Origin of the sequence: Microcoleus sp. ARI1-B5 (genome assembly GCF_036705795.1) — a bacterium.
GTDB lineage: Bacteria > Cyanobacteriota > Cyanobacteriia > Cyanobacteriales > Microcoleaceae > Microcoleus.
The window spans coordinates 1-41,331 of sequence record NZ_JAUBVK010000050.1 but is presented as its reverse complement, the minus strand read 5'-3'; the positions used below and the strand labels follow the sequence as shown (position 1 = coordinate 41,331).

Here is a 41,331-nt window from a genome sequence, read left to right as displayed (position 1 = left end):
AAAAATGCAAACAATTCTTGCCCGTGCCCAGCAAGCGAGTCTACACCTTACTGTCGTTGATGCCTTCAGAGTATCAGTGCGATGTCCCGCTAACATTGCACGCTTATGCAAACTTGCCTGCACAAGTCTGTATTTTTATTAGTTGGGTTATGTCATTAAGTTGGCACAGAAGGTGAATGCGTTCTTTCTATTTGACCTCCTATCCTATAAATCACGCGGATGAAATTATTAGGAACAACCAACTATGCCTTCTGAAATAACTTTTAAAAAAACAATTTTTTCTACAAGTCCCTACATTGAAAATGAGTTGGAAGTCCAACCCATCGCGACCATCCCAACTGATATTGCATTCCAGGCAGACCTTAATAGCAAAGGTTTTGCAGATGCTCGTGGAGGCACACTATCCCAGATTTCAGAAATTGCTAAGTTGCCTGTTGGCAATAAGGATTTCACAGGCAATGTCTACATTGATGGCATTCTCTGGGGTGGGAATTATTGGAAATCAGGTTCATCGTCAACAACAACGATTGATTACTCTTTCTGGAATTCCCAAACTGCCAGTTTTGATGACGCCTACTACGACGACATCGCCCAAAACCCCTATGACTGGTTTTCAGGGGAAAAAGCTTCTATGGTAAACGCTTTAAACAGTTGGTCAGCGGTTGCCAATATTCAATTTGTGAATGCTGGGGACAATAATGAATCAGCTACCCTTGGCTTCTATAATGTGGGTAATGCCGATGCGAATGATAACTTAGGAATGTTCTGTCCTCCTGGAACAGATGGACAGGGAATTGGCTATTTCAACAGGGAAGGAGGGGGCTGGAATACTAATGGAATAGTGCAAGGTAACTTTAACTTCACCACTTTAATTCATGAACTTGGACATGGATTAGGGCTGGATCACCCCCATGGCAATCAAGGCGGTTCATCAATTTATCCAGGAGTTACCGCCGCCTTTGGTGATACAGGGGACTATGGCTTGAACCAGGGCGTTTACACCACCATGTCCTACAATAAAGGGCTAGTTAACAGTGGTGGCGATCCAGGTACACGGGACTACGGCTATCAAGGCACACCTATGGCGTTTGATATTGCTGCTATTCAGTATCTTTATGGGGCAAACAACAGCTACAAAACTGGTAACGACACATACTTCCTGCCCACTGCCAACCAATCAGGTACCTATTATTCTTGTATTTGGGATGCTGGCGGAATTGATACTATTAGTGGTGTGGGGGCACTATCGGGTGTCACGATCGATCTCAATGATGCCTCGCTCAACCCTGCTGTAGATGGGGCAGGTGCTGGTGGTTATATCTCTTCTGCCAAGGGCATTTTTGGCGGATTTACTATTGCTAATGGTGCAATAATTGAGAATGCCGATGGTTCTGCTTTTGCCGATCTGATTACTGGCAATGAGTTCAATAACATTCTCAACGGTGGGGCTGGCAATGACTCTTTAATCGGCGAGTCTGGTAATGACACCCTTAATGGTGGGGCTGGCAATGACTCTTTAATCGGTGGCAAGGGCAATGACTCTCTCGTGGGTGGCAATGACAAAGATATCTTAACTGGTGGGAGTGGGAGCGATCGATTTACCTACACGGCTCTCAGTCAATCCTTGTTAACCAACTATGATGTGATTACTGACTACTCTATTGGTGACCAAATTGATGCTCCTAGTTATATAGTTGCAGCAACACTCACTACCCCTGTTGGTAATGCAGCTAGTTTGAGTGAAGCAGCTATCTCTGCTGTACTAAGTAGTGGTGTGTTTACAGCTAACAGTGCTGCAGCATTTAGAGTTTCTGGTCTAGCCGGAACCTTCATCGCTTTTAATGACGCAGTGGCTGGATTCAATTCTGAAAATGACTCCCTCATTTTCCTCAAGAATTATACGCTTGGCTCTGTTTCAATTGTTTAGAGGTGGTTAATCATAGGTAGACATTAGAAGAAGGAGCTAAAGTTGGGTGGGCAATGCCCGCCCTGTCAAGGTGCTATCGACGTACTTACGTCATCCTAGCTGTCGGATTTCGCTCGTAAACCAAATTGATGGTCGATTACGCTTAAAAAGCACTCGCTCGAACGATCCTCTTCGAGGGCTGCGCTAACGTCAGCAACCAAATTTCAAGCGCTTGAGGGTCTTCTTCACCACCTTGACAGGGCTGACAGGGCTGATCTGCCACGGCCAACACCGATCGAACCAGCTTTTAGCAATCATAGATTGGTCTCCTTCAAATATCTAATTAAGGACATTCTCGACTCAACACGAGTTGCCCGTTCGGTAGTCGATACACCCCTTGCGGTTCAACTATGAGGTCGCCTTTTTGCCAAGGACGATTGGGGTCGATCGTCGAGGGGGTGCCGTCACTGGGTAGGGTTTCCACGTCTACTGTGGGGAAGCTTGACATTTGGGCATCTCCAGGACCCTGGGGTAAACCGCCGGTACCTGTGACAATGAAGCTTCCCCTGGTGGGTCGATTGCGGCGGGTAATGCAGCTAGTGGCGAGGAGGCTGTCGATGTCAATCCGAGCGTCTGGTAACTCGGTGAGGCTGTTTTCGATCGAGGAGGTATCGGGTGTGATAATGACTCCTTCTACAGCACCAGCAGCATTGAGATCGACTCGATTATTGCGATCGAGGGTGCGAGGGTCTGTGTTGCGGGGTGCTCTGCGGTAGCTTTCGCCGAAGAAAGCCGGAGTATCGAGGGTAATGTCACCCCCTTTACCATCACGGGCAAAAGCGAGAATATCGCTGTCGTCGAAAGCGAGGATGGAGTCGGCTTTTAGGTAAATGTCGCCACCGCCCCCTGTTTTATCAAATACACTGGTCGTAATGTTACTGTTACCAAACAGGCGGATATCTCCAGCCTTAACGGTGATCGCACCTCCAGTAGACTCAGTGGCGGAAGTTCCGAGCGTGCCATTGTTAGCTTCTAGGGTGCCGCGGACTGTAATGACGATATTACCAGCTCTTCCCATTCCCGTACTGCGGCTGGTGATCAATGCCCGATCGCTGACAGTCAATTGCCCGGTATCAACTTTTATGTCACCTGCATCTCCAGCACTTTGAGTATCAGCAAATAAGCCACTCTGCTGACCGTTGGTGGAGGTGCCACTCAGCTCGATCGACTCAAAAGCGTTTACCACTACCGTCCCTCCCTGTCCCCGACCGCTAGTGCTCGCTGTCACTTGTGCCCCATCACGGACAATCAATTGCCCGGTATTAACTGTTATGTTGCCTGCTTTTGCTGCCCCTTGGGTAACAGCCTTAATCCGCGACCCCTCGGTAAGGGTAACGCGCCTACCCTGAACCTGTATATCGCCGCCAGCCTCGATCGAGGCTTGATTGCTCAGAGATATATCTGCTCGCACTGCCCCATCTGGGAAAATCAAGCTGAGATTGTTACTCTCCTCATTGATTCCTACTCGTCCTGACTCTGCCAAGCCTGCCAACTCGACTCGACCGCTTGGCGCTCGCAAAACCCCACCATCCAAGTTCAGATTTCCGCCTAACAATATTAAATTCTGACCCTGCGGAACTTGCAGAACAGCAGATCGATTGGTAATGGCTCCAGGGGGAATCTGATTGAACAGAAAAGCCGAAGGATTGACATTTAGCAACTGGGGAGACTCAGGTGCAGAAGCACTGAAAATACCTCTATCGCCAAACTCGACAGCATTGGCAGTTGTGGCGACAAAGGAACCCTGCAGGTCTAAACTGGCAGATGGCCCGAACACAATGCCGTTTGGATTGATCAAAAACAAGTTAGCATTGCCATTAACTCCCAACCTGCCATTAATTTCAGAACGGTTCACCCCGGTGACGCGAGTGAGAATGTTTAATATGCCTGTTGGATTGGTGAAATAAGCGCCTCGTCCTTGTAAAACACTCAATTGTTCAAAACTGTGGAACAGATTAGCGCCGCGAATTGCGCCACCATCAATGCGATCGCCTTGAATACCCTTGATAACATCGGGTGTAACGACAGAACTTTCAGCGCCCAGAGTATTGTCAGGCACGATTTGAGCGTTAACCCGATCGCCCCCCATCGCACAGAGTGTCCCAAATATGGCAACACAACCCCCAATCTGCCACTGCCAACACCGATCGAACCAGCTTTTAGCCATCATAGGTTAATTTCCAAAACACGTTGAGAAATCGATCGCTGGAGTTTACTTGCGAGCATTATAATCACGCGAGGAAGAAATGGTAGCTTGATTAACAATAATCAATGTTGATATGAAGTCAGGCGTTCACTTCACCCGCCAGGGACTTAAGTCCCTGGCTAACAGCGAAAGTCCTCTGAAAGAGGACTAAATACTGAGTGTAGGTGGATTTCAGTCCACTTAAGTGGACTTAAGCTATTAGCCCGGAGTTTAAACTCCGGGCGGGTTAGGTAGCAAAATCGAGAATGCTGCAAGAGGTGAGTAAAGATTAGTCTAAAATCTTCATGGGAACCTACCATATCTTACTACCATGCCAAGCCGACACCGCCGATTCTGTGTCCGCCACGTTCTGGTAATTTTATTCTTAACCAGCCTCACCATTTGCCTGGGGCTGAATCATGTTTCTTTTAGTCCTTTACAACTAAGATGGCCAGAAGTAGCAACCGCACAGTCTGCCAATCCCAGCCAGCTCGTACAACAAGGAATTGAACGATATAAAACAGGAGACGTGCAAGGCGCGATCGCACTTTGGCAAACCGCCTTAACCGCCTATCAAAGCACTAAAAACTACGCTAACGAGGCAATTGTTCGAGAAAAACTAGCCATAGCTTATCAACAAATCGGTCAATTCGGGTCAGCGATCGATTATTGGAAAAGTGCGATCGCCAACTATCGCTCATCAAAAGATTTCGTGAAGGTGGGAAGGTTACTCACAGAACTTGCTCAAACCTACAGCCGTTTAGGGCAAAATAGAGAAGCGAGATCGCTTTTATGCGGTGCTTCTGAGACTGATGAAATTTGCCCCAAAAGTGAAGGAAGTGCTTTGCAAATTGCCCAAGAATTAAGCGATCGCCAAGGAGAAGCGGCGGCTTTGGGAAGTTTGGGAGAAGCGTATCGCCGAGGAGGAAAGTACGATCGAGCCATTGAAACTCTAGAGGCTAGCTTAAAGATTGTCGGGGAGATTAACCTCCCAGTTTATCACGCCTCAGTGCTTAATAGTCTGGGTAATACTTACTTTAGTAAAGCTCAACTCAACGAGCAGCGTGCTGATTCTGCTAAGTTCAGAAATGCCGAAAATAAGGCTGATGAATTCATTAAATCAGCTACTGCCGATTACACAAAAGCTTTAGATTATTTCGAGCGCAGTCTCGAACTAACCCGGACTCAAAATGACCCATCGAGTCAAATGCGATCGCTTCTCAATTTGATTCAACTTTATTACCGCCCCAAATATTTTAAGTTACCTGACAACACTAATAAAGCAGAGCAAGCATTGCAAAAAGTTCTAAACCTACTTAATAGCATCCCCGATTCTCCCAACAAAGTCTATGCAGCCATCGCTCTCGCCGAGCTAGAACAACCTGTTTCTGCTCTTAATAATACTTCATTTCAATCTCAATGTCCGCCCCGAAAACTCAAGGATTCACAAGTTGAGGAACTCCTGAAAAAAGCTGTTGCTATTGCTCGAAATATTAAAGATTTTCGCTCCGAATCATTTGCTTTAGGTAAACTCGGTCATCTCTACGAATGCCGCAAAGACTACAATAAAGTCTTAGATTTTACCAAACAGGCAAGATTGGCAGCAGACCAAAACTTAGGTGCTAGAGATAGTCTTTATTTGTGGGAGTGGCAGGCGGGACGAATATTTAAGGCGCAGGGGAAAGAATCTGAGGCAATTGCTGCTTACGAACGCGCGATCGCAACTTTAGAAGGTGAGGGAGGTATTCGAGACAATCTGTTAATTACCCAGCGAGATTTGCAATTTAGCTTTCGGGATACGATTACTCCTCTCTACCGTGAGTTTGCTCAGTTAAAGCTAGAGCGTGCTGAAGCGCTACCCATTGCAAGTCAAGAGTACCAAAAGGAACTGGATTCTGCACTCAACGCGATTGATTCTTTGAAACTAGCAGAATTGCAAAATTACTTCGGCAATGAGTGTGTCTTTACCGTTTTTGAGCCTGAACGAGTTGATGATTTAGAGAGAGAAGACACTGCTGTATTTAGTTCTATCATCCTAGAAGACCGAACGGCGATCGTAGTGAGTTTACCCAACTCTGACCAGAAGGCAAAGCCAAATACTGAAAGAAGATTTAAACGGCTAGTCTGGATAAAAGATAGTAAAAAACTTACAGAGAAAATCAAAAGTTTCCGTATAGAAATTCAGAAATTTTACGATCCTACTGACGCTTTTTTAACACCCGCACAAAATCTATATAACTCGCTGATTCGCCCTTTCGCCTCCGATCTAAAACCAACAAAAATCAAAACTCTCGTTTTCATCCAAGACGGGCTATTACGCAGCGTACCGATGGCTGCACTCCACGATGGTGAAGATTTTCTAGTTCAGAAATACGCCATTGCTACGACTCCTGGGTTGCGTTTGACCTCTCCTAAATCCCTAAACTTTCAAAGTCTGCGGACTTTAGCTTTGGGGTTAACAGAAGCCGCTACCGTTGATGGTGAAGAATTTAAGGCTTTGGCAAATGTCACTAATGAAGTCGATCGAGTTGTTAAGCTATTTCCAGGTAGCAAGAAACTCTTGGACGAACAATTTACTCCTGAGAGTTTAGAGCAAGAACTTAAACAAACAGTTTACCCGATTATTCACATTGCCACTCACGGTCAATTTGGCACTATTCCAGAAGATAGCTTTTTAGTGACGGGTAATAATGAGAAGATGACAATTACTCAGCTAGAGAGTGATATTCGCCGCTTTAGTAAAGGTACAGAACCAGTGGAATTGCTCGCTCTCACGGCTTGTCAAACGGGTATAGGAGATGACCGTGCTACCCTGGGTATGGCTGGCATTACGGTGCAAGCAGGCGTCAGAAGTGCTTTGGCTTCTCTTTGGTACGTTGATGATGCTTTTACACAAGAATTAGTTGCTAAGTTTTACGAAAACTTGCGATCGCAAATGAGCAAAGCAGAAGCCCTAAAGGAAGCACAGAAGGCGCTGATCGATCGAAACAAGAATATACACCCTGCTAAATGGGCTTCCTTTATCCTCATCGGTAACTGGCTTTGACACTCCCGCCGTCAAGCTACGCGCTCGACGGGGGATTCTTAAACTCACATTTAAGATTTCCTGCTTCACAGATTCTTAACGCTTGCGTTACCGCCCCCGTCAGACAATAAAATCTCGTTTCCATCCTACCCATTTAAGGATGGTAACAAATTGTCCAAAAGCAGCATCTAGGCAGTGCTTAGATAGCATTCCTCTACCCCATGACCTAAAATCAATATCTTCAATAAATAATGGCTCAATTTAATGCGGGCAACAAGTGAAGTTCCAGGCTTCAGCAATGGTTTCTAGCTGTTTTTTGAAACAAATTAGCCCAGTAAGTACGGAAGACCCAAAGATTAAGTTGCATCTTAACTCAAATAACTTGAGTGGTCTAAATTGAATTAAAGTTTAAGAATAGGGTAGAAGCAAAGCAAACACGCTTGACTTCATTTTTATAGTACAAAGTTCACATCACAGTATCGAATGGCGGGAAGGGAGTAACACCATAACCGCCTGGGCGGTTGCTATACAGTATTCTTGACATCGAGCGATGCTCGCGCCGTGGTTGAGTTGAGGATTTTATAGCTCGCGCTCCGCACCGAATGGATTGAATAGCCTCGACGCCATTTAAGCGGGGATACTTAGCCAGACCTAGGGCCGGGTATTGTGGGAAATATCGCGTATAGATTTCTCTCGCGAGCATCTCGGCAACTGCATAAGCTTAAAAGCCTGACATCTATACATGGATAAAGCTAGCTGAAAAGGTGAATGTAAGCTGACCCAAGCGAACATCCCGATGTGTGCAAACAACGTTTTTTCTAAGATTGACAGCCGGAGAGCTCGCTTGGGTCTGTATGTAAGTGAGAGCTATCGGGCCCGCACTACAGACTCGCAAAAATGAGATGCTCCCAACACAAAGGAGAATATAAATGGTTAATCGTGTAGCGTTAGATATTTTCGCTCCTGCCACACCGTCAAAATTACCTGTTTTGGAAAGTGCAATGCTGTGGAAATTTTGGAAACTTTGCAGAATTAGTCTAGCTAGGGAAACAGTTGGATATGAATATCGTGTAATTCCTGAAGCGCAAGATTTTTTTGAGAATCAAATTCTCAATAATTATACACAAAACAATGTTTCTAATTTTGCCACTCATCTAAACCAGAACGCCAAATCAACTTTATTTTCTTATTTTTTAACTCAAAATTATGCGATAAGTGGAGCCAAGCGGGCTGCTGCTGGACTTTGTTTGAGATGCAATATTTCTTATCCGATACTCAAAGCCTGCCAAAAAATTGACAGTTTATTCGGCGGTGAAAAAAGATTCACTTACAATGATTTGCTGCCGTTTGTTCTCAATGATGATGGTAAAACTTTAATCGTTCTAGATAGCCAAGCAAAAACTCAACTTGTATTGGACGGTAACGGCAGAACTAAACCAACTCATTATAAATTTTTTACTGTTGAGGTATTGCGAACGTTTAAGCCTGATTCGCAGTCGAGCATGAGCTTAGACAATTGGGCTTATTTGCAAACAAAACAAAATCAAGAAGTTAAAAACTTTTTATCAGAATTTGGGTTTAAACATCTGAGTGACTGGGCAATTTTAAATCGAGCTAGACCCAAACAGATTGAAAGCTTGTCAGAGCGCGATCGCCAATTAATAAACGTATTTCATGCAGTATACCGCCGAGACAGGCGCGAACACCGATCGGCGGGAGTACAAAAATGTCCAGACCCCTCTAATTCTCAACTTCAAGAAATGCTAACTGCCTTGCAGAAACAAAATGTCACTGTTAAGAGCAATGTTGAGTTGATAGCAGAACTAAAACAGGTAGCTGTACAGTTGAAGCAGTATGACGTTTGGAGTTCCAGAGAACCTTTGGAACTCCGTGACCCCGATACTGGAAACGACGTACTCAGACCGGATTTACCTCATGCTTCCACAGATGAATTAAATGTGGAACAACAAGAAATTTTGGAATTCTTGCACCAGCAGCTAAAGTCAGCTTTAATTCAATCAATAGAGCAAGAGATTAGTGCTTGTCTTGCCAAATTAGAAAAAAGCAAAAGTTATGCGATTTTTGCTCAAAAATTTATTCCAGGTTTACAATTATATTACTGTCAGGGAATGTCTCTCAAAGAAATAGTTCCTTTATTGGAAATGAGCAGTTGGGATCAAGCGAGGCGAGTATTAGATCCGGGAAAACTTATCAACAATGTACGCGCTCGTACTGTAGAGAAAGTTCTTGATAGTACGATGGCCTTGGCTCAAGAAAAAGGTTTGACTCAAATTCCCCCTGAACCAGAGTATCTCAAAACCTTGATTGAACAAATTGAAGCTTTTGCTGATGTAGAATTTTTCAAAGAAGCGGCCGAAGAAATTAAAGCGGGGAAAAACCGCGAAATGAACAGCTTGTATGCTAGGCAACTTCGGGTTTACTTTAGTAACATACTACCACCGAAAAAAGGAGTAAAATAATGATTAGTTCGTCGGTTAATTTGACAGATTCGAGGTTGTTGTTGCCGGAAATTATTTGGCTCGAACCCGAATATTTTGAAAGGGCAAAACAAATGAGCGATCGAGTTAAAAGTGAATCTCGCCAATGGCAAACTTATCTCAGTGCACTAGCGGTACAAAGTTTTGAGCAGTGGTTGAGCGATCGCCTTCCACATCAAAGAGTCGAGCGAGCTGAAATTGGCACTGTCAGCTATCTGAAAATAGGTGAATTTAAACTTTGTATAATTGCCGTTGAACACTGTCTAGACGAAGTAGTGAGCGTACCTCAAGATGCGTTCGCCTCTGGAACACAGACCTCTGATTTTTATACAGTGTTAGAAGTATTAGAGGAAGAAAAACAAGTAATTATCAGGGGTTTTCTGCATTGCGACCAAATAAATTATTATTGGAGTTTGCTCAATTGGCCAGCTTTAGAAGACGGTTGTTACCAGCTACCGCTATCTTTATTTGATGCAGAACCGCATCACTTGCTGCTGTACTGTCGCTACTTAGCACCAGTTGCTGTGAATCTACCTGTAGTTTTAGCTGCGACAAAGGTAGAAGCAGATGTATCAGGATATCTGAAGGAGAGCAGAACTAAATTAACTCAATGGTTGCAGGGTATTTTTGATGAGACTTGGTTTTCTATTGACGCACTGCTCGACCATGAAGTTAATTTATCTTTAAATACTAGAAGTGTCGATTTAGGGATAAAAAAAGGCAAATTAATTGACTTACAAATGCAGATGGGCCGTCAAAGTCTGGCGTTGCTGGTGAGTATCGCTAAAGAAGAACAGGCTCAGTTAGGTGTTTCTATCCAGTTACATCCTACCAGGGTAAACAAGTATTTGCCACCCAATATAAGACTAATTTTGCTATCTAGAGCTGGAAAAATACTTCAGGAAGTTAGTTCTCGAAGTCACGATAATTACATTCAACTTAAATCATTTAAAGGTGAAGCTGGAAAATATTTTAGTATTGAGGTCAGTCTGAACGATGTTAGTATTAGAGAAGATTTTGAACTGTGAAACTAATAAGTTTGTTTGGTGCGATCGCACAGTTTAAACTCGAAATAAATCAATTAAGTTAATGAGGACTTATATTACTTCAAAAAAAGCATTAAGTAGCTCCACTTAAAAAAACGTAAGATAGAGAGAAGCTAGTAGATAGAGATTAATAGATGCCAGCTCCCTTACGAGTTAAGCTAAGCGCAGAAGAAGATCGCACTCTGCGTGAACGAAGGTAGCGCCAATGGTGTACCAGTACGAGTGAAACAGCGTGCGATCGCACTGCGACTCAACGCTCACGGTTGGAATGTACGCAAGATTGCTGACTATTTAGAGTGGGCCCAACAGACCGTGCGAGAGACTATTGGGCGTTGGCAACGAGGCGGTTTGGGTGGATTGTGGGAAGGCTCAGGGCGGGGTAAAAAACCCCGGTGGCAAGAAAGTGATTGGCAAGCCCGAAAGCAGTGGCTAGAAGAACCTCGACGTTATAGTGCCCGTCAGTTGAGTCAGCGACTAGCCGCCGAACGAGGTATAGATTTAGGTGCAGAGCAAGTGCGCCGCATCCTCAAAAAAAAAACTACTGCTCGAAGCGATCGCGCCGGGCACCACCGACCCCAAAACCACAATTAATGAGGGCAAAACAAGCTGATTGGGAGCTGTTGAAACTATGGGCCCTGCTGGGTTTAGTTCACCTGAAGTATTTGGATGAGTCCGGCTGTTACTGCCACAGCCCAGCAGGTTATGCCTATGCACCACTCTTGGCAACAAAAACGGTTGGAGCAAATGCGACGGCGCGGGCGGCGGGTGAATATCTGGGGAGTGTGGGAACCACAAGTCAGCTTTGAGTATGCCTTGATGTTAGGTTCCCTAACCACAGAGACTTACTTAAAACTGATGGAGTGGCAAGCACAAATAGCACAACGGCGACTCGAAGACACTGGTAAGTTAACGGTGATCGTTCAAGACAACGCTTCGGTACATCGCTCAAAACTAACGCAACAGCAGTGGGAACGATGGCAACAGCAAGGCCTGCCGATCTTCTTTTTGCCACCTTATAGCCCGCAAATGAATCGTATTGAGGATGAATGGTTACATCTAAAGCGAGATGAGCTAGCTTGTCAAGTTTTTGCTGATGAGTACGATTTAGCGCTCGCGATCGCAACAGGTTTGGAAAGCAGGGCTGCGCGAGCGGAGTATGCTGCCCGTGCGTTTTCGGTTTAATTAGGTGGAGCTACTTACCAGTCAAGACAGTTATAAATTACAACACTTTTATCTTCAAGGAGAACTTTAATATGTATGTTTTTTGGTGGATTTTGGTTTCTAGCGTCAACATTTTACTTTTAGATATTTTTTACGAAACAATATATTTGAATGACATTTCAACAGCAATTTTTAGTGTCGGCAATATACTAATAGCTATTTTAGTTCGTAATGAACTGATTTTGCATTTATTGTATCGTTTGGCAGTATGGACTTCGGTAAAGATTGTTTATGGCAAATACTATCTTAATAGTAGCGTTCATTACATAGGTGGTGTTCACGCCTCATGTGCTAGTTGGGGTTTTCTGTGGCTAATTGTTGATGTATTGCAGCAGTGGGGAAACCCAAGCGATCTTCTATCAATGGCTACATCCAGCGACACGATATCAATCGCTATATCCAGTATACTGTTAACACTTTTATTTATTATTATCCTCACCGCTATTCCCCTATTCCGCCATAAGTTCCATGACACGTTTGAAATAAGCCATCGCTATCTGGGATGGTCTTGTTTGGGTATTCTCGTCTTGCATCAAACTAGATTTCAATTTATCATCGCTCTCAACCAAGCTTATCCTTTAGAAACTTTATTAATTAATCCAGTTTTACTCATGCTCGCGCTGATGATTTTAAGTATATTTTTGCCTTGGATAAGCGTGCAGTGTTTTGATAAGTTTAGGATGCATTGTCCATCTGATGGGGTTTTAATTGTAACTTTTCCAGGAAGGGCTGATGTGGGGACATTTGCTCGAATTAGTTTAGACGGTGTTGAATGGCATTCCTTTTCTGTTGCAGAGACGAGTTTCAACGAACAAACGGGCGAATCAGAAATTAATTTAATAATCGGTGCCGTAGGTGACTGGACTAAAAATTTGATTCGGCAAGTTGAAAAAGGAAATTTACCTAAGCGAATATGGGTTCGTCGAGTCAAGCCTCCTGGTTTTATGTTCTCAATTAAGGCTTATTCACGAGTAGTTGTAATTGCAACTGGTGCCGGAATTGCACCTGTCTTGCCCCATGTTATAAAAAATGGTCACAAACTTTGTATTTTGTGGATTGGTAATAATCACCAAGAGACTTATGGCGAAAAGATTTTTTCAATACTTTGCGCTCATCCTCGGTGCACAATTTTCGACACAGGAGTGCATGGTAGACCAAATGTAGGCGAACTGGCTATTCAAACTGTCCGAGAATTTAGGGCGCAAGCTGTGTTTTGTGTATCCAACAAAGCGGTTACGTCGGATGTTATCAAAGCTTGTTTGGCAAAGGGTATCCCAGCCTATGGAGCTAGCTGGGATTCTTGAGGCAGCCAATATATATCACGTTTGTTGCTGTCATATATGAAATTACATCCTGTTAAATAAATGAAATTACTTAAAATGCCTTCCGGAAAAATTCTCCTTTCAATTCTAGTCATTAGCAGTCTTTTTATTATTGGAGTTAGGCTAAGACGCAACTTTTCTCAAATTCGTAGTGTACAAGCTTTTGTTAATGGTGAAATCATTTTTTTGCGGGCATCCATCCCAGGCCAGCTAGAGTTGAAAAGCGAGAAAATTAAGTTGAGCAATCACCTTGAAAAAGGTACACAAATCGGCATAATTAAATCTACTGTCGAAAATCCACGAGTATCAGTCCTCAAAATTGAAAAGCCGCAATTGGAAACTCGACTACAGAATTTTCAACAACAAATCTCTGGAGTAAAACAGCAAATTCAAAATCGAACTAAATTGATGAACTTGTTTAAACAACAAACAGTTACCCAGAGAATGCTTCAAATCAAATACGCCGATCGACAGATAAAACAACTTGAAGCGGAAATCCTGCGAGAACAAGCCAAAGAAAAAGTAATGCAGAGGGACGCTCAACGCTTCGCTAGTTTAGCTGCATCAGGGGCAGAAACTGTTTCCAGAGCTGAAAACAAAATTGCAGAAGCGCAACAAGCCGAAGCTGTAGTCAAGGAAGCTCAATCAAAACTCGAGCTAGCTAAACTCAACTTACAAGCAACAAAAGCCGGACTTCAACTAGAAGGAACTCGCACCTTAAGTTATCCTGAAACTCGTGTTCTCGAACTTGATGTAGAGTTAACAGACCTAACCCAACAAGAAAGAAACCTCTCTCAAGAAATCCAGAGTATTCAGTCACAGCTAGCCATTACCAGTAAAGAATTGCAGGCTCAACAAAACGTCTCGGTTCTAGCACCAGCGACAGGCGCGATCTGGTCAATTGATTCCCAACCCCAGGAAATAGTCGAAGCTAATAAATCGATTATTCAGTTACTCAACTGTCAGAATCTTTGGATAGAGGCATTCATAAATGAGACTGATGCCAATAAACTTGTCGTTGGACAAGAAGCCCAAATCAGCCTTAATAATTCAAGTAATGTTCAATGGAAAGGACGAATAGAAACAATTAGAGCAGGTACAGGTCGTTTTGAAGTTGGAAAATATGTTGTAGAACCACCTCCAGAAATTACCCGGCGTCAAATACCAGTAAGGGTAGCGGCAGTGCGAATCAAAGTTGATTGGCAGAAACCCCCTAGATTTGACGAATTTTGTCTGGCAGGGAGGAGTGTAAACGTTCGCTTTATCGAGTCAAAGTCCTCAATACTAGGGGCAATCTCCCAGGGGTTGCCCCTCCTGGGTTTCGAGGCAGACACGTGGGTACGAGCCCCTACGAGAAATTAATGAATGGCAAAAGGCCGGCCACTCAAGAAAGGGTTTTCAACTCAATTTTCTGATAACTGGAAGACAAGAGACTCTGGCATAAATGCCCTTACCTAAAGTGCGCTAGTACCTAAAATCCCTTAGAGACAGTCTCTCAGACAGGCTTTGCCTGCAATGTCTGTCTGATGCCTGAATCCCACGAATTCAATTCGTGGGAGTGGCTCAAGAACAAGAACACACAGCACAATCGAACATCGTAAATTCAAAGGAGAAACATCATGTCTGAACCAGTAAAAACGCCACAGATATCACAAATTGAGGTGCTAGCATCCGATCTGGATGGTCCTCGCAAGTTGAGCTTCGGTCCAGATGGGGCACTTTATGTGACTGAAGCAGGACGAGGGGGAACAGGAGCCAGTATTCCATCTCCAAGTATACCGGGCGCGTTTTTGTCCTATGGCGCAACGAGTGCAATTACCCGAATTCAAAATGGGAATGTGGAACGAGTGGTTACCGGACTCCCCTCGGTGGCATTACCCGATGGATCGGATGCGTCAGGTGTGCATGATATTGAGTTTGATGCCTATGGAAACGCCTATGCGATCGTGGGTCTTGCTAGCAATCCAGCCAATCGAGATAATCTTCTAGGAGTTCCTGATTTTAGCCACTTAATCGCGATCGATAACTTTGATGGTGGTGCGTCATGGACAAGACTCAGGGATTTTGGAGTGTACGAGCAAAACAACAACCCCGACGGGCAAGATGTCATTACCAACCTCTTTGACTTGCTGATTGAGGACAATACAGCCTATGTCGTGGATGCAGGTGCCAACGATTTGCTCAGTCAGCGAGCCTTTGGCGGCGAATTGACTCTAGAAGCAGTCTTTTCAAGTTCTACCGCGATCGATCCGCTCACTGGTGAATCAGTGGTGATTCAGCCTGTCCCCACCTCGGTCGCCGTCAGATCCGACGGTGCGCTTTATGTCGGCGAATTGACTGGGTTTCCTTTTCAACCAGAAACAGCAAAAGTTTATCGCATCAATGCTGAAGGTAAACCGGAAGTTTATGCAGACGGGTTTACGCAGATCGTCGATCTAGCCTTTGATAAGTCCGGCGGTTTGTATGTTTTGGAATACGATGCGAATGGGCTTTTGAACGAAGGTGACGCAGGTGCGTTGATCTATGTTTCTCCAGATGGTAAAACTCGCACGACGATCGCGGATGATGAACTAACGAATCCGACGGGTTTAGAAATCGGTGCTAACGGTGACATTTATATCTCGAATAAAGGCTTTGTTGCAGGACAAGGAGAGGTGCTGCGGTTGAGTTTAGAGAAGGATACAAGCTTCGATCCTGACCCGATTTATGACTGCGTGAAGCACTACACAACTACAATTGCGGCAGATGGCGATCCAGCCGATGTGTATTATCCAGTGTTGCCAAATTCAACGCCCGATCAACTGCCGATCGCACTGATGCTGCAAGGTGCTTTAGTGGATAAAGCAGACTATTCTAACTATGCCAAAACAGTTGCCAGCTATGGATTTGTGGTCGTGGTTCCCAACAATGAGCGGACGGTAACTGCACCCAATGGTGAAACGGTGACGGGTCTGCTTGCTGAGCAAGGGCAAGTGAATGAGGTGCTGGCTCAGATGAAAGTGGAAGATGCCGATCCGACTTCACCGATTTTTGAAATTGCCGATACCGAAACGTTAGGACTCCTGGGGCATTCGTTTGGCGGAGCCGTCGGGTTAGGCGCAACACAGGACGAGATTTGCATCCCTGGAATTTGCTCGGATGACTACATATTGCCGCCCCAGTTGCAGGCAGGTATTTTCTATGGCACTAGCTTTCGGAATCAGCAAACTGGAGAATTTTTGCCGATCGACAACGAAGGAATCGCAGTCGGATTGATTCAGGGCAGTTTGGATGGCGTGGCTCCACCGAGCTCTAGTCAAACCACTTACGATCGAATTCTCAACCCGCCCAAAGTCTCAGTGACCGTAGAAGGTGCGAACCACTATGGTGTCACCAACGAAGACAACCCCCTGCAGGAGCCAAACAGACCCACCTTAGACCAAAGCACTGCAACTGAGACGATCGGACGCTGGAGCGGATTATTTTTACGATCGCATCTCCTCGGCGATCGAGGCGCGTTTAATTACGTCTACAACACAGGTGACGACCTCGACTCAAATGTGAATGTCATCAGTCAAACTTCAGTGTATTGATTCACGGAAATACGATGTTCAACCTCAATCGCCGTCAGTTTTTATTGCGAAGTGCTGTTGCGATCGCCGCAACTGTAACCTACGATCGAGTACAAGCCCAACAACCAACTTCCCCCGGCGCTTTACCGAAAGGATTGCCGCGTCGAAAAGTAGTCATTATCGGTGCCAGGGTAAACGCATCTAAATTAATTTGACAAAACCATGAATTTGTGCATTACTAAATAACTAAAAAAACCTTCTAAAACTTCTTAAGTTTAACCCCACTTAAGCAGATTAAATCAGAACTTAAAGATTTTCTAAACTTCTTAAAGCCGGATAATTTTTTTTCTTAGATAGGTGTTATATTTCGAGTATTAACTGGCAGAGTTTAAAATTTTAACTAAATAATTATTATCCATTCCCGCTCGATAGCGTTTCATTTTTAAACTTTGTTTTGAAGTTTTTTCTTGTTTCAGTAAATTTATGGCTAGCCGACGTAGAAGTGCCAAATTTTCGGGAGAGTTCTGTTTCCGAATCCGGCTTTTATCTTCACAAAATGTAACATCAAGCGTCCAATGTAAGCTATTTTCAATGCCCCAATGACTGCGGATAGCCCCAGCAATTGTCTTAGCATTACTGGTTAAACTACTTAAGTAAAAACGAGCTTCAGTGGTGGTTTTATTCCACAATCGTCGTTCACTAACTATCATGACAACTGTTTTTAGTCCCGTCCATAATTCTTGATTATGCACTTGTGGTAACTCGGATACATCCACAGTCCAGACTTGTCTTTTTTCCACTCGATGATATCCAGCTTCTGCTTGTTCATAATAATCATACTTTTTGCCTAAATAATCGGCTTTTTGAGCTACTTCAAACCACTCTTTCACGGCTTTGTATAAGAGTTTTTGATTCCCTTTTAAGGCTAAAACATAATCTCCTTTTTTCTTGATAATCAAAGATGTTATGTCTTTTTGACAACCCATAGCATCGATGGTTATTACACTTCCGGCAATTTCTAACATTTCTATTAATGGCGGAATTGCTGTCAACTCGTTAGATTTTTTATCAAGTTTTTTTTCCTAAAACTAATTGATGAGATGAAGACCAGGCTGTAACTATATGTAGCGCTTTTTGCTGGTCATTTCGGTCATAAGATTGTTTCATGGTTTTGCCATCAATGGCAATCACGTTTAGTTCTAATTCCCCGACTATGGCATTTACCCAACTCAAAAAACATTCTTGAAACTGTTGTGGTTCAATTCGGGCAAATACCCGACTAAATGTGTCATGAGATGGTATGCCATTCGGTAATTCTAGAAAGCTTTTTAACCATTCATATTTGGCGTTACCATAAGCTTCTATTGCTACCCATCCGTCGGCACCGCTGATGATAGCTAGAATCGCAATCGATCTAATATCTTTGAGCAAATGTTCTTTACTTCTTTCTATTCTGGGGTCTTTCAAGTTGGCAAAGTGTTCTAAAAAACTGGTATTTAAAATATTCATTGAAGGCAATAAATCTGTTGGTTTTTGTTGAGAAGTTACAGCTTTACTAAAACCTCTTGCCATTGATAGCACCAATAAACTACAATAAACTACATGAAAATTTAGTCGGATATAACTGTAGCATATTGGGTTTCTGCTGAAAGCTAACAAGCAATCTGAGTCTGAGCAAAGAAACAGGAGGATAAGCAAATGCAACTGAAATATCGCGGCGTTAGTTACGAAAAGAGCAATTCCATTCCCGAAGCAAGCACTCAAGAAATCAGCGGTGTTTATCGCGGCGTTCCCTGGCGCAAGCAGCCCCAAAATCAACGGATTGTACCCGGGGCGATCGTGCAATTGCAGTATCGGGGTGCAGAATATTCTCACCTTAAAAGCGAGGCGGTTGACGGTGAATTAGTTAAGTAAAAAGTGCCAGTTTACCGTCTTGAATGTTAAGACTTCAGTTCGATCGTCAAAACCTCCAAACCCGGTTTCCGAGAGTCATTTCTTTGTAGGTTGAGTCCTTTTCAAGCGAACCCTACGCAACGCTTCGCCCAACACCAAAGTTGGGTAAGGTACTACAAGCTCAACCTGCGAATCAAAGCTCGCACAGTTAATCAGAAGGAAAAACCGTTGAGCGCCCACAAGGAAATTTATCATGCTTCGGAGATTATGGTCATTTCGCGATCGCTATCGCATTCTTCACTTAAACTGGTTTGCCTTCTTTCTCTCATTTGTCGTGTGGTTTAACATTGCTCCTCTTGCCACAACGATTCAACAGGATTTAAGCTTAACCGCTGAACAACTCAAAGTTTTAGCAATTTGCAATCTAGCCTTGACAATTCCAGCGCGAATTGTAGTTGGCATGATTCTCGATCGCTTTGGGCCTCGCCTTGTTTTCTCAGGGTTGCTCGTGTTTGCGATCGTACCCTGCTCGATCGCGGCAACCGCAACCACCTTCAACCAATTAGTCTGGAGTAGTTTAGCTACCGAAATTTTGGGGGCTGGATTTGTAGTGGGAGTTCGCATGGTGGCAGAGTGGTTCCCCTCCGAAGAGATTGGCATTGCTCAAGGGATTTATGGAGGCTGGGGCAACTTTGGAGCCGCTGCTGCCCAATTTACATTACCCGCGATCGCCGTTGCCACAGCTTTTTTATCACAAGGTGCCGTTAACTGGAGATTGGCAATTCTGTTGACCGGAATCGTTGCCGCGCTCTATGGTGTAGTCTACTTCAAGAGCGTTGAAGATACTCCACCCGGTAAAGTCTATCAGCGACCTCAGCGACATGGCGCGATGCCCGTCACATCTGCGAAAAGCTTTTGGGCAATGATAGCGCTGGACTTGGGAATGTTACTATCGTTGGGCTTGCTCACCTTTCCCCTTGCACAGCCGCAGATTCATTTTCTGCAAGGCTGGCAAGAACTAATTTGCTGGGGATTATTGGCAGGATTATTTATCTTAACGTACAAATCCTGGCAGGTGAATCGAGAAGTTGCTGGTTCATTGAACCCGCTCAACTCTAATTTTCTCAAAAGCAGTCAAATTTATCCGTCCGCACAACGCTATCAGTTTCGTCAAGTGGCTTTACTGAGCTTCACTTATCTAACCAATTTTGGCGCTCAGTTAGCCGTCTTATCGATTCTGCCAATGTTCTTTGAACAAACTTTTGCTCTAAATCGGGTCACAGCAGGCACGATCGCTGCTATTAGCTATCCCTTTTTGAATCTGGTATCGCGACCGAGTGGGGGACTGATCTCCGATAAGTGCGGTAGTCGCAAATGGACGATGACGCTGTTGACGGCTGGTATTGGAGTCGGCTTTTTACTAATGAGCGGAATCAACAGTCATTGGTCGTTACCAATTGCAATTGGGGTGACGCTATTGTGCGCTTACTTTGTCCAAGCGGGTGCAGGTGCCACCTTCAGCCTAGTACCGTTAATTAAGCGGGAAATCACAGGTCAGATTGCGGGTACTGTTGGGGCTTACGGTAATGTCGGCGGCGTAGTTTATCTAACAGTTTATAACTTCACAAACACTGCGACACTATTCTCCACAATGGGCGTAGCGGCGCTGATCTGCGCTAGCCTCTGCGGATTCTTCCTTGAAGAACCCAGTGTCTCCTTTGCACAAAACAAGGCCATTCCAAAAGCAGAGCAGAGCACTTGACTCGACAGCCAAACATGAGACTTGTTTTGAAAATAACGGTTTTTAAAGGAGGCATCAGTCACCATGTACCAACTCAGTCAGTCAGAATCCCTGCCAACTGTGCTGCTAGAGGCAACCGACTACCTCGAACTGTTTTATCGAGAACAGCATCATCTGGAGCCACGGATCGAAGCACGACTAGCAGAAGTCGATCGGGAATATAAGCGATCGCGAACCTACTGGCAGACTCCAGAAGAACTTGCATACGGAGCCAAAGTTGCATGGCGCAACAGCGCAAATTGCATTGGGAGAATCTTCTGGGAATCCTTAAATGTCCGTGACTTGCGCCATCTGACGACAGCCACAGAGATTTTTGCCGCCCTCGTCGAACACATTGAGTTAGCAACCAACAATGGCAATATCCGCCCTCACATTAGTATTTTTGCACCTCAACAACCGGGCAAACAGGGCATCCGTATTTGGAACCCACAACTTATTCGCTACGCTGGATACCGTCAAGATGATGGCTCAGTTGTGGGCGATCCGGCGCACTGCGAACTCACCGAGACTTGTCAGCATTTGGGCTGGACAGGCAAAGGAACTCAATTTGATGTGTTACCTCTGATTATCCAAATGCCCGATCGGCCCCCTGAGTGGTTTGAGATTCCATCGCAGGCAATTTTGGAAGTGCCACTGGGCCATCCTGACTACCCTTGGTTTGCCGATCTAGATTTGAAGTGGCACGCCTTACCAGCCGTGTCAGACTGGCGTTTAGAAATTGGTGGCGTTTCCTATCCGACGGCTCCCTTTAGTGGCTGGTATATGTGCACAGAAATTGGTGCCCGCAACTTGGGAGATGTGCAGCGTTACAACCTATTGCCCATCGTTGCCGAAAAAATGGGGTTGAATACTCGCTCTAAACTTTCTCTATGGAAAGATCGAGCGTTAGTGACACTAAATGCGGCGGTGCTTCATTCCTTCGCACAGCAGGGCGTGTCGATTGTCGATCACCATACGGCTTCATCTCAGTTCATTCAACACATGGAACGAGAAGCGCAGGCGGGTCGCATGGTTCCTGCTGATTGGGGCCGAATTGTTCCGCCTATCTCTGCTTCTGCTACCGAAGTGTTTCACCGAGATATGGATAATGTTTGCTTGAAGCCTAACTTTTTCATGAATTACGCACGACAAGGCTAGAAATTAGATTCTGTAATTCACCAATTGAGCGATCGGTCAAGCCGAAAATAGGAGGAAACCACTGATGATAATTACCAACTCTCGTTGCATGATTCTCGTTGCCAAGTCTCCCCAAGAATACCAAGCTTATCGGATTAGTCCCGATTCCAGTAATAAGTTAGCGAACGCCTTCGATCCGCTCAAAGATAAAGTCTCATTTACCTGCTGTGTCGAAATTTTCGATGTCGGCGGCAAGACACCTCCCAACCGACATATGTACGCAACGGAAATGTTTTTCGTTCTCAACGGAGAAGGACGGGCAACTTGTGATGGCAAAACTATCCCCATTCAGCAAGGTGATAGTCTTTTGATCCCTCCAACTAGCATTCATAGTATTGAAAACACGGGTGAAAGTCGCTTGTATACCCTGACGATTATGGTGCCAAATGAAGAGTTTGCCGAACTGATTCGCAGTGGGACACCAGCAGAACTGGATGAGGAAGATTTAGCTGTGCTGCGAGGAGAAGCTTCACCAGTTTTATCTTAGTGCTGCCCTAAAGGATGAAAGGAAATGTGGTTGTAGAACTTCGCGAATCCACGAACAAAGGGCTAACAGCCAATCCCAATACGCTTGGGTTAAAACTATTTATTCCTCGGAGATCCCCCTCGCATACCCCCTACTCGACCCCTACTCCCCTTAAGAAGGGGAGTAGGGGTTGACTTTGAGTAAGTTCTTGTCCCCCCCTTGGGAAGGGGGGTGCCAGGGTGATCGAGCTTAACTGAACCGTATTGCAGCCAATCCCACAAGAGAATCAAAGATAAGCACTGTCGGCATACAACAAAGTTAAATTTTGCAGCAATTTTAGGGACTGATTTGACGACAATTCCAACTTACATCCAACTTACAGACGGCAAACTATGTGTGGTAATTTTGGTTTTTTAGGTAAACGAATTCCCTCAGATGACAAAGGGCTTCTGCCAGCAAGAGTTGTGGAAGTGTTTCAACAAATGGGGCGTGAAACTGAGATCCGGGGCGAACAAGCTGGAGGTGGATTCGTTTTGACTCGCGACAAAGACGATCGAGTTGTAATTGTTGGTAAAAAAATCCTGAATCAAAAGCGAGACAATCTGACACAATCCCTGGAAGCCGCCTTTGCTGCGGTAAGACGCCAAGCTGTCTTGGAAGGCATAAAGCCGGCATCAGTTGTAATGGGAGTATGGCATTATCGCTACGGTACCAGTAGCCCGCCCGCTATTGTGGAAACCCATTGGCATGAGTGGATGCCAGCAAGAGAGGCGGCTGTTTGGCAATTTGAAAACGGAAAATGGTTTTGTAGCACAAGAAATGTCAATCACCGCATCACTCACAACGGCGATTTTGATGCTTGGAGGATCTTTGGCAAACAGATTGACAACGCTCAATTAGGCTTGTGGTTAGAAAGAGTATTGCACACCCCCAATGACACGATCGGCGATTCCCCTAAAATCTCAGGAATGATGGATTTATTGATCGCGCAAGGGATGTGGGATGCTTCAGTAAGATTGGCTTACCAGCTTGAGGTGGCTGAGTCGATCGAGGAGGCTTTTGACGGGCAAGAACCTGCGAAAAATGCGCCCAATACCGCTCCTTCCCAGCAAGTCCTGAGTGAATGGGCCCAGATATTCGAGAAGGTTTGGCAACAACACATTGACGCAAAGCTTTTATCCAGCAAAGAAGACTTGGCGTTGCTGAATGCAAGTATGATTTTTGTCTGTAGGGGTAGTGCCCCCGTGCCTACCCGTCAGCATTTGGGGCAACCACGGGGGGATTGCCCCTACGATTTCATACCCCCATTCAGCAACGCCGAAGACTTAAGCGATTTTGAACATCAGGTGTGCCAGGAAATCAGTCAGAACACCTCGATCGCTCAATGGTCCGATCGTCCAAGGACTGCTTTTGTCAAAGCGGCAGTGGATGCTTTTTTGCACAATGATTTGTATCGGGCAACGCAACTGTTTATGTCGGGGGCGCAGGGTAGTTTCGGCTTGGTGACGGTCTCAACATTGTCCCAGGAAAATCTGGTGTTGAGTTCCCAAGGTCAGCCGATGACGATCGGTTTCAATTTGCCAGAAGAATACATGGTCTATGCGTCGGAAGCCGCCGCTGTTAATGCTGTTTTGGTGGACGCGCCAAAATCTTACCGTGTAGATTTAGACCAAACAGCGGGAGAAATTGCCTTAGTCGGCACGAATAAGATCGCTGTTTATTCGATGAAAGCCGATCGCGAACTGCTTGAATCAGAGCTAGAAAAGCGATGGATGCCGGTGCAGGGTAACTCACACATTCAGCGCCCTCAAGCCGAAACCAAAGACCCTGTGAAGAGTGACATTCAGGAAATTCCGCAAGTGCTGGGGGCGATCGCGGCATCCTGGAAAGATCCGGCATCTTTTAACTACCAAAGTGCAGAATATCTGGCAGATATCTTAATCGAAAAGGTTAAGGCTTTTGAAAAAAAGCGCCAAAAAAAGTTCAAAGCAGGACTGGTTGGTGAATTGGGGGAATTGCAGACGGTCGATTTTTTGATTGTGGGCATTGAAAATAGCCTGTGGCTGGGCGAAAGATTCGCTCAGGATTTAAAGATCGTCTTTCCCCTGTTGAATATCAAGGCGCTGTCTGCAAACCAGGTTTTGAGTCAATTGCAGCATGACGCTCAAAGTCTGCATTTAGGAAAAGACTCGATCGTGCTAGCAATCAGTCAGTCCGGTCAAACCTTTCCGACTTTGCAGGCGACCAATGCCTTTGACAAGTTATACCAGAGTGGGGCGATCGGCGGGCTATTTATCCTGACTGGGGAACTCAACAGCTTGATGGGAGCGACGATCGCTCAATCTTACGCTCCTGGAGCAGCTTTTAGCCGCAGAATTTTTACCAATGGCAGCGGTCGCAGGTCTACCGAACCTTCCACCGTGACAGTCGCCGCCGCTCAACAAACCCTGACAGAGCTTTTGTTTCACGTTGCTTTCCGCATCAGACAAGCGTTTCCTGACTCAACTCCTTTGGGGATGATGCTGATGCCAGAAAGCCTTTCAATTCTAATAAGAATCAAGGCAGATTTTCTAGATCGAAGAGTTGCTTCGATCGCTGGAATTACTGCTAGTGGAACCGCCATCAAATCTTCAGAAAATCAACAACTGGTGAGCATCGGTCGCAAGTGGGCGCTCCATGTCACCGAAGCTCCTCTCGCCTGGGGAATTCATGCTCTATATGTCCTGATAGTTCTTGGCTGGACAATTCCATTTGGATACACAATTCCAGTCACTCAAACGGTAGTCCGCTTAATTCTCTTGGCAGTTGGTAACCCGAGCAACTTGTTGTTATTGAACCTGCTTAACCCGGCTTTCATCCTGGCGGATATTGGTATCGCTATCTTCGGTCCCTGGCTGTGGACGCTTGGGCTCCGTTGTTTTCAGGGCAGGGAGCCTTTAGCGCGTACAGGCAAAAGAACTTTAGTCATTGGAGATGTACCTTGGGTTCATCAACTATTGGAATCGTATGTCAGCAAACTCTTTTCTCTAAGTTACGGGATTGCTTCTTTGGAAGTGCATGGAGGGAATCCCCAAGACCATCTGTTGCATAGATTTGGACATCGAGTTGTCAGAGGCACTTTGGTTTTTCTGGGTGTGCCCGACGGCGATCGCAGTCGGAAGCTAAAACAGGATCGAGACGCTGCAATCATGACGGGCAAACAAGCCGATGGTGTCAGAAACCTCGGTGTGGGAGCTGAAATTGTTGCTGTCGGACACAATCGGGAGATCGAAGATAAAGGGTTTAATGATGCGATCGTTTTGGAAACTAAAACCAATTCACGTAAAACAGCAAAGCTGCCGGCGGATCAACAAGCTGCGATCGAGGAATTGAGGGAATCCCGTTTTAATTCATTTGAACGCTTGTTAGCAAGCTACGTAATTTTTTGGGCGTTAGCCAAAAAGGTAGCCTCATTTCCTTTTCTGGGATATCAGCATTGGAAGTCTCAAAGTAGAACCAGAATCGGGACCACCGCTGCACCCGTGTCAGGGATTAACTTGGATTTGACTGACGCGAAAGCAACTCCTCCGACTCAGGCAGTATCCGCTGCAACTTATCGCCAGCCGCTTCTGCTTTCTGTTGCTCCAAATACTCAACAGATAGCAGATGCACCGACACACATCGATGTTCCCTTGATCGGCAGATTGAATGAACTAGCTTTTGCGCGATCGCAAAGCAATCCAAAAGAGTTTCTTTACCGCATTCCAGCGTTGGGTGCAGGTGTTATTAACAGATTGAATGAACCAGCTTTTGCGCGATCGCAAAGCAATCCAAAAGAGTTTCTTTACACTGGAACAGTGTTAGGTGCAGGTGTTGCCGATAAGAACGTTGGAGTTGGCGTTCTTTGGGGTATTAAACCTCAACAGAAAATTCAAGGCTCTGCTGGATGGCTACCCCACAATAATTTGGAACTTGGAACTCTTGTTCCCAAATTCAACCTGCGAACGAGAAAACAAGAAAACTAGAGGCTCTGCCTCGGCTGCTGCTGCTAAATGCTCTGCGATCGCCCAGCATTTAGCGGCTTCCATACCTATGTTGCGATCGCTCGAATCGATTGAGCCCTAGTGCGATCGGTTGTTGTTCATTTGTAACCCTTGCCACCCTACTTATAGAACCCATTTGACATCTGTTCGCGATCACCCTTCATGTGAGGTCGGCTCAGCCACGGGCGATCGGCTTCACAGTAGTCGCCCCCAAAAGCTCTTTTTTGAAGTCATTCAGTTTAAACCATCGCCTGGACAGATTTTCTAGTTGGTTGTCCCCCATCATGTTTTGAGCTAAAATTACCATCAAAACACCCTCAAGCCGTCATGCCATATTCTAGTAACCTAACGGACTCCGAATGGTTCATCCTGGAACCTCTACTACATCAAATATTACCCATTAAAAAGCTGTCCTCGTCCACCCAACTGGACAAAAATAGAAATCCTGGATGGCATATTCTATCAACTCAAAAATGGTTGTAATTGGCAAGATTTACCAAAAGACTTACCCCCCTACTCAACTGTATACTGGTATTACAAACAGTGGCGGTCAGAAGGAGTGATTGAAGAACTGATGACAGTCCTACATTCAAGGGTTCGCGAGCCGGTAAAAAAAAACCGAAGTGGACTACGTTAATCATGATTGACTCACAAGCCGTGAAAAATACCTGTAATGCCAGTATTGAATCGAAAGGGTATTGTTTTTATAAATCTACCACTGGTATTAAAAGGCATCTGGCTGTTGACACGCTTGGTTTTCCCTTTTTAACTCACTGCACAAAAGCTAATTTATCCGATGATGCAGGTTTGATTGAAATGTTAAGTAAAAATATAGATTATTTCAGATATAAACCAGTTAATATCCCCAAAATCACCATATTTGATTGAGTAAGGGTGACAAAGTTTCCCATTCGGCATCTGTGAGATTAGTAGAGTATGGCATCATCCGATCGGAGTATTTTGATGGTAATTTTACCCCAATTACTCCTGTTACTCATTACTCATTACTCATTATTTGGTCAAGATTGCGCTGCTTCAACTCGATCAAGTTCATTTTTCCAACCGCGATCGCGTTGAAGCAGCGCTGAAAATTTTTGGCGATCGTGCAATGAAACCGCTAACCCCACAAGACATCCTCAAGCGTTACTCAAAACACCGGACAGCTATTGACAGCCCGGGTTCCTTTTACTCTCCTTTAGAAACGGAAGTAATGATGAGAGCTAATCCGCCCCTTAATCCTGAAATATTAACAACTATTCCAACTATTTTGACCGATAAAAATCAAAAATCTCAGTTGCAAGCTACACTTAAAACTCCTTACCAACCGATCGATACTGCTTTCAATCTTGAAACAGCCCTGCAACCATTCCAACAAGCAAAAATCATCGGTATAGACTGCGAAACGACAGGGCTTGACCCCTACAAAGCCAAAATTAGATTGTTACAACTTGCCATTCCCGGCCATCCAGCGATCGTTGTAGATTTATGGGCCATTGAACCGAGTTCCCTCGAACCATTACGCTTGCTCTTAGCCAGTCCTACACTCAAAGTAGGTCACAACCTCAAATTTGAATGGCAAATGCTCGCTTTTGCCGGACTGGAACCATCCAAACCCTTTTTCGATACCTATCTGGCTTACCGAGTGCTGACGGCGGGACTAAAATGCCATTTGTCTCTAGAGGCTGTCACTGAGAATTTGTTGAAAGTAAAGCTAGACAAAACGCAGCAAGTTAGCGATTGGTCGGGAAATTTAACACTCGCTCAACTGCAATATGCTGCTACCGATGCTGCAATTTTACTCCCGCTGGCTGCTGCTTTGCAACAAAAATTGAAAGCTTCTAAGCTTTGGAAAACTGCTTTACTAGAGTTTGCTTGTCTGCCTGCGGTGGCTTCTATGGAACTCAACGGAATGCTTTTAGATAGAGAACAGTGGATAGTTTTGGGAGTGAAGCTCTGTCATCAACGCGACTCTCTTTTAAAACAAATTAATTTGCAACTCCATCGACCTAACCCTCATCAACAAATCTCTCTGCTGCCAGAATTTACGGATACAATTAATCCTCGCTCTCCCAAGCAAGTCTTAGCGGCTTTGCAAGAAAAAGGCATTCCTGTTACTTCCACTAACTCTCAACATTTAATTCCTTTGCAAAGCGAGTATCCCGTTATTCAAGCACTGTTAGAATATCGCAGCTTATCTACTCGTATCGACACTTTTACTCTGGGTTTACCAGAACACATTCACCCGATTACAGGACGCATTCATCCCAATTGGTTTCAGATTGGTGCTAGATCAGGACGGTTTAGTTGTCGAGAGCCAAATTTAACGAATATCCCCAGAAATAAGCAAACCCGACAGTGTTTTAAAGCTGCACCCGGTTACGTCCTGCTCAAAGCCGATTATAGCCAGATTGAACTGCGGATCATGGCGAAGGTTTCCGGCGATCGCACGATGGTCAAAGCTTACTCCAAAGGGGAAGATTTGCACTCTCTCACAGCTTCCTTGGTGCTAGCAAAACCCTTATCGGAAATTACTCTCGAAGACAGACAGCTCGGCAAAATCATTAACTTTGGTTTAATTTATGGCATGGGAACACAGAAATTTAAGAATATGGCTCAAGCAGAGCATGAAGTCACTTTAACGCTGCAACAAGCTTCACACTTTCGTAAGAAGTTCTTTGAATCCTATACAGGTATCAAACAATTTCACAGCCTAGTTCGGAGCGCCTGGAGCCGAGGTATTCGAGAGAGTCGGACAGTCTTAGGCAGAAGGAGATTATGGTCAAAAGATACTAAACCGCTACTTAACGAAATGCTAAATAACCCAATTCAAGGGATGAGCGCTGACATTACTAAACTCGCTCTTGCTCTCATTTTTTCACCTCTAAGCTGCACGGATGCTAAACTGATTTGTGTGGTTCACGATGAAATTTTAATTGAGTGTCCTATCGAAGAAGTAAAGCCCGTTAAAGCAATGCTTAAAAAATGTATGGTGAGAGCCGGGAATAAATTTCTCTCTCCGATTCCTTGCGAGGTAGAAATTAAAGTGATGGAAAGTTGGGGAGGATAAACCCGTCCGACCCCACGAAAAATCCCCTGATTGACATTGCTGCAAGATATCAGAGAGATCGAACTTGATATAAGTGATTCAAACCTAGCAGTTGGATCTCGCCTGAGTCGGCTCAGGCTGCTGAATGATGAAACCGCAGCGACATAAAGATGAACCGAATCACGAAGATGCCCGCCACGATCCAAGTTCCGCCAGATACTTCCTTGGCTCTACCTTGGCAGGTTTTCACAATCGGATAGGCAATAAATCCGATCGACAACCCTTCCGCGATCGAATACGTTAATGGAGTCAGGAAAATCGTTAGAAACGCTGGAATCACTTCCGACATATCATCCCAAGGAATTTCTTTCACCTCAGCTAACATCATCGCGCCAACAATCACCAGCGTCGGCGTCGTTGCAAAAGCCGGAATCGCTTTAAACACCGGAATGAAAAACACCGACAGCGCAAATAATCCTGCCACAACTAAAGCGGTAAATCCAGTTCGACCGCCTTCGGCAACGCCTGCGACCGATTCAACATAAGCCGTCACGCTCGATGTACCGAATATCGGACCGATTGTGTTGCCAATAGCATCTGCCATCAGTGCTTTATTGGCACGCGGCAGCTCACCATCGGGTCCGATATAACCAGCCCGCATTCCGACACCGGTTAACGTCCCGATGGTGTCAAAAATATCAACAAACAGAAACACAAATAGCACTGCAATCCAGTCAATAAAATTCTCGGAGTTCAGATTAGCAATTCCCAGAAATGCTTGACCAAAAATGTCTTTTGGCAGTGACGGCAGCGCAAACAATCCTTGAGGTGGGGGTGAAACCTTGAACAGCCAAGCCCAAATTGCAGTTCCAAAAATTCCAAATAGTAACGCACCTCTGACGCGCCGCACCACCAATCCGGCTGTAATCGCTAAACCCGCCACAGCCAGTAGCGTGTTCGGTTCTGCTAAGCTGCCAAACGCCGTTTTTGTGGCTGGATTTGCCACAATCAATCCGGCCCCCCCATTAACAACATCCCCTGACATCCCGATGTAGGCAATAAACAAGCCAATCCCACCTGCGGTTGCGTGCTTGAGCGACTTTGGAATTGCCGCGATCAATAACTTACGTACATCTGTCAACGTCAGAAGCATAAAAATTAATCCCTGAACAAACACGCATGACAGTGCCAACCGCCAATCGATTTTCAGTCCGATTACAACTGAAAAAGCAAAAAAGGCATTCGTTCCCATTCCAGGCGCGAGCCCGAACGGGTAGTTTGCTAAAATTGCCATGCAGAAGGTTCCAACTGCCGACGCCACAGCGGTTGCTACAGCCAATTGCGAAAACAAATCTCCAGGCTGTTGTAGAAAAATCGCGTTTGACAGAATAATCGGATTGACAACTAAGATGTATCCCATCGTCATGAATGTGGTGATACCCGCGAGCGTCTCTGTTCTGAAATTGGTTCTGTAGAAATCAAACTGAAAGAACTCTGCCAGTGCTGCTTGCCAACCTGTGTAGGATTGCTTTGGTGGAATTGGTTTTTGAAATTCTAAATCAGCGCTCATGGTTTGGACCTGCGAAATTTAATTGAGATAGGAGTTAGGCGGTAAACGATCGTCCTAGACCCAATGCTGCCAATCTTTTGCGATAGACGATCGAGCTTTTATCCCCGGCAATGTGGACTTCATCTTGCAGCGCGATCGGTAAATCTTCGGGATACTGTTCTTCAACAATGTCCTTATCTTCGCCAAACACTTGATGGTTAAAGTCCAGCGTGTCTTGCAGCGGTGCATCTTTGTCAAAATTGCGGCCTCTCGGCACTACCCAAGCGCGTTTTGCCGGCTGAAACCGGACAGGTAGCATTCAGGATGTGTAACTGCCCGTTCCCAAAGGTAACGCTTAACTTCGCTGTGAGCTGCAGCCACACTTCAAACAATCGACGCCACTTAAACCCAGGCGGACTCAGATGCTTTAGGTTGTGCCGATAGTTGCTCGCAGTGCTGACATCCTGTAGCGTGAAACCCGTGCGGTAGTCGCTCAAGGGGATAATCTGGCACTTCTGGATTTTCGCACTCGCCAAAGGATTCGGTGTGAACAAACGCAAAATGACTCACATCTAGAAAGCCTTCGACTTGATGACCTGCGGCAGCTTCGTGAGCTACGCTGGCTGGCAGAACCTGAATATAGTCTGGATCGTTCCATTCCTGAAAGTATGGAAAATGCACCAAACCGTTATCCACGAGCCTTACCCACACTAAACCATAGCGTGCGGTGACAGCGTAGGTCGTCAATTTCAGCCGAGCGGGAATTGCGGCATCCGGTTGAGCGGGAATACGCGTGCATTGACCGCTTTTGTCGTAGCCGACGCCGCGATCTTTGCATTGGAGTTCATCGTTTTCAACCCATCCCAAACTCAGAGGAACACTGCGATGCAAACACAAATCCCGTGCTGCAACGATCGAGCTATCGGAATGTCGAAACAGCACCAGACGTTCATCGACCAGCTTTGCGGCAAACGGTCGATCCGTGACTTCATGCGAGAACGCGATCGGATACCAAAACGGCGCAAGGGCTTTCCAATCAGTTTCACTAAAGGTGCAGTTTCGAGGCAATACAAACGCAGAATTGCACGATCGTTCTTGTGTAGTGTGCATAATCCTGTATGCGAAATACCGTTGAAGCTTAAGATATTAGAAAGCTTACTTCTGTACGATTTACTACATACCCCTCTTCTGTCACTAAGTGGCAGAGTATAATAGAGCCAAATCTCTCAAACCACGGCTGGGTCCATGGTTAAGCCTCGCGAAGCTAATTCGACATTGAAATTCATTGATGAGTATTGTCGCTCTTACAGAAATCTGTTTTCAGAAGTCAGAAGCTTTGAAGCTTTTACACATCTTCATGCTGGTATAATTTCTGATCTTAAACGTAAGACACTACCAGCCATTGCAGAGATAATGGGGCTAGAAAATGCTCAAGGGTTGCATCACTTTCTTATTCCATCACGCCAGGGAGGCTTCTGCGTAGAGAAGGCAAAGGCTTGAATTAATCTTAAAAGTTGTTATTAAGTTTAAAACTTGTTAAAGAGCGAAAAATCTTTCTCATCATTGATGAAACAGGAGATCCAAAGAAGGGAAAAGCTACAGATTATGTAGCTAGCCAATATTTAGGGCGACTTGGAAAAATTGACAATGGCATAGTGGCTGTGGTGAGCTATGGTCTAATTAGTCAAGGATTTTCAGGATTTACACATACAGCTTATTCGACCAAGAAAGAGAACAATCACGGTCGCTCAGAAATCCGAAATCATTTAATGTTAAGTGAAATCAAAGAGCTGATTGACCCCGACAATCAATGGGAGAAACTTCAAAGTATAGGTCTGATATAATCCGTGAGAATAGTGAAGGGAAAAAGAAGTATTGAAACTCGTTATTACATTAGTAGTTTACCAAATGATGCTCAAAAACTTGGTGAATCACTCCGCAGCCATTGGGAAATTAAAAATTCTTTACATTTGGTATTAGATGTGGGTTTTCGTGAAGATGATTGTCGGATTAGAAAAGATAATGCTCCGCAAAACTTTGCTATGATTAGACACATCTCGCTCAATCTTTTGAATCAAGAAAAGACCTCAAAAACTAGAGCCAAAAATAAGCGACTTAGAGCTGGGTGGGATGATGACTATTTGACAAAGATTCTCGCTGTTTCAGTTAACTAAATTCTCACAAATAACTCATTGCTAACTATTATACAACTTGTAAATAGTGGTTGTAAGCTTTTTATTATCTAAAAATAGGCAGCAAGTAACAACCACCATTAATCAGTTACTGTTTTCTCTAAAAAGTCATTACAAAGTGTGTCTGTAGCTTCTTTGAATGGTGAATTTATCTCAAAATATACTCACCACTGGTGAACAGTGTTCAATAAGATGCGTTCCCCCTGGGTGATTGACTTTTTAGCTTAACAGACCGCGAAATCTGTATGTTGTCTAATTTCCGGGGGATGAAATGCCAGTACAATGTCACTTTTTGGAACACCAGCAGCCAACAAATCAGTTGCTATTCCGTCTTCTGTTCCATCTCTTTGAATCCAGATTTTACCATTAATAATTTCAAGGTGAACAATGCAGCCATGATTTCGCACATCTTTTTCCCATCCTATTGTTAGCAGTAAATAATCATTGGAGTCTTTGCTAATAATGAGTTTGGATTCCAGGTTATTGTATGAATATGGAATTTCTGCATATTCGCTTAAGATTTTTTCAATGATTTGTCGGTAATTATCTAATTTATCCATTGTACGATTTCCTCTTTTGTAGGGTCAAAAACAAGTTAGCGCAGAGAGTTTTTGCGTATCACTAGAGCCCCGATGGCTTCTGAAAATATTTCTTGATAGGTGGCTTGACGAATAGCTCAATATAGCAATCGGTCATTTTCGACTTCTTCTAAAATATTCAAGTAAACGATATACTGCCCTAATGCAGTTTCTAAATCGCTCACTTGGGAAAGACTCACGAAACTTTTAATTTCAACGGCTATTTTTTGTTCACATCTTTCGGCAGCTAAAAGTTTCGTGCCTCCTAAGTCTACAAATAGTTCTCGGAACCCCCATTTTAGTTTGAAAGGATCGTTTGTAATTGTCCATCCGTCTTTTTCCAGAGCTTTTTTGACACGAGCGTGATAAATATCTTGGGCTGGCATATTCGTTTGAGGTTATAAGTCTGAGCCGTGTAAAGGGCTGTGTTGATTAAACTTGTTTTCATGGCTTGAATTTCCGAAGTCGCCTCAATTTTATTATCTTTAATTCTAGCTGTTACGTCAAGTCGCTTGACTGATGAGGTGACAATACCCTCCAAACATAGACAAAATAAAGCATATAACCCAATACGGTTCAGTTAGTGCTCTTAAACCAATTTGAACACAGTTTTTTTGAAAATACAGGTATCTTTTAGAAGTCAGATTCTTAACAGAACCGTATTGGGACATAACCCTCATACCCCCATATGCTTTAGTTAACGTTTTTTGTCATTGTTCGCTGTGAGCGTAGCGATCTATACATGAAAGCAATCACAGTATCTGTTTTTCAGAGGCTTTTGCCTCCTAGACTGTCTTATCCCAAGCGTATTGACTCATACCATTTTCTCCCGAATGCCAACTTATTACGTTTTATTTTCTTTTTAGCTGTTAAGAAAGCAGTGAATTCTGCATCTAGATTAAACAGCGTCATCTTCGCTCAAATCGTAAGTAGGGGGCTTATACTCAAACAGTTCTTGTTCGCACGCAGCAAACCTGGAAGTGTCGGAACTGGCTGTGGGACGAGCATAACTAGCTTGGTTCCGAATCCCCTGGATATCTTCAGAAGAACGCTCAGACGACAGCACAAACTGAGTTCTCTGATAACGCAAATGGCCCAATTCAATTTTACCCGGTCGCCCTTCACAATAGGCTCGTTGGGCACAGCGTTTAACTGCGATCGCAATTTCAGCACTCGTTGCTCCCGCATAATCAGATAGTAGCGAATACCACTGCCTGTCGCTCCAAAGGTTCTCTTTTCCTTCCCCAAATTGCTCTGGGAAATACTTAGCCAAATGCAAATTGAAAATCTCATAGCGAGCGCCGCTGTGTGGCAAATCCACAAACCAGATTCCGCCGTCGTCAAATCTGCGAATAAGTTCAGCCGGCAGCATTTCTAAACGGTTAACAGTAGCTAACATTAATACGGGGCTTTCATGCTCCTGCATCCATGTGAGCAATTTCTGTGACAGCCGCCTAGCTGCACCGCCGTCAGCATTTGATTCCCAGCCAGAAAAACCCTTATCAAAATCGTCAAAGAACAGCACGCAGCCGCCCAAATTATCGGCTGTATCCAGCATTTTGTTGAGAGCGCGATCGGGATTAGAGGAGCCTAGAATATTGCCCCAACTTGCTGCTAAAAGCGCATAACCTAGCTTCTTCGCAGCTAGCTTCGCACTCAAACTTTTGCCCGTCCCCGGCGGTCCCCACAGCAGCATTCCTTTGGGAGGTCTGAGGTGATATTTCTTGGCATCAGCTTCTGACAGCTTTACGACTTCGTTCAAATAAGCGTCTAATAAATCTAAACCGCCAGCATGAGGCACGTCTGGAGAAGCAATGAACTCCAACCCCTGGTCTCGAAGTTGCGATATTTTATGCTCTAATACCAACTGTGCGATATGGACAACTGAAGCGGTCATAGAGAGCGATCGTTCTAACACCAATTCAATTTCAGCAGTTGGCAGCCCTAGACTAGAAACAGCCAGCCGTTTTTTAGCAGCTACCGCATCCGAATCCCAATCAAGGGAACAATTGCGATCGCAAAAATTATCTACAAGAACTTCGACTTCAAAACGATCGGGTAACGGACATTTGAGTAGAGGAATTAATGGACTTAGCTTTGATGGCAATTGGATGTACTCGCCCAGCAGTACCCAATATTGGTCGGCCCAACGCCCTTTCAGCTCAAAGAATGCGTTAGCCAATTGAGAATAACGGCGGACAAGAGGCTGTTCGGTACTGTCTGATTCCAAAATATCCTCTAACAAAAAGATACCGGGGCAGTCATTTTCCAGCAGAAATTGCAGGACATCACTCTCGACAGATAGCTCAGTTTTGCATAGGACACATTCACTATTATACATCTGGGAAATATCTGAAACGCTTGTCATGTCTGAATGACCACCTAATTTCGGGAGATGTTTATCCAAACACCGCACCTGTTGAAGAGTTGCATAGCCTGGATTCCAATAATAAACAGGTAAACAACACTCACTGGCGTACTGATGAAATGATGACAAGATTTTTTGGCGATCTGCACTGTAATATTCAATGGCAACTATGGGAGTTTGAATGACTCTTAACTTAGACCAAGTATTGCAAACTTTCATGAGTTGATACAACTAAATAGACGAGGTTTAATATAATAATTTAACTAAGGTAATTAAAATTTAACTTCCTGCTAATGAGCGAAATACGCCCCTCAACTGGAGGGGGTAATTGTGCCTAACGGCACTCATAAATTGATGTTAAGCAAGTTAAATTGTCAATCATGGTCACAGCTAAAAAACAAACCGCAGCCACTCCTATTCGCTCTCAGTCACCAGTGCCTGCTAAATCTAAACCGTCTGAAAAGCAGAACAGTCAAACAGTCGGCAGTAACAATGGAGCCAAATCAAAACCTCAATCTAACCTCAGCCCGGAGCAACTTGCTGGCGAGCTAGTCAAACAGATTCGGAATACAATTCATAAGAAGTACGGTGTGACAATTCAGCGTCGCGATAGCCGTATTTCGACAAAGGTTGGCCACGCAATTCGCGAAAAACTGGGATTGGATATTCAAGCTCAGTTGAATAAGCGCAACGGTAATGGCAATGGTAAAAAGTTCGACTGGCAAGAGTGGAACAATACTGTGTTTCCCAAGCTAGTTGGCCGACCCGATGAACTCAAGTATGATGTCGAAGTTGTTGCCTTAGCGATGAGCCAACTTTACGATACAATTGCTGACAACCCACAAGCTGCCATTGCCGATTTAATGGAGTTCAATGCTCAAAGCTTAAAGCGTCGCAACGAGTTAGCTAAATCCTCTGAAGAAGATACTGAAGAACTCGATGACGACGACGAACTCGATGATGAAGATGATGAAATTGATGACATACTCGATGAAATTGATGAGGATGACGAAGACTCTGAAGGCGATGAGGATGAGGATGATGACGATGAGGAGGATGATTTTAGTTTAGACGAAGACGAAGAATTTGAGGAAGACGAATAATTGCTCAAGTTTGATTAGAAAGCTCTGCTGAAAAAGCAGAGCATTTTTTTGCCTCTATCGAGGCCTTTTCCACGAATCGCGATCCTGGGTTGATTGTCGCCACCGTCCGAATCAGGACGCTCTGGGAAGCATACCCAACAAATTCACAATCAAGGAAATTTTGACCTTGGTTGTGAATTTGATTTTACCGACCCACCCACCACTAATTTTTTTGAATTAATTGTAATTAGCAGACTGCCGTCGCTTTAGTTGTGAAAAAAAACACGATTGAGGGTTAATCATGGCTAATCGCAAATCCGCTCCAACTCCGATGCAAAAGCAATTTGCAGAAACTCTTGAAGAACAGCGCTTCGAGATGTTTTTGCACGTTGCCCGCGAGTTAACGGGACGTGCCAAACAACGACAGTTGCAGAAAGGTAAAGCTCTTGACTGGGAAGCATTCAATACTTGGTTTAACAAACAATATGAAGGCTACTCGGCTGACGAGATGCTTGAAGAAATCTTGAGCAACGTTTACTGGCTTTCATCTGAGCAAGCAGTGATTGACTTGCACTTCCGTTATATCGAGTCAGCCGTCAAAGCTTCTCATAAGAAAAAGGCAACTGACGATAATGAAGAGATTGATGATTTTGTCAAGTAATCAATGACGACCCCCGATAAAGGGGATAAAATCCTGCTCCAAGCAGGATTTGTTTTGCCCGCCCACCCACCGCGCCAGTTCCCTTTGCGATATTTGCGATCGCATTCTCAGAAGGCTTTAGTAATGTTTTGATATTAAACGCGAGCGCGTTTGAGAAATGTTCCACTTGCAAATTAGAATTATGTACGAACATATTCAGCATTTTCTCACCCTCACAATTGAAACTGTGGTAATTTTTGGTTATGGTGGCTTAATTGTTCACTATATCGCTACGCTGTTAGCATCGAAGCGGATGAATCCTTCTGAAAAACTATCAGCAAAACTTGCCCCAGATTTTGTGCCTCTTCTCAATGAAATTGCTTCCTTTCCTGCTGTTGCCGAATCGGCAGCAACTCAAGAACCCACAGAAAAACAGCGCCTCACCTCTTCGCTACAAGTTAAAGCCGAATTTGCTTCTAATATTGAACTTGATACCGAAACATTAAATCTACCCTTCATTCAAGTCGATAGCCTGACTCTTCGACAATGCCACACCGTTATTCGAGCGCTCAATTCCACTCTCCCACGAAGTGAGCATATTCGCCTGAAACTCAACAAAAAAGATGTGCCAGCAGATTCGTTAAAATTTCAAATCAAGAAGCACTTTGAGCATCGACCGCAGCAAGTTGTCTCCCTAATTGAGCAAATTTTAAGAGCTAGTTAAAATGCTCCGAGAATCAACGACTAAATTAGTGTTCTTTTTCAAAAAAACTTTTGGTAACGAGTTGATAGAAAGTTTTTGTGAATGAACCTTCCTTTTCCTGACCAAGCTATTAGTTACTTTCTTCAGCGCCAAGGGGAATCAGACCCTTGCCCATCTGTTCGCTCAACTCGTTGAGACTCAATCCCCGTTCAATTGCGATCGCACCGCACGAATTTCCTCCATCCTACCGACGTTACCTAGATCTAAGCTACATAGCAGCATATCTGCCAGCAGCGAAGATTTTTTGTGCGGTTAATTGCAAGTCGGGAAAGATTGATGAAATAAGCCGATCGTCATTTTGAAACAACTGTTTTTGATACTCGTCTTCTCGCAGCGTACAAATTGTAACTGTTGGCTGTTTGGGTTTGCCAATATATTCTCTGCCGCCAATGCCCAGATAGTCAACAATCCAATACTCAGGCACTCCTAGTATGGCGTAATCTTCAACTTTGCGAGCGTAATGGTTTTGCCAGTTGGTGCTAACGACTTCAGCAATCAGTTTAATTGAGGAAGCTGATGTAATTACAGGTTCTTGTTGCCACAAAGGTTCATTAATTAGTCGAGTTTGGTCTAATACAAGCACATCGGGGCGAAAGGCTGTTGCTGTTCCTAATAGTTTGATGAGACAGCGAGGGGGGATAAGGTAGGGTAGATCCAGGCGGTCAATTTCTACATTCAGTTTTCGTCCCAAAAACCCGGATACTTGTTCGTGCGGCCCTGTTGGTTCCATTTCGGTTAATTCACCATCAATCAGTTCGTAGCAATCGCTGTCGCCGTAGTTTGTAATAAATTCATCGACAGTTATAAGTTTTGGAGGTGATTGAACCATTATATTTTTTCCTGATACATTTCTGGGGGGGTGACAAAGAGGTCTACGAAATAGACTGTATAAGGGTTGCAGCCCGCATACCTTGTTGATAAAAGCGGCGTTTAGAAGGAGTTAACTTCATTAACTGTTCCACCTCCAAAGAATATTGTTCTAGATAATTAACCCACTTTTCTCCATCTAATCCAACACCAAATGTACTCCGTCTGCGATATTTTTTCTTTGGTTCTTTGCGACGAGATACATATTTTTGTACCTGCTTTTTCTTCAGTTCAGTGCCTTGAAATATTGCTGAACTGTACGCCAATGTCATGAGCAGAATCATGTTAATAAGTCGGTTCCCTTTGAGGCTTGTTCCTTCAATATCATAGCCTCCTTTTTTACAGTCTCGAAACATTTTTTCAATGCCCATCCGCTGCTTATAAGCATTGATGGCTGCTGGCAGTGAGCGTAAATCTGTGAGAATAAACCAAGCTTCTTTAACTTGATATTTCCCCGAGTTCCTTCTCCACTTACAAGCCAGAGCAAATCCGGTTAGAGGCCCGTTTTTTCCTCACTCTTTTTCCTTGAAAATACAAAGAAGTTCCTGGTACTATCCCTAATTCATCCAGCCGTTGCCAAACTAAATGTTCTGTTTCGATACAAAGATTCTTTTTCAGTCTTAAGCAAAAAGACACACCCTTTTCCTTAAGCCAGTTTGCCAAATCAACAGAACAAAATTCACGGTCTCCTAAAAGGATGACTTTATATTCTGAAAATAATGGTAAAACTTGCTCTAGATTGGTAGTCTGTGACTCGAAGGTACTATTTCCTAATTTTGGCAACAGTGACCAGTATAATGGAATTGCTCTTCGCGGACTGATCGGGCTAACCATAAAGAGATTAATGCACCCCCATTGACTGCGGTCGATTGCAATTGATAAACGAGTACCAATGGGGCAATAAGTGGTCAACCAATAAGTAATTAAGGGCAACCAAATTAATGAGATAGTTAAATTTGGTAAATCCAGAAATCTTTGTAGTTTTCTGCGCCTACTTTCCGTTGTTATTGGATAAGGAAATACCCGTGCCAGTCGTTCTAACCTCACTTGTTTTTCTGATTGCATCACAGATAGTAAAGTTGTCATTACAAGAAACTGAGCTTTCGTCAGTTGTTTTTTTAAATGAGTCTGGTAAAATGTTGGTATCATTATTTTTTGGATAGGCAAGCGTGTAACAATTATGCTGCCTATTTTTTTGAGCACACATTGGCTCAATCCTCACCACCTCTAGGTTTCAGGCTGGTTGTCACCCCCCCAGGATACATTTACACGACACAATACCGTAAATTATAAGGACTTTGCAGAGAAAAAAACACCGTCATTACTATCAATAAAACTTCTAGTAACGAGTTGATAGAAAGTTTTTTTTATCTAACCTCCCTTTCCATATCTGGCGATTAGTTACTTTTTTCACCATTGCCAAGGGGAATCAGACCCCGGCCAATCTGTTCTATCAACTCGTTGAGACTCAATCCGCGTTCAATGGCGATCGCGCGAATTCCCTCCCATCCCACCGACGTAACCTGGATATTTCTTTGCTTCTTGGGTTCTTCATAGCGAGGTTGTCCCCCAGAGCGGTTGAGGTTGGCTAACGAGTTGGGATGAGGCTGGATTCCTTTACTAGGTGGCATAGCGTCGATAGCATTTCCTTTTTTTAACTATTTTCGCATTTTCTGGAGGCTTCTCGACGATAACTATGTTAGTGTTGAATAGTTCAAGGAAATTTCTGCCCGCGCGTAGCCGCTTGCGGAGCACAGGAGTCAGCGCGGGCGAGCCTTGCATTCAACAAACTCGCCAGGAATACGTCAAATGCAATCAGGAGCAGACGATCGGGAGCCGCAAGCGTTAATTGTTTTGCCGGGGGGTATTGAGCGGTGTACTACCTCCTGTGCTGCGAAACAACTGCGAATCGATCCTGAATTCCAATCTCTCATTCCTCCCCTGAGTAAAGACGAAAAAGCTGCCCTGCAAGCAAGCATTCTGGAGGAAGGATGCCGGTGCGATTCGTTGAAGCGTGAATCACGGTGAAAGCCCGTACATAGCCCTTCCAGCCACAAGGCTGAACTCTCGGTCT

At 44.4% G+C, this 41,331-nt stretch carries 33 protein-coding genes and 2 pseudogenes; 23 read left to right on the top strand and 12 right to left on the bottom strand.

Annotated elements, in window-relative coordinates:
* Positions 1-244 precede the first annotated feature (244 nt).
* A complete protein-coding gene (locus tag QUB63_RS33840) occupies positions 245-1,927 on the top strand; it encodes a M10 family metallopeptidase (protein ID WP_332949765.1) in 1,683 nt (560 codons plus the stop codon).
* A gap of 322 nt (positions 1,928-2,249) precedes the next feature.
* On the opposite strand, the gene QUB63_RS33835 is transcribed toward QUB63_RS33840, so the two are convergent.
* Positions 2,250-4,136 (bottom strand): two-partner secretion domain-containing protein, encoded by a 1,887-nt coding sequence (locus QUB63_RS33835; protein ID WP_332949764.1) that lies wholly within the window; start codon positions 4,134-4,136, stop codon positions 2,250-2,252.
* Positions 4,137-4,482: 346 nt separating this feature from the next.
* Between QUB63_RS33835 and QUB63_RS33830 the strand changes: the two genes are divergently transcribed.
* The 9 genes from QUB63_RS33830 to QUB63_RS33790 all read left to right on the top strand — a co-directional run bounded on the left by QUB63_RS33830 (position 4,483) and on the right by QUB63_RS33790 (position 17,029).
* On the top strand, positions 4,483-7,197 hold the full coding sequence (locus QUB63_RS33830) for a CHAT domain-containing protein (RefSeq protein WP_332949763.1): 2,715 nt from the start codon (positions 4,483-4,485) through the stop codon (positions 7,195-7,197).
* A gap of 908 nt (positions 7,198-8,105) precedes the next feature.
* A complete protein-coding gene (locus QUB63_RS33825) occupies positions 8,106-9,656 on the top strand; it encodes a hypothetical protein (RefSeq protein ID WP_332949762.1) in 1,551 nt (516 codons plus the stop codon).
* Positions 9,656-10,702, top strand: coding sequence for a DUF1822 family protein (locus QUB63_RS33820; protein WP_332949761.1), 1,047 nt, complete (start codon positions 9,656-9,658; stop codon positions 10,700-10,702). Before QUB63_RS33825 ends, QUB63_RS33820 begins: the two co-directional genes overlap by 1 nt.
* A 204-nt stretch (positions 10,703-10,906) precedes the next feature.
* Positions 10,907-11,311 carry a helix-turn-helix domain-containing protein gene (locus QUB63_RS33815; RefSeq protein WP_332949760.1) on the top strand — a complete coding sequence of 135 codons (405 nt, stop codon included), beginning with the start codon at positions 10,907-10,909 and terminating at the stop codon, positions 11,309-11,311.
* A gap of 75 nt (positions 11,312-11,386) precedes the next feature.
* The gene (locus QUB63_RS33810) at positions 11,387-11,902 is read left to right on the top strand and encodes a transposase (protein WP_332949759.1); all 516 of its coding nucleotides are present in this window, start codon (positions 11,387-11,389) and stop codon (positions 11,900-11,902) included.
* A gap of 71 nt (positions 11,903-11,973) precedes the next feature.
* Positions 11,974-13,245 carry a hypothetical protein gene (locus QUB63_RS33805; protein ID WP_332949758.1) on the top strand — a complete coding sequence of 424 codons (1,272 nt, stop codon included), beginning with the start codon at positions 11,974-11,976 and terminating at the stop codon, positions 13,243-13,245.
* A gap of 255 nt (positions 13,246-13,500) precedes the next feature.
* The gene (locus tag QUB63_RS33800) at positions 13,501-14,625 is read left to right on the top strand and encodes an HlyD family secretion protein (RefSeq protein WP_332949757.1); all 1,125 of its coding nucleotides are present in this window, start codon (positions 13,501-13,503) and stop codon (positions 14,623-14,625) included.
* 257 nt (positions 14,626-14,882) lie between these two features.
* The gene (locus QUB63_RS33795) at positions 14,883-16,835 is read left to right on the top strand and encodes a ScyD/ScyE family protein (protein WP_332949756.1); all 1,953 of its coding nucleotides are present in this window, start codon (positions 14,883-14,885) and stop codon (positions 16,833-16,835) included.
* A gap of 14 nt (positions 16,836-16,849) precedes the next feature.
* Complete coding sequence (locus tag QUB63_RS33790) at positions 16,850-17,029, top strand: hypothetical protein (RefSeq protein ID WP_332949755.1); 180 nt, start codon at positions 16,850-16,852, stop codon at positions 17,027-17,029.
* Between the two features lie 159 nt (positions 17,030-17,188).
* Here the strand turns inward: QUB63_RS33790 and QUB63_RS33785 are convergent.
* Positions 17,189-18,323, bottom strand: a pseudogene (locus QUB63_RS33785) (ISAs1 family transposase).
* A 189-nt stretch (positions 18,324-18,512) separates the two neighbouring features.
* Between QUB63_RS33785 and QUB63_RS33780 the strand changes: the two are divergent.
* From QUB63_RS33780 to QUB63_RS33750, 8 genes are all read left to right on the top strand, one after another.
* The gene (locus QUB63_RS33780; protein ID WP_332949754.1) at positions 18,513-18,728 is read left to right on the top strand and encodes a DUF4278 domain-containing protein; all 216 of its coding nucleotides are present in this window, start codon (positions 18,513-18,515) and stop codon (positions 18,726-18,728) included.
* Between the two features lie 232 nt (positions 18,729-18,960).
* Positions 18,961-20,469: a NarK family nitrate/nitrite MFS transporter gene (locus QUB63_RS33775; RefSeq protein WP_332949753.1), complete on the top strand. Its 1,509-nt coding sequence runs from the start codon at positions 18,961-18,963 to the stop codon at positions 20,467-20,469.
* A gap of 63 nt (positions 20,470-20,532) precedes the next feature.
* The gene (locus tag QUB63_RS33770; RefSeq protein WP_332949752.1) at positions 20,533-21,645 is read left to right on the top strand and encodes a nitric oxide synthase oxygenase; all 1,113 of its coding nucleotides are present in this window, start codon (positions 20,533-20,535) and stop codon (positions 21,643-21,645) included.
* A gap of 88 nt (positions 21,646-21,733) precedes the next feature.
* Positions 21,734-22,171 (top strand): cupin domain-containing protein, encoded by a 438-nt coding sequence (locus QUB63_RS33765; protein WP_332949766.1) that lies wholly within the window; start codon positions 21,734-21,736, stop codon positions 22,169-22,171.
* Between the two features lie 461 nt (positions 22,172-22,632).
* The gene (locus QUB63_RS33760; RefSeq protein ID WP_332949751.1) at positions 22,633-26,154 is read left to right on the top strand and encodes a hypothetical protein; all 3,522 of its coding nucleotides are present in this window, start codon (positions 22,633-22,635) and stop codon (positions 26,152-26,154) included.
* 403 nt (positions 26,155-26,557) lie between these two features.
* Positions 26,558-26,809, top strand: coding sequence for a transposase (locus QUB63_RS35270; protein WP_442921787.1), 252 nt, complete (start codon positions 26,558-26,560; stop codon positions 26,807-26,809).
* 2 nt (positions 26,810-26,811) lie between these two features.
* A complete protein-coding gene (locus tag QUB63_RS33755; protein ID WP_332949750.1) occupies positions 26,812-27,060 on the top strand; it encodes a hypothetical protein in 249 nt (82 codons plus the stop codon).
* 127 nt (positions 27,061-27,187) lie between these two features.
* On the top strand, positions 27,188-29,239 hold the full coding sequence (locus QUB63_RS33750; protein WP_332949749.1) for a bifunctional 3'-5' exonuclease/DNA polymerase: 2,052 nt from the start codon (positions 27,188-27,190) through the stop codon (positions 29,237-29,239).
* Positions 29,240-29,351: 112 nt separating this feature from the next.
* Here QUB63_RS33750 and QUB63_RS33745 read toward each other — a convergent pair whose 3' ends face one another.
* The 3 genes from QUB63_RS33745 to QUB63_RS33735 form a co-directional block, all read right to left on the bottom strand.
* Positions 29,352-30,788 carry an NCS2 family permease gene (locus QUB63_RS33745; protein ID WP_332949748.1) on the bottom strand — a complete coding sequence of 479 codons (1,437 nt, stop codon included), beginning with the start codon at positions 30,786-30,788 and terminating at the stop codon, positions 29,352-29,354.
* Positions 30,789-30,822: 34 nt separating this feature from the next.
* Positions 30,823-31,086, bottom strand: a complete 264-nt coding sequence (locus QUB63_RS33740) for a hypothetical protein (protein WP_332949747.1) — start codon at positions 31,084-31,086, stop codon at positions 30,823-30,825.
* Between the two features lie 83 nt (positions 31,087-31,169).
* Positions 31,170-31,877 carry an aromatic ring-hydroxylating oxygenase subunit alpha gene (locus QUB63_RS33735; RefSeq protein WP_332949746.1) on the bottom strand — a complete coding sequence of 236 codons (708 nt, stop codon included), beginning with the start codon at positions 31,875-31,877 and terminating at the stop codon, positions 31,170-31,172.
* Between the two features lie 135 nt (positions 31,878-32,012).
* Here QUB63_RS33735 and QUB63_RS35265 point away from each other — a divergent pair.
* Positions 32,013-32,941 (top strand): annotated as a pseudogene (locus QUB63_RS35265) (ISAs1 family transposase).
* Between the two features lie 242 nt (positions 32,942-33,183).
* Here QUB63_RS35265 and QUB63_RS33720 read toward each other — a convergent pair.
* From QUB63_RS33720 to QUB63_RS33710, 3 genes are all read right to left on the bottom strand, one after another.
* The gene (locus QUB63_RS33720; protein WP_332949745.1) at positions 33,184-33,519 is read right to left on the bottom strand and encodes a XisI protein; all 336 of its coding nucleotides are present in this window, start codon (positions 33,517-33,519) and stop codon (positions 33,184-33,186) included.
* Between the two features lie 116 nt (positions 33,520-33,635).
* Positions 33,636-33,923: an element excision factor XisH family protein gene (locus tag QUB63_RS33715; RefSeq protein ID WP_332949744.1), complete on the bottom strand. Its 288-nt coding sequence runs from the start codon at positions 33,921-33,923 to the stop codon at positions 33,636-33,638.
* A gap of 512 nt (positions 33,924-34,435) precedes the next feature.
* A complete protein-coding gene (locus tag QUB63_RS33710) occupies positions 34,436-36,124 on the bottom strand; it encodes an ATP-binding protein (RefSeq protein ID WP_332949742.1) in 1,689 nt (562 codons plus the stop codon).
* Positions 36,125-36,285: 161 nt separating this feature from the next.
* Here QUB63_RS33710 and QUB63_RS33705 point away from each other — a divergent pair, with 161 nt between their 5' ends.
* From QUB63_RS33705 to QUB63_RS33695, 3 genes are all read left to right on the top strand, one after another.
* Positions 36,286-37,008 (top strand): hypothetical protein, encoded by a 723-nt coding sequence (locus QUB63_RS33705; RefSeq protein WP_332949741.1) that lies wholly within the window; start codon positions 36,286-36,288, stop codon positions 37,006-37,008.
* A gap of 280 nt (positions 37,009-37,288) precedes the next feature.
* Positions 37,289-37,648: a hypothetical protein gene (locus tag QUB63_RS33700; protein ID WP_015179737.1), complete on the top strand. Its 360-nt coding sequence runs from the start codon at positions 37,289-37,291 to the stop codon at positions 37,646-37,648.
* Positions 37,649-37,829: 181 nt separating this feature from the next.
* A complete protein-coding gene (locus QUB63_RS33695; protein ID WP_332949740.1) occupies positions 37,830-38,351 on the top strand; it encodes a hypothetical protein in 522 nt (173 codons plus the stop codon).
* Between the two features lie 247 nt (positions 38,352-38,598).
* On the opposite strand, the gene QUB63_RS33690 is transcribed toward QUB63_RS33695, so the two are convergent.
* The 4 genes from QUB63_RS33690 to QUB63_RS33675 all read right to left on the bottom strand — a co-directional run bounded on the left by QUB63_RS33690 (position 38,599) and on the right by QUB63_RS33675 (position 40,888).
* A complete protein-coding gene (locus QUB63_RS33690; RefSeq protein WP_332949739.1) occupies positions 38,599-39,219 on the bottom strand; it encodes a Uma2 family endonuclease in 621 nt (206 codons plus the stop codon).
* A gap of 43 nt (positions 39,220-39,262) precedes the next feature.
* A complete protein-coding gene (locus tag QUB63_RS33685; RefSeq protein ID WP_332949738.1) occupies positions 39,263-39,628 on the bottom strand; it encodes a hypothetical protein in 366 nt (121 codons plus the stop codon).
* A gap of 100 nt (positions 39,629-39,728) precedes the next feature.
* Positions 39,729-40,460: a transposase gene (locus QUB63_RS33680; protein WP_332949737.1), complete on the bottom strand. Its 732-nt coding sequence runs from the start codon at positions 40,458-40,460 to the stop codon at positions 39,729-39,731.
* A gap of 194 nt (positions 40,461-40,654) precedes the next feature.
* Positions 40,655-40,888 (bottom strand): hypothetical protein, encoded by a 234-nt coding sequence (locus tag QUB63_RS33675; RefSeq protein WP_332949736.1) that lies wholly within the window; start codon positions 40,886-40,888, stop codon positions 40,655-40,657.
* Between the two features lie 178 nt (positions 40,889-41,066).
* Here QUB63_RS33675 and QUB63_RS33670 point away from each other — a divergent pair, with 178 nt between their 5' ends.
* Positions 41,067-41,285, top strand: a complete 219-nt coding sequence (locus QUB63_RS33670; protein ID WP_332949735.1) for a hypothetical protein — start codon at positions 41,067-41,069, stop codon at positions 41,283-41,285.
* Positions 41,286-41,331 lie beyond the last annotated feature (46 nt).

Coding starts and splice junctions, on each gene's coding strand:
- QUB63_RS33840 (WP_332949765.1), top strand. CDS start 245: ATGCCTTCTGAAATAACTTTTAAAAAAACAATTTTTTCTACAAGTCCC.
- QUB63_RS33835 (WP_332949764.1), bottom strand. CDS start 4,136: ATGATGGCTAAAAGCTGGTTCGATCGGTGTTGGCAGTGGCAGATTGGG.
- QUB63_RS33830 (WP_332949763.1), top strand. CDS start 4,483: ATGCCAAGCCGACACCGCCGATTCTGTGTCCGCCACGTTCTGGTAATT.
- QUB63_RS33825 (WP_332949762.1), top strand. CDS start 8,106: ATGGTTAATCGTGTAGCGTTAGATATTTTCGCTCCTGCCACACCGTCA.
- QUB63_RS33820 (WP_332949761.1), top strand. CDS start 9,656: ATGATTAGTTCGTCGGTTAATTTGACAGATTCGAGGTTGTTGTTGCCG.
- QUB63_RS33810 (WP_332949759.1), top strand. CDS start 11,387: ATGAGTCCGGCTGTTACTGCCACAGCCCAGCAGGTTATGCCTATGCAC.
- QUB63_RS33805 (WP_332949758.1), top strand. CDS start 11,974: ATGTATGTTTTTTGGTGGATTTTGGTTTCTAGCGTCAACATTTTACTT.
- QUB63_RS33795 (WP_332949756.1), top strand. CDS start 14,883: ATGTCTGAACCAGTAAAAACGCCACAGATATCACAAATTGAGGTGCTA.
- QUB63_RS33790 (WP_332949755.1), top strand. CDS start 16,850: ATGTTCAACCTCAATCGCCGTCAGTTTTTATTGCGAAGTGCTGTTGCG.
- QUB63_RS33780 (WP_332949754.1), top strand. CDS start 18,513: ATGCAACTGAAATATCGCGGCGTTAGTTACGAAAAGAGCAATTCCATT.
- QUB63_RS33775 (WP_332949753.1), top strand. CDS start 18,961: ATGCTTCGGAGATTATGGTCATTTCGCGATCGCTATCGCATTCTTCAC.
- QUB63_RS33770 (WP_332949752.1), top strand. CDS start 20,533: ATGTACCAACTCAGTCAGTCAGAATCCCTGCCAACTGTGCTGCTAGAG.
- QUB63_RS33765 (WP_332949766.1), top strand. CDS start 21,734: ATGATTCTCGTTGCCAAGTCTCCCCAAGAATACCAAGCTTATCGGATT.
- QUB63_RS33760 (WP_332949751.1), top strand. CDS start 22,633: ATGGGGCGTGAAACTGAGATCCGGGGCGAACAAGCTGGAGGTGGATTC.
- QUB63_RS33755 (WP_332949750.1), top strand. CDS start 26,812: ATGATTGACTCACAAGCCGTGAAAAATACCTGTAATGCCAGTATTGAA.
- QUB63_RS33745 (WP_332949748.1), bottom strand. CDS start 30,788: ATGAGCGCTGATTTAGAATTTCAAAAACCAATTCCACCAAAGCAATCC.
- QUB63_RS33740 (WP_332949747.1), bottom strand. CDS start 31,086: ATGCTACCTGTCCGGTTTCAGCCGGCAAAACGCGCTTGGGTAGTGCCG.
- QUB63_RS33735 (WP_332949746.1), bottom strand. CDS start 31,877: ATGCACACTACACAAGAACGATCGTGCAATTCTGCGTTTGTATTGCCT.
- QUB63_RS33720 (WP_332949745.1), bottom strand. CDS start 33,519: ATGGATAAATTAGATAATTACCGACAAATCATTGAAAAAATCTTAAGC.
- QUB63_RS33715 (WP_332949744.1), bottom strand. CDS start 33,923: ATGCCAGCCCAAGATATTTATCACGCTCGTGTCAAAAAAGCTCTGGAA.
- QUB63_RS33710 (WP_332949742.1), bottom strand. CDS start 36,124: ATGAAAGTTTGCAATACTTGGTCTAAGTTAAGAGTCATTCAAACTCCC.
- QUB63_RS33705 (WP_332949741.1), top strand. CDS start 36,286: ATGGTCACAGCTAAAAAACAAACCGCAGCCACTCCTATTCGCTCTCAG.
- QUB63_RS33700 (WP_015179737.1), top strand. CDS start 37,289: ATGGCTAATCGCAAATCCGCTCCAACTCCGATGCAAAAGCAATTTGCA.
- QUB63_RS33695 (WP_332949740.1), top strand. CDS start 37,830: ATGTACGAACATATTCAGCATTTTCTCACCCTCACAATTGAAACTGTG.
- QUB63_RS33690 (WP_332949739.1), bottom strand. CDS start 39,219: ATGGTTCAATCACCTCCAAAACTTATAACTGTCGATGAATTTATTACA.
- QUB63_RS33685 (WP_332949738.1), bottom strand. CDS start 39,628: ATGGGCATTGAAAAAATGTTTCGAGACTGTAAAAAAGGAGGCTATGAT.
- QUB63_RS33675 (WP_332949736.1), bottom strand. CDS start 40,888: ATGCCACCTAGTAAAGGAATCCAGCCTCATCCCAACTCGTTAGCCAAC.
- QUB63_RS33670 (WP_332949735.1), top strand. CDS start 41,067: ATGCAATCAGGAGCAGACGATCGGGAGCCGCAAGCGTTAATTGTTTTG.